Genomic DNA, 56066 nt, shown 5'->3' on the forward strand with positions numbered 1-56066 from the left:
TTCCCGCTTCCCGCTTCCCGCTTCCCGCTTCCCGCTTCCCGCTTCCCGCTTCCCGCTTCCCGAGACTACCAGTCCGGCACATTCTCGCGCAGGTCCGGCGTGTTCGTGAGGCGCGTCACGTCGCCGCCGTCGCGGTCCATCAGGTACAGGTCGAAGTTGCCGTCGCGGTTCGACAGGAAGACGTAGCGCTCGTCGTCCGACGACGGATTCGCGTAGTCGTCGCGCCCCTCCGCATCCGTCAGGCGTTCGTCGTCGACGCCGCTGACATCGTCCGACGCGAGCGGCCGGCGGAAAATGTCAGGCTCGTCGTTCGGCCCCGAGGGCGAGCGCGCATACGTCATGTACTCCTCGTCGAACGAGAAGTGCGGACAGACATCCGGCGATGGCGTCGACACGCGCACTGTCACGTCGCGCGTCGCCGGGCTCACCGACAGGATATCGATGCTCTGCGTGCCGTCGCCGATCGCGGCAAAGTAGATCTCCTGGCCGTCGCGCCGCCACGACGGGAACTCGACGAACTCGTACGGCCCCGCGAGGACCTGCTCATCGCTGCCGTCCGGGGCCAGGGTCGCCAGGAAATACTCCCCTCCTCGCAGCAGCGCGATCGCGATGCGCGATCCATCAGGCGCATACTTCGGGCTGCGCTCCGCCGCATCCAACGTGTTCGTCAGACGCTGCACATCGCTGCCGTCTGCCGCCATCGTGTAGACATCGGTGACATTGGGCGCCTGCCCCGCGTCCGAGATGTAGATGATCCGCTCGCGATCGACAGACCACGCCGGCTGCCCGTCGTAGCTCTCGCCCTGCGTGAGCTGCACCGATGCCTGCGTCTCCGAATCGACGCTATAGACGTTCGTGCGCGCGCCATCATTCGCCTCGTACACAATGTGGGCGTCCGCAGCATCGCCACCATCGCCGCCATCATCACCGCACGCAGCAAACATCACACTGGCGACCATCAGCGAAGCGAGGAGCGCCAAAGCGAGCGCAGCGCACGGCCACCGCCGGCCCAACCAATAAACCTCTGCGCCTCTGCGCCTCTGCGGTGAACCCCGACGACCGACGACCACCACCCTACATCCGCTCCGGCATCGACATTCCCATCAGCCCGAGCGCCCGCGCCAGCGTCACCTTCGCCGCGCGACAGAGATGCAGCCGCGCCTTCGACAGCTCCGGCGCCTCGTCGTCGATCACGCGGCACTCCGTGTAGAACTGGTGAAACGACGTCGCCAGCTCCTGCGCGTAGTGCGGCAGGTGATGTGGCTCGTGCTGCATCGCCATCAGGTGTACCAGCTCCGGCAGTTGCAGCATGCGACGCACAAGCTCCAGCTCCGCAGGATGCTGCAGCAGCGCGACGTCGGCCGCCTCGAACGCGATCTTGCGCTCCGTGGCGTTCGCCAGGATGCCGGCGATGCGCGCGTGCGCGTACTGCACGTAGAAGACGGGGTTCTCCGCCGACTGGCGCTTCGCAAGCTCCAGGTCGAACTCCATCTGGCTGTCAGCCGACCGCGCCAGGAAGAAGAAGCGCGCGGCATCGGCGCCCACTTCGTCGACGATATCGCGAATCAGCACGATGTTCCCCGAGCGCTTCGACAGCCGCACCAGCTCGTCGCCACGACGAAAACTGACGAGCTGGTAGATCAGAATATCGAGCCGCGCCGGATCGACGCCGATCGCCTGCACGCCGGCCTTCATGCGCGAGACATGCCCCTGGTGGTCCGCGCCCCACACGTCGATCACGCGGTCGAACTTGCGCCGCACGAACTTGTCGTAGTGATACGCGATGTCCGAAGCGAAGTACGTCGGGCGGCCCGTGCTGCGGATGACGACGTTGTCCTTGTCCTCGCCGAGTTCGGTGGACGCCAGCCACAGCGCGCCCTCCTTTTCGACGAGATAGCCCTTGTCGCGCAGCGTCTGCATCGCCGCGTCGTATACCGTCGCGCCGTCGACCTTGTTCTCGTACACCCAGCGCTCGCGGAACCACTGGTCGTACGTGATACCGAGGCGCCGCAGGTCGTCTTCGATGCCCTCGACAACGATATCGACGCCGCGCAGCACCATCTCCGAAGGCGGCTCATCGGCGGCGGCGAAGCGATCGCCCATCTCGTCGCGGATCCGCTTCGCGATGTCGATCATGTACTCGCCGGGATAGCCATCGGCCGGCACCTCGACGTTCTCGCCGAGCAGTTGCTTGTAGCGCGCGAGCAGCGTCCGTCCGAAGACCTCCGTCTGCGTGCCGGCGTCGTTCACCAGGTACTCGCGCTGCACGTCGTAGCCCGCCGCCGCCAGCACCGACGCCAGCACGCTGCCGATCGCGGCGCCGCGGCCGTTGCCCGCCGTCAGCGGCCCCGTCGGATTGGCGCTGACGAACTCCACCTGCACGCGCACGCCGTCGCCCAGCGCGATATTCCCGAACGTCTCGCCGGCAGCGACGATCGCGTTCACCTGCGCGCGCAGCCAGTCTTCGGACAGCCGGAAGTTGATGAAGCCCGGCGGCGCAACGTCCGCCGCGCTCACTTCAGCGCCGAGGTCGATCTTCGACGCGATCGCCGCCGCGATGTCCAGCGGCTTGCGGTTCGCGACGCGCGCCAGCAAGAGCGGCACATTCGTCGCGTAGTCGCCGTGCTCGGGCCGCCGCGGCCGTTCGATGACGATCTCCGGCAGCACGACCTGCGGCAGATCGCCGGCCGTCATGGCCGCTTGCGCCGCCTTTTCCACCATGCGAGCGAGGTCGTCGCGAATCATGTCCCGTCAAATGGAAAAGCGCGCTTCCCGATCAACCCGAGGACCTGGTCCACGGCGGCGCGCGCCTGCTCGATAACGTCGGCAGGGTAACTCATGGCCTTGCTGTGGTCGAGGAACTCATCTTCATCCAGCACGCGCGGCGCCTCCGTAGCGCGGGCTTTCAGCCCGCGACTCCCGTGCGACATATGCGTGGCGCGCGGCGGATTCGTAGCGCGGGCTTTCAGCCCGCGACCTTCGCGCACCGCACCTCCACCTCGGGGCTCCTCAGGGTCACGCTCATCGGTAAACCACGATATGTCCAGGTCGAGGTCGACCGTGTGAAACGACGCCCCGTCGAACTCCACCGGCGTCGCGATGTTCACGTAATACCACGTGCCGCCGTCGCGCTTCATCCGGCTGATATTGAACCAGCGGTCGTCGTATAGGTAGACGCTGCCGCCGTACTTCGCCGGCAGCGGGTCGGGGTCGTCCGACGGCTCCGGCGTGCAGCAGATCGGCTCCCCGGCGGCGAACGTCACCAGGTACAACGGCCCCTTGCGCAGCACAAACCGCGCCGGCCACCGACGGTGATACGACCCGTCGTATTTCGTGATGTGCACCGGCGTCTCACGGCCGATCAGCCCCTCGTCCATGCCGGTGAGTGTACTTGCGAGCCGCCGCTGGAACTCGCGCCGATGCTTGCTAGAATAGATCGGCGCCCCGCGCGGGCGCTGGTGAGTTTCCCTGTGGGCCGCTAGCTCAATTGGTAGAGCAGTTGACTCTTAATCAACCGGTTGAAGGTTCGAGTCCTTCGCGGCTCACCACATAGCAGTTCTCCAGTCGTTGCCGAATTCTACGAGAGCGTAGTGGAGGCGACGATTGGTGCGTTTTCAGGAGACCAACTTGGATACTAAAATGGTTGTTTTCAGTTAGCCGTTCGGAGAGCTAGCCAAACAGTTTCGTTGAAGAGACTTGTTTCGCGTTGCAGGTTAGCACCTCTGGCCACAAGCGCCCGCCGACTAGAGTCTGTGGTTGTAGGGTGGCCCGCCTTCCGATTTGCGGTTTAAGGCGAGTCCGCGCCTCCGGATATAGGAGTATTTCCCTTCAAGGATGGATCCACAGGTATATCAGCAACTGGCAGAAGACGGCATCCAGGAGTTGCTCGCTCGCGAGCATGCGGTAGCTTGGCTTGAGGTGGAAGCGAAGCTCGCTGAGACGCCCACCCAGAATGCTCCACGCGGACTGAATCCACATCATCTCCTAAACGCGAAGCGCGCACTGTTAGAGCGTGACGTACTAAAGGAGATCACGGAGCCCACCCGAGGCGGTCAGGTTATTCCCATCATCGTGCCTGCAGACACCAAGCGGGGAGAACGTGCAGTGCACGATGCCGCCGCGCGCAAACGCCTGTTGATGGCACGCTACCTGAGTTGGTCGGCAGCGCAAGGGAAAGTGCCCAATCTGATTGGCGTCGCCGGCGAGAGAGTGTGTCACGCGTCGCTGATGGAGGCGGCACCTGCGGGCTATGTCCTACTCAAGCCCAAGGGTGGGGAGATCGTATCTCTGTTCAACCGGGAGGTTCCGGGTGGAGCGCTGGATGACGCGGCACATCTTTTGCTCACGGACGACTCAGGGAAGCCAATCGGAACCGCGACCGTGCTCGTCGAAGTGAAGAATTTGCGCCACTGGATCTATCCGGAGTCAGCCGAACTCTACCAGCTTTTGGATAAGAGCGCGCGATTACAGCTGGCGAACCCTGACGTCCGGTTCGTCCCTGTGTTGGCCTTGAGGCGAGCGCATTACACCACATTCAGGATGGCGAAAGACCTTGGGTTCTTCATCGCTCAGGCGCGTGCTCAGTTCATTCTTCCCCGCAGCGAGGTGACGCCCGAAGCATTGAACGAGGTTCGGACTGAACTCGGATTCTTGGATCTTGAGAGGCGAGAGGCGAGCTATCCAACGCTCACTCGCGCGTTTTCGACATCGATCATGGCTGTAGCTGTCACCGCTTCGAACAAATTTAAGGCTGCCGCTGAGTTGACGGAGCACTTCCGAGAGTTGCGGATGCAGAAGGATACGAACATGCGACATGAAAGCATGGATCGCCTTCGAGAGGCCGCTGCTACTATCCAGGGTGTGAAAGGCGGCTGGTAAGTCGCGTTCCATGGTTCTGGGAATGGTAATGGTATTGCCCAAAGTGGCTCGGACGCTGAGCCCGCAGACCCGTGTCGTCATGGCGGCTCGCATGCCTCGAAGCGAACGTTCAGAACCGAGAGATAGTGGCAAGCCGCCACCGCTCTCAGAGGCGAGGCGAGTTCGCGAGCGTCTGAGTAGCGTTCGAGCGACACGAGCGATAAGAGGAACCCGTCTGCTAGCGCAGGCTCACAGACACTGGACAAAGTGTCCCAGATTGCGAACCCGCCATCTCTGACGATACCACAATCAAGCAAAGTGTCGGTTGCTCGGAGGGAGACGACGAACGGAGTGACTCCCCCTTCTTCCTCGTCGAGCTGGTCGTCGAGGGCACTTAAGAGATGGTCGGCGTCCCCCGCCAGGACCGTCGCTAATTCGAGTTCAACTCTGTCGAGGCTCGGAGGTGCCTTCGCGGTGAGAAAGCTCAGCGTAGCATCTCGCACATTCTCCGTGAGTTCCAGCGCGCCTGCGAAGTCAGCATTACGTGAAATCATTAACGCGACGCCGCTCCGCCCGCTGGACTCGGGCGGACTGGCTTCACTACACACGGCATTTATGCTCCTTGCGAGTTCACCGTTTAGCGTCTCCGCCGAGAAACAGGCGATTTCAACTTCCAGCGCATACCCGAAGGCAATGCGATCAGATCCCTCGCCCATGTCCTCGATCAGCTCGTCCAGTTCGGTCAGCAGATTGTTGGCATTCGCGTACAGACGTGCGGCCATGAAGGCTTGAAAGATCGCGTCTTCGTCGGCGTAACTCGCATCGTCGTCCGTCGAGTTGGGAGAAGGCTCTGCTTGGAGCGTTGGCTCACCGTTACCCTGCCGAGCCGAGTCGCTTGATGAGCAAGACTCAGACAGACCTACCGCCACCATGAGCGCAGAGTATAGAAGCATTGATCGTAGCTGCACGGTCGGTCCCTTCCCGTCTGTCGGGGAACACTCAATACATGCAAATAGTACGCGCAGCATAGACTTTAAAGAACATCTAATAAGACTTGCTTGGAAGTCCACAAACGTACGGTAGGAATCGGCAACGATATCGACGCGCTTTGGAGTCAGCGGCTCAACTCTTAATCAACCGGTTGAAGGTTCGAGTCCTTCGCGGCTCACCACTACGACATAAACGGGGCGAGGCTCTCGGGCCTCACCTTCGTTCGTTGTCAACTATCCCCAACAACAGCGCCGCGCATCGCTCGGAGTTCGCCCCCACCCCGGCGTACCATCGACCCGCAGGCGCCACGCCATGCCCGCAACAGCGCCGCGAGCGATATCCGCGGCCGATCAGGAACCATCATGCCGGTCGTGAAACTCCACTCTCCATCTCGCCGGATCAGCGGCCGGCGTTGCCCGCCGCCTTCGTCGCCCGCAGCACTCAATCAAAACGGACAATCAAGATCAGCTTCAAAACGCCGCACACACGGGCCGGGAATCGCAACCAATCAAGTTGCCGCCATCATCGCTGGCCGCACCGCCTGCGGCGGCGCTCGCGCCGCCACGCCGCGCTGCCGTACCCTCTACGACGGGGGCAACCACATGGGAGAGGTGCGATGACGACGAAGCTGGACATACCGACGACGCCGGCGGAGATCACGCCCGCATGGCTCACCGAAGCGCTGCGCGCCGGCGCAATCATCGGCGATGCATGCGTCACGTCGGTCGCGCACGAGGTGCTCGGGCAGGGCGCCGGCTTCATCGGCCAGATCGCGCGGCTGACGCTGACCTACGACCGCCCATCAGAAGGCGCCCCCACGACGCTCATCGCCAAGATGCCCGCGCTCGATCCCGGCGCGCGCGAGCTGGCCGCGCTGTACGGCCTCTACGAACGTGAGTACCGCTTCTACAACGAACTCGCCGGCGAGATCACCTTCCGCGTTGCCCGCTGCTACTACAGCGACGGTGACGCCGAAGCCGTGCGCTACGTGCTGCTGCTCGAAGACCTCTCGTCGAACGGCATTTGCGGCGACCAGGTGGCCGGCTGCACGTCCGAACAGGCGCGCACCGCGCTCGCGCATCTCGCCCTGCACCACGCGCGATGGTGGGGGCATCCGCGGCTGACGCAGATTCCCTGGCTGCAGCCCGGCATCGACCTCGTGAACGGGGCGATGCAGCACTCCTACCCGCAGGCGTGGGAAGCTGCGCTCGCCCGTTTCGGCGACCGCATCCCGCCACCCCTGCGCGCCGCCTTTCCGACGCTCGGCGAGCGCATCACGAAGCTCATGGCGTCGATCGCCGAAGAAAACACTATGACGATCGCCCACGGCGACTACCGCCTCGACAACATGTTCTTCGGCGAAGACGGCGCCGGCTACGAGCTGGCCGTGATCGACTGGCAGAGCCCGAACCAGGGCTGGGGTGCGTACGACATCGCCTACTTCCTCTACAGCAACGTCGATGTCGAGACGCGTCGCGCGCACGAGATGGCAATCCTGCGGGAGTACCACGACACGCTGGTCGCGAACGGCGTATCGGACTATTCGTTCGACGCGCTGGTTGAGGACTACAAGCGATCGCTGCTCGTCAGCCTGGGCATCTGGGTCGTCAACGCGGCGACCTTGGACACCGCCAACGAACGCGGACAAGCGCTGTTCGAGCTGTTCTTCGACCGGCTATCGACGGCCATCATGGACCACGACGCACTGGCGCTGCTGCCCGAGTGACCGCCGCCGCCGCCCGTCGGCGTCACTCGCTCGATGCGCCGAGTCGCTCGAGCAGCCCGGCGCGGATGGCCGGGCGCGTGCCGAAGGTCAGCAGGAACGTCGCCTCGCGGACCAGGCGTTGCGCGTGGTGCTCCCGCAACAGCGAGCGGCTGCCCGTCGCGACCGAGAGGGCGCCGGCCGCTCGAAGCGCCAGTTCGGTGGCGGCGGCGCGGGCTTGCGCCATCGTCTCGTCAGTGGCGGCGTCGAGCTGATTGCGGCGCGCGACCAGTTCCGCATCGAGCGGCGATGGGCCGATCAGCGCGCAGCAGCGACGAGCGACGCCGAGCGACAGCGAGCCGTTGAAGCGGCCACCGCCATCGTACGCGGGCGGCGCGATGTACGACTCGTCGGTGACGACGCGCTCCGCCGGCACGAAATGCCGCTCGAACGTCAGCTCCACCGTGGCGCTCGCGTTCGCGCCGACCAGGTGCAGCCGGCGCGCTGAGAGCGTCGCACAGGCAGCCCCATCGACGAGCGCGCGCACGAGGCGGCGATCGGAGGAGAGTGCGGACGTAAGGAGGATGTCGTTGCGACCCCAGCCCGTGACCCACTGCGCCACGCCATCGAACATCCAGCCACCTTCGACGCGTTCGGCGCGCACGTGCGGCCGGTCCGCGCGAAAGGCGCTCAGCGCGATGCCAGCGCGGACGTCGCCGGAGCAGAGCCGCGGCAGCCATCGCTCGCGCAGCGCTGCATCCTTCGAAGCGGACAGCAGCCATACCGGGCCGAGATGCTGCGCCCAGACAAACGTCGTCGTAAGGCAGCCGCTCGCCAGCGTCTCAACGACGGCGCAGGCCGTCGGAAAGTCCGCGCCGAGGCCGCCGCAGTCAGTGGGGCCGGTCAGGCCATACAAGCCGCGACCGGCGAAGGCATCGAGGTGCGACTGCGGGACGAGATCAGCGGCGTCGGTCTCGATAGCTGTGGGGAACAGCAGCTCATCGGCAAGTTCGCGCGCCGTATCGACGATCGATGCAATCATGTTCGAGCGCAGTCTATCCCCGGCCCAATCATCCGGTCGCCGGATAGTCCGGGGCCTCGTGTGATTTGACCTGATACCAAGTCTCGTTTAGAGTGACACTCGGTCTCAATTAAGGAAACGACATGTCCGACATCGACATCATCATCGAGCGACTGGAGATGCGAGGTCACCGCCTGACCGCGAGCCGGCGGCGGGTCATCGACGCGGTGCTGGCCCAGGCATCGCATTTCACGGTCGATGACGTCCTGGGCGATGCGCGCAAGGTCGGCCGCGCGACCGTCTTCCGCACGATGAAGCTGCTGACGGATCTCAACGTCGTCTGCCGCGTGCTGATGGACGACGGCACCCTGCACTATCGCGTCAGCGCCCGCGGACATCATCATCACCTGGTCTGCCGCGATTGCGGGCGCGTCGAAGACTTCACCACGTGCGACGTGACCTCGCTGGTGAACGAACTGGCGAAGAACACGCAGTACGAGATCGAAGGTCATTGGCTGGAGGTCTACGGCCGCTGCCAATCTTGCCGCATCCTCAAGGGCAAGAAGGTGCCCGTTGCCTAAGTCCCTGACCGAGGCCATGCCGGCGCCCGCCAACCATGGGGACTGCCTGGTACTCCGCCACGTTGCGCTCGCATATGGAAGTACGGTCGTGCTGCGCGGCCTGAACGCCGACATTCCCCGCGCCGAGATGGTGAGCATCGTCGGACCGAATGGATCTGGCAAGAGCACGCTCCTGAAATCGATTGCGGGGTTGCTGCCCATCGTCGAAGGCACGGTGACGCTGTTCGATGAGCCGATCCGTCGCGTGAGACATCGCATCTCATACGTGCCGCAGCGCGAGGAGGTCGACTGGACGTTCCCGGTGTCCGTACGCGACGTCGTGGCGATGGGGCGGCACGCCGTGAAGGGTTGGATCGCCCCGCTGCGCGCCGACGACCACGAACGGATCGCCGAAGCCATGCGGCGCCTCGACATCGAAGACCTGGCTGACAGGCAGATCGGCGCGCTCTCCGGCGGTCAGCAACGACGCGCGTTCCTGGCTCGCGCCATCGCGCAGGATGCTGACCTGTTTCTCCTCGACGAACCGATGGGCGGCGTCGATGCGGCCACGCACGATCGCATTCTCGAGCTTTTCGACGAGTGGAGGAGTCACGGGAAGATCGTGCTGCAAGCGACACATACGACGATCCACGGCGGATCGATGATCGTGCTCCGCACGACGCGCGATCAGGTGATCGAAGAGCACATGCTGCACCATGCCGATGAAGCGGGTGCGCACCATGATTGACTGGCTGATCGATCCCCTGAGGGACGACGGGTTCCGGCGCGCCATGCTCGATGTCCTCGCGGTTTCGATCGTCGCCGGCGTCGTTGGCACGTTCATCGTGCTGCGCGGCACAGCGTTCCTTGGTGATGCCCTGGCGCACGCTGTCTTTCCGGGCATCGTCATCGCGTTTCTTATCGGCAGCAGCCTGCTTATCGGCGCGCTGATCGCGGGGGTGGTGACGACGCTGCTAATCGCGGGGCTGACGGCGAACCGCCGCGTCCCCAGCGACACGGCGATAGGAGTGATCTTCACAGGAGCGTTCGCGCTCGGCGTCGTGCTGATCTCGGAGGAGACGATCGAAGGCGAGGAATTAGAGCACATCCTGTTCGGCGATCCGCTAAACGCGACATGGAACGACGTGACGCTGACACTCGCCATCGGTGCGGCGGTCGTTGCATCGGTGATCGTGCTACGGCGCCTGTTCGTCGCCGGCTCGTTCGACCCTTCCGGCGCCCGCGCGATGGGCCTTCACACCGTGATGCTCGACATGCTGCTGCTTGGATTCACGGCGCTGACCGTCGTGATCGCGTTCAAAGCAGTCGGCAATATCCTCGTGATCGCGCTGCTGGTGACGCCGGCCGCGACGGCCCGATTGTTCGTCGATCGGCTGCTCCACATGATGGCAGGTTCGGTGGCGGCCGCCTGTATGGCGAGTGTCGTGGGACTGTACATCGGCCATCATGGCGACGTGTCTCCGGGGGGCGCGATCGTGCTCGTATCGACGGCCGGGTTCGCGCTGGCGTGGCTGTTTGCGCCGCGACACGGCGTGCTTTCGCAATCGTTCCCGTGGGAGCGGGCGCGTCTGCGCAGCGAGCCGGCCGAGGCCGTGGCCGAGGTCATCATCGAGTCGCGGCGAATCCAGGAGCCTCATGCCGGGTAGCCGGCTTCACGTTATGTGCGCTGGCCGCAAGCCGCCGTGCCGCGTCATCATGGAGCTGTGATGAAACGCGCCGCGTGCGTCGTGGCCATCTGCGTTTCGGCGATCTTTGCGCTCCTCGCGATCGCTTGCGGCTCCGGTGACGCCTCGACACGGGGAGGCGTCACCGTCGAGCCAATCGCGTCGCGCACCGCTCCGATACCGTTGGGGGGGAAGCCCGCAGCACCGGCGCCGTCGCCGACGCCGGAGCAGCCCGACCCGCCGACGATAGCGCCGGAGCCGGTTGCGCCACAGATGACGTCATCCACGCCCGCCCAGCCGCCGACAAGTACGCCGGCACCCGCCGGCCCACCTCGGGCGGGGCGATGGATCGACGTCGATGTGACGAACTTCGTCGTGCGGACGATGGACGGTGAGGCGGTCGTGCAGGAGTTCGGTCAGGTCGCCGTCGGCGAGCAGGTCGACACCGGCGCATACCTATCGACACAGACCGGACTCTTCGCGGTACACGCCAAGACTGAGGGTCTTGCATACGACGCGCCGTTCGATACGTACATCAGCCATTGGATCGGCTTCGATCCGGCGAAGGACAATGGCTTTCATTCGTTGCTGAAAGATGCGGGCGGAGCGGTCGTCGATGCGTCGACAGGACGTGTGTCGAACGGCTGCATCCGCGTCCCGGGCGTTGAAGCCCTGTTCGCGTTCGCGGAGTTGGGGATGCCCGTGTACGTGCACCTCTAGTCCACGCGGCGGGCCGCGACGTCCATCGCTGGCGCCTGCCAACCACCTAACGCAGCTTCGAGCTGCGCCGCGACCGCGAGCGCGATATCGTCGCGCCATGGAGGCGCGGCGATCTGCACGGCGATCGGCTGGCCATCCGGCGACGTGCCGCAGCGTCGCGCGCTCGGCCATGCCCGCCGCACAAATCGCGTCGTCTGTCTCGATCCAGTCCTTCACGGTAAACGGCACACCGTGCAGCGGACCGACTCATCGCCGCGCGCGAGCGCATCGTCGGCTGCACGTGCCCGGGCGAGTGCTGCGTCAGCCGTCAGTTGGACGAGCGCATGCAACTGGGAGTTCACTTCGTCGATGCGGCGCAGGTGAGCCTCGACGACCTCAACGGAGGAGACCGAACGCTCGCGGATCATGCGCGCGAGGACGGTCGCGGACAGAATGTGGAAATCGCCGGCTGTCACATCATTTGCCCGCGAGCTTCGCGACGATCGGCGCGGTCTGTTCAAAGACGTCACCCGAGAAGGCGACGTATGAGAATCCGTATTCGTCGCGGCGGCGCTGCAATTCATCGACGATCTCGTCGACGCTGCCGATGAGCGCGTGCGGGGCGCGCGGCAGTTCTTCGGCGGTCGTGCCGAAGCCGGTCGCGACGCGCTCGGCGATCTTCGATGCATCGTCGGTCACGATCGTCGCGAAGATCGTCACGTTGAGTTCTATGTCCTTAAAGCGGGATCCGGCGGCGTCGCGGATCCAACCGATCTTCTCCCTGGTCGCCTCTGCCGTGCCCGTGGCCATCGTCGCAGCGCCGACAGCGCCCTCTTGCAGGTTGAAGTTGACGCTGATGATGTCGGCCTCGCGCGCGGCGAAGCGCAGCACGCGTTTGCCGCCGCCGCCGATCATGATCGGCGGGTGCGGCTTTTGCACAGGCTTCGGCAGGCCGTTCGCGTTCGTGACGGTGTAATGGTCACCGCTAAAGCTGAATGACTCCTCGCCAAACAGGCCCTTCATGATCTTGACGGACTCCTGTAGACGGCTCACACGCCCGCCCGGCGTATCGTAGGCGATGCCTGACGCATCGTAATCCGTGGTCATCCAGCCGGCACCGATGCCAATTTCGACACGGCCGCCCGAGAGCACGTCCAGGGTGGCGATTTCCTTCGCCAACACAAGTGGATGCTTGAAGTCATTGTCGAGCACGAGTCCGCCGACACGCAGGGTGGTTGTCGCATCGGCCGCCGCCATGAACGCCGGAAGCGGCGAGAGCTGATCGCCGAAGTGGTCGGGCATGAGCAGCGCCGAGAACCCGAGGTCTTCGATCTTGCGGGCCTTCTCGCGCCAGGCATCGCCCGATGGCGCGTTCGAGGTCTGGATGGCGAATCTAAATGGTCGCTGGGCCATCGGGTGCATGCTCCTTCGTGGGCCCTCGGTGGGCGGTACGACCAAGATGATAGGCGAGGCGCCGATTAGAAGCTCGGCGCGGTACGTGCAGGCGACATCCGTCGGTTGCGCCCGCTGGCGGAGGAGGGAACAAGTCGCCCGCCGCAGGCGTCTGTCTCCATAGCAGGGCCTTCAACTGCGAGGAGGACGACCATGCAAAGAGTCATAGTGACGTGCTTTAGCCTCATCATCGCGGCGGGGATCGCGGTGCTTGTTCAACCCGTGGCGGCGCTCGCGTGCGCCGGTCTCATCGGGTCGAACGGTGCCGTCAACTTGGGCCGGACGACGACGCTCGCCGCGTACAGCGATGGCGTCCAGCATTACGTGACGGCGTTCGAGTTCCAGGGTGGCGGCGGCGAGTTCGGCACGCTGATCCCGCTGCCCGGCGTGCCGACCAACGTCGAGCGCGGTGGCGCGTGGACGTTGCAGCGCCTGCAACAGGAGACGCGCCCGCCGCAGGAGGCCTTCGCGCTTTCCGCCGACAGCACCGGGGCAGCGCGCGGGGCGGAAGTGCTCCAGGAAGTCCGGATCGACGCACTGGACATTACGGTACTCAAGGGCGGCGGCCCCGACGTGGCGGTGTGGGCGGAGGAGCACGGTTTCCGGCTGTCGCCCGACGCCCCGGAAGTGCTGGAGTTCTATGCAAGCCGCAGTCCGATCTTCCTGGCGGCGGTCTTCGACGGCGACGCGGCGGCGGCACGCGGCCAACAGGTCGGCGACGGCACGCCGGTCCACATCACGATCCCGACGGACAATCCGTGGGTGCCGCTGCGCATCCTGGCACTCGGCAAGCAGCCGGGGGACGGCGTGGCGGCCGACGTCTTCCTGCTGACCGATGACGAGCCTGCACTTCTGCCCGGATTCCGCGCCGGCCTCGACCGCACGCACAATGCGCCCGCCAGCGAGACATTGCTCAACGACCTGCGGTCGGATGAAGGCATGGGCTGGGTGCCGGAGTCGGCCTGGCTGACCAAGTTGCGCATCGATAGTACCGCCGAAGACATGACCTACGACCTGGCGGTAGACACGACCGAAGCAAGGAGCCCCTCGCTGGTGGCCGCCGGCCTGCGGGCACCCGAGTTCGTGCTGCGCCCGAATGCGAGTGAGGACGCGACGCAGACGTGGCTTGTCATGGGGGCACTGGGCGCACTGTTGCTCGTGGTGGTATCGGCGGGGCTGCGCCAGGCGCGAACGTCGCGATGATCGCGCGGAGGGCGCTGTCGGCCTTTGCCGTAGCGGCGATCTCGCTATTGGCGATCGCGTGCGGCGGCGACGCCCAGCGCGAGACGGTCGAGATCAGGTTCTCGAGCTTTGGGCCGGCAGTGATCGAAGCGCGAGCCGGCGAGCCGCTCACCATCGCGCTGCGCAACGGCGATCCCATCGAGCACGAGTGGCTCGTCGGAGACGCGGCGATGCATGAACGGCACCGGGCGGGCACGGAAGCGCACCACGACACCATCCCGACGGAAGTCACGATCCCGGCGATGGAAACGCGCGTCACAACGGTGACCTTCGACGAGCCGGGTGACTACAAGTTCATCTGCCATCTGCCGGGGCACGAGGCGTATGGGATGGTCGGCCTGCTGCGGATCACGTAGCGCTAACGCCAACAACACAAGAGGGACGAGCCGATGGCTCGTCCCTCTCAGATCCTTCGAGAAAGCAGCGCTACTCGATCAGCTTCGTGAAGTGCACCGAAGCATCGGGGTCGAATGCGCCTGCGAGCGCGCCCGTGGTCAGTTCGGCGTTGACGACGCGCGCCTTGATCTCGCAGCTATTGCCGCTGCACTTGTCATCTTCGTAGCCCTCAAGGAACAGGAGCGCGAACCGCAAGATCGTCACCGGGTCCGACGATCCGTTCCCGAATCCGTCGATCACCGGAATGATGATCACCCTGCGGCTGCAGGCTGCGCTGGAAGGCGCAGGCGGACAAGCACCGGGATCCAGCCATGGGTTGCAGTCCGGGTTTAGCGCATAGAGATCGGCGCCGCCACCCGAAGGCGCGGTTATGGGCGTGTCCGGCGGGCCGCCGGGGGTATTCGTCGGGCCGGGCGTGTTCGTGGGCAGCGGCGTGTTCGTCGGGATACCCGGCGTGTTTGTCGGGGTGTCGGTCTTCTTCGCGAGCGGAGCGCTCGCCATACGGCCGCCGCTCGCGCCGGCCTCGCTCACAACGTACGCGCCGACATCGATGAAGTTGTACGCGGACAGCGGCGAGAAGACATCGTCGAACGATTCACATTCGGGGCTCGTGTGGTCAATTCGGAAGTCAACGGCGTCGCGCGTAGGGCCAGTCATGTTGCCCGTCTTGGGCTGGCACTCGGGGCCGTCGCACTCGGGCGCGGACTCTTCGCAGTCGGGGCCGGGGCACAGCTCGGTGCTGCATCCGGGCGTCGTGGCGGCGCAGACTTCGGTCGTGCTGCCGTACTTCGCCGACTCTTCGTAATCGCTGGCGCCGTTACCGTCGATGCGGATCGCGCCGAAGTTGCCGTTCGATCCGCCATTCGAGTCGTACTTCACGGTGACGAGCGAGCCCGGCGTGGATGCGTCGAGTGTCTCCTGCGTGATCGACCATGGCACGACGCCGGCCGCGCCGCCGAAGGAGAACTTCGCTGCGGCGGCACCCGCGCCGACATCACGCTCCTCGACGCCCAGCACGCGGATGAAAGAGAACTCGTGCGGTCGCGTGATCGTCACGCTGACCCGCGGATCGACGCTGCCTCCGCTCACGATGACCGTGAAGTCGTTGACGTCGGGGCCATTTCGCTCAGCCCAATCGTCTGCGACGGCCTCCGCAGCGGTTTGATCGGGGAGTTCCTGCGCGGCCGCCAGGGCGATCGCATCAGCGGAGTTCTGGAGGTGCCGGCGCTCGCTGGCGTAGGCCCCGTAGTCGACGGCGAGGCCGGCCATACCGACCAGGACGGGCAGCAGCGCGGCCGTGATGATCAGCGCCTGCCCACGCTCGCTGAGCGGGCGCAATAGCCGTTCGATGATGCTCATGCCGCCCACTCCAGCCTGACATCGAACGATGAGGAAGAGGGGCGACAAGGCGAAAGAACGCCATTACGCAGCTTCGCTGCGGCCCACAGAGTCAGGAATCCCCATCTGGCGACGCAGCCCATCCGGCGGGCGGGCCTACGCATCACCTATCGGAATTATCGGCAGGAGTGGGTGGAAGTCTGGAGCCGCCTTGTGCGAGGCTCTCCCCGACCGCGGCTCTCCGGAACCGGTTCACCTCAGTTGGTCAGCCCTGACGGCACCTACGCAGGCTCGTCGTCCTGCGCGCCCACGCTGAAGTACGCGGCGTCCGGGTGATGGAACACCAGGGCGGAGACGCTCGCCTCAGGCTCCATCATGAAGCCTTCGGTCAACTCTACGCCGATCTCCTCGGGCCGGATCAGGGCGAACAGCGTCGCTTGCGAGTCGAGGTCCGGGCAGGCCGGGTAACCGAACGAGTACCGTTTGCCGCGGTAATGCGCCTGAAACAGATCCTTGCGCGGCGTACCCTCGGCGTCCGGAAAGCCCCAGGCCGTTCGCATCTGGGCGTGTACCCACTCGGCGGATGCTTCGGCCGTCTCCAGCGCGAGCGCCTGGAGCGCGTACGAGCGCAGGTACTGGCCGGCGTTCTTGGCGCGTTCGGCCAGGTCGCGGATGCCTTCTCCGGCCGTCGTCACGAACATGCCGACGTGGTCGCGCTTGACGATGCGGCCCTGCGCGTCACGCTCCGGCGGCAACACAAGATCGGGGATCGAGACGCCGTCGGCCTTGCGCTGGCGCGGGAATGTGAACGTCGCGATCGGCACGCTGCGGTCTCCGTTGCCGAATATGTGCAGCTTATTGCCATCAGCTTCGGCTTCGAAGAACTGCCACACGGCGCGCGCGTGCATCGCGCCTGCCCGTGACTCGGCCTTCACGGCTTCGACCTTGCGCTTGAGGTCGATGGCCTTCGTGTCGCCGCGTTCGAGCATCTCGGTGAAGCGTCCGCGAAAGCCCAAGTGCTTTCCGTAAAGCATCTGCGGGTTGACATAGCTCCAGATCTCATCGAGATCCAGCACGCGTTCGACGTGGCGTTCGGTGTCGGGCACGTGCGGGATCGAGACATTGAGCGAGATCCGCGACGAACGCTGCTCGGTCTCCGCCGCTTCTTCGACCACGGTGCGCGGCCGTTCGGCGAACTCCTTCTCCAGCAAATCGGCTTCGAGGCGGGTTCGCTGATCGGGGTCCATCAGGCGGTTGAGCGTATCGAGGCCGTTCATGGCGTCGTTGCAATAGACGACTGTGCCGCCATACGACGGCGCGATCTTGCCGCGCGTAAAACGGTCGGAGAGCGCCGCACCCCCGACGAGCAGCGGTTTGTCGATCCCGGCGACCTTCAAGTCGTTCGCGGTGACGACCATTTGCTGCGCCGACTTTACGAGCAGCCCCGACAGACCGATGACGTCCGGATCGTGCTTCTGCGCCGCCTCGATGAGCTGCTCGGGCGGCACCTTGATGCCAAGGTTCACGACTGCGTAGCCGTTGTTGGACAGAATGATGTCGACAAGGTTCTTGCCGATGTCGTGGACATCGCCCTTCACCGTCGCGAGGATGACGCGCCCGCGCGTCGACGCCGCCGATTTCTCCATGAACCGCTCGAGATGCGTCACCGCCGCCTTCATCGCCTCCGCGCTCTGCAGCACCTCGGCGACGATCAACTCGTTGGCGTTGAAGAGGCGGCCGACCTCATCCATGCCCTTCATCAGCGGGCCGTTGATGATATCGAGCGGTTCCGCTTCCTTCCTCTTCTGTTCCAGGTCGGCGACGAGCCCGTCCTTCGTCCCTTCGATGATGTAATTCGCGAGGCGCTCATCGAGCGGCAGATCGGCGATGCTCTTGCGCTCGTGCGGCTTGCGGCCGCGGAAGTGCGCCGCGAACTCTGCAATCGGGTCGTCGCCGCGGTTCCACAGCAGGTCTTCGGCGAGCTTTCGCTCTTCGTCCGGGATCGAAGCGTAACGCTCCAGCTTTTCGGCGTTCACGATCGCCAGGTCGAGTCCGGCCTTCGTGCAGTGGTAGAGAAACACGGAGTTCAGCACTTCGCGCCCGGCCTCAGGGAGGCCGAACGAGACGTTGCTGATGCCGAGGATCGTCTTGCAATACGGCAGCGCTTCCTTGACCAGGCGAATGCCCTCGATCGTCTCGACAGCGCTGCCGACATAGTTCTGATCGCCGGTGGCGCAGGGAAACACCAACGGATCGAAGATGATGTCTTCGGCGCGGATACCGTACTCCTCTGTCAAGAGATCGTGCGAGCGCTTCGCGATTTCGAGCTTGCGTGCTCGCGTGATCGCCTGCGCCTGATCCTTGTCCTCATCGATGGTGCCGACGACGAGCGCTGCGCCGTACTTGCGCGCGAGCGGCGTCACGCGCTCGAACTTATCGAGCCCATCTTCGAGGTTGACGGAGTTGATGATCGACTTGCCCTGGCAGTACGTCAGCGATCGCTCGATCGAATCGGGATCCGTCGTGTCGACCATGATCGGCACGCGCACCTTGTGAATTAACTTCGCGTAGAAACGGTCGATGTCGTACAGCTCATCGCGATCGGCGTTCTGAAGGTTGACATCGATGATCTGCGCGCCGTTCTTCACCTGCTTACGCGCGATCTCACTTGCTTCTTCGTACTTCTCCGCTGTGATGAGGCGCTTGAACTTGCGGGAGCCGACCTCGTTCGTGCGCTCGCCGATGATCAGCGGACGGTCGTCCTCGTTCGCCTCAACGAAGTCGATGCCGGAGAACATCGTGCGGTGCTGGCGCGAAGGGACGCGCGGCCGCTTGCCGTCGGCCATCGCCGCGAACGCACGCGTGTGCTCGAACGTCGTGCCGCAGCAGCCGCCGAGGATATTGAGCCAGCCGCTATCCACGAAGCGTTCGAGCACGGTCGCCATCTGGAGCGGCGTTTCCCTGTAGAGACCATCTTCATCGGGGAGGCCGGCGTTCGGCCAGACGCATGTCAGCGACTCGGTTAGGCCGGCGATCGTCCGCATGTGGTCGGTCATGTACTCCGGCCCGGTCGAGCAGTTGAGCCCGAGCGCAAGGAGGTCAGCATGAGCGAGCGACGCAACGAGTGCATCGGCGGTCTGGCCGGCGAGCATCGTACCGGTCAGTTCGATGGTGGCGGAGACGATGACTGGCACGCGCACGCCGGTATCGTCGGACGCGCGGTCGATACCGATGAGCGCCGCTTTAATCGTCCGCGTGTCGTTCTGCGTTTCGAGGATCAGCAGGTCGACGCCGCCGGTGAGCAGGCCTTTCGCCCAGCCGCAGTAGACGTCGATCATCTCATCGAACGTGATGCCGCCGGTGATGGTGAGTGACTTGGTCGTCGGGCCCATGTTGCCGGCGACGAAGCGTGGCCTGTCGCCCGTACCGTGCGCATCGACGGCCTTGCGTGAGAGCCGCGCGGCCGCCTCGTTGATCTCTTGCACCCGATCCTGAAGGCCGTACTCCGCGAGGACGATCGAGCCACCGCCGAAGGTGTTCGTCGTGATGATGTCCGCGCCGGCTTCCAGATAGCCGCGGTGCGCGTCCTCGATGACATCGGGGCGGGTGATGACGAGTTGCTCGGGACAGCCCTCGTACTGGGCGCCGCCGTAGTCTTCGGGCGTGAGGTCACGGCCATGCACGTACGTCCCGTACGGGCCGCCGATAACGAGGATCCGCTCCTGGAGCGCCTCGTGGAGCGCCTTACTACGCTCGTTCTGGTTGGTCATAGGATCCTAAATGTAACGGATGTGGAAGTTAATCCGAGGGCGTGATGCCGAATCAGCGGGATCCTTGCCTTGGGCGGCGGATCGGACTAGACTAGACCAGACTAGATGACCATCACCATAAGCCAGGAGGCACCGGTGAAGGAAGTCGGTGTGTACAACGCAAAGACTCACCTGCCCCGTCTCCTCGATGAGGTCGAGCAGGGAGAGACGATCACGATCACGCGGCACGGAAGGCCGATCGCCCGCCTGGTGCCGATCGGCGGACAGAAGAGGACGTCCGCTGAGGCGGCGGACGCGATCCGTGAGTTTGGCCGCAAGCACCGCCTCAACGGCATCAGCATCAGGGAGCTGATCGAGGAAGGACGGCGGCACTGACCGCGTGCGTTCTAGACGCGTCCGTGGCTCTGGCATGGCACTTTGGCGATGAGGCGTCGTCCGACGACTACAAAGTCCTCGATCGTGTTCAGGTCGATGGAGCAATCGTCCCGGCGATCTGGCCATTGGAAGTTACGAATGGTCTCGTTGTTGCAGAACGTCGTGGTCGCGTGACTGCGGTCGACGTGGCGCTCTCAGTCCAAGCGCTTCTTGATCTCCCGATTGCGATCGAGAACCTGACGATCGAAGCATCATTCGGATCGGCCGTCGATCTCGCTCGAGCGCTGCACTTGAGTGCCTACGATGCCAGCTATCTAGCGCTTGCGATGCGGGAGGGAGTGCCACTAGCGACTCGGGACGACAAGCTTCGCGTGGCGGCGGAACGGGTTGGCGTGCCGCTCTTCAATCCAGACCAGCAAGAGTCAGCCTAGAGGCAGACTAAGCAATCGCCGTGCGGCGGTGAGGCTTCTTGCCTTCGATCGTCACGCGCAGACCTTCGGTGCCGGCGATCACTTCGAAGCCGCGGGAGTGGCCGTTGCGGGCACGTTCCACCATGCGGTCGAGTTGCGCGTCCGCATGCTCGGGGTCGTGGTGGAAGGTCATGAGGCGCTGAACGCCGGCGACTTCGGCGAAGGCCATCGCCTGTTCGAACGAACTGTGGCCCCACCCGACGTGTTCGGCGTACTCTTCATTGGTGTACTGCGCGTCGTGGATCAGCAGGTCGACGCCGCGTGCCAGCTCCAGGCCCGACATCCACTCGCGCGGTCCGGGGAAGACGTCCCAGCCGAGCGCAGGTTCGTGATCGGGGATGTATGCCATCGAGACGCCATTTTCGGCGACGCGGTAGCCAACCGTATGGCCCGGATGACAGACAAGCCGCGCTTCGATGCACAGCGAGCCGATCTTGAACTCACCCAGCGGCACGTCGTGCAGGGTGAGCTTGCACGGCAGATCGCGTAGCCGCACCGGGAAGAGCGGGGGCGAAAGATAGCGTGCGAGACGTTCCTTGATCGACAGGGTCGGAGACTGCGGACCCCAGATGTGCACTTCGCGGCCCTCCTGGTAGAGCGGCCCGAAAAAGCCCAGACCCTGGATGTGATCCATGTGTAGGTGCGTGAGCAGCACGTCGACGCGACTGCTGTCGTCGAGGAGTGCGTCGCCCATGCGGCGAATGCCGGTGCCTGCGTCGAGCGCGAGGACGGTGCCGCGGCTGTCGCGCACTTCGACACACGACGTGTTGCCGCCATAGCGGACCGTCTCCGGTCCGGGGCTGGCGAGCGAGCCGCGCGTACCCCAGAGCGCTACTTCCACGACGGATCGACCTCCCAGAACAATGCGACCGCGCCCAGGTGACGCTCCCGCTGTCCTTCAATAGGAAAAGCCGTGATCTCGATCGTGCGCCACACGTTGTCGAGCCCCTTCATTCTGATGCGGTCGTGCGCCGGACGCGCGAACCGCAAGGCCACGGCGAGCGGCAGGTCTTCGGCGTTCAACTCGCTGCCGTCCTCGCGCTTGGTCTCGAAGATCGTCGCCAGTTCGCTGACGGGCATCTCGCCTGCTTCATCGTACCGCCGCCCAAGGAGAGGTTCGGCAGCCTCGTTGTAAAAGAGCAGGTGACCGTCGTGGTCGCAGAGGAAAATCGGCATCGTGAGGTAGCTGGCCCATTGCCGGAGCAGAATCAGCTCGATGTCCTGGGCCACGTCAGAGCCGCCTCCAGATCCGCCGTCTAGCCGGTAGGAGCGCAGTATAGGCCGGTGCGCGGAGAACGGTCTATCGGCGTGTTAAGGCGAGGACGACGCCCGAGCTAGCGCCAGCAATCGTCCGTCGTCAGGTGACGTCGAGGACGAAATTGAAGGCCGCCGACTCGCCGTTGACCTCCATCACCAACGCATCGGCGAAGATGCCGTCTTCGGCGTTGCGCGGCTCGTCCGGGAAGTAGAGCTGGGTCGTCAGGACGGGCTGATTCGCGGCTTGCGCCTTCACGTGAATGTGCCGCGTGCGGCCGGGGTACAGGCCCGGGAGGATTGTTTGAAGCTCAAAGCTGCCATCGGCGCCGGAGAACTGGTGGCCGCGGAGCGTATAACCCTCGTTGTCGTATTCGCCGGCGTCGTTGGCCTGCCAGAAGTCGAGCAGCGCTCCGGCGATCGGCCGGCAGTCTGTCGAGAGGACGAACCCGGACACTGTCAACGCAGCGCCGGCCATGCCCGGCTCGACGAGCGAGGCGCGTTCGGGAGAATCGGGCGTAAAGAACGGACCCTCCGTCTGTTCCGGCGTCACGTCCTCATCGTCGCCGCACGATGGGGTCGGCGCGAGCGCCTGCGTCTCCGACGCGGCGGCGGTTGCGCCTGCAGAAGGGGCGGCGGACGGCGCCGCTGTCGGAGGTGTATCTCCGTCATCGTCATCGTCGGCACAAGCGGCAAGCGCCACGCCTGAAACAATTGTGGTGCCAAGAAAGCGTCGTCGGGTGAGCCTGAATCGCTCGCGAATGGGCATGTTGACCTCCGTCGGCGCCGCCAATCACGTGTTCGTTTCAACACACATTACCGCGGTCCGGTGTCGACCTCATGAACGAACTGTTACGCGCCCCTACGTGTTCTCCCTAATGGCAGGCGCCGCGCCGGTGGGCTACCGTATGCGTTGTCACACCTGCGCATCGAGAACGAGCATGAGCCGACTCTTCGATATTACGATCAACCGGCGCAAGCTTCTCACCTCCGCCGCAGTGGTCGGCGCGGGAGCCCTGGCGCTCGCCAATACGCAGTGCGACCCGGCCCTCGTGCGACGAGTACATCAGATCGAGGGGCGGCGCGATCCGCGGCACGCGGTCTGGGTGTGGCAGTTCTCCGAGGACGGCACCGCCGACGAGATCGCCGCGACGCTGGCCGCCAACAACCTGGCGGCGATCGTAAAGACGCACGACGGCGTGGAGTGGATGGCAAATTTCGACCATGTGCCCGGAGCCATCGACGGGCCGGCACAGGTCGGCACGATTGCAGGGATCTTCGAGAGTTACGGCGTCCCGTTTCACGCGTGGTGCGTCGTCAAGGGCGTCGACCCGGTCCGGGAGGCCGAGATGGCAGCGGCCGTGCTCGCGAACGGCGCGCGCAGCCTCACGCTCGACCTGGAAGATCACCCGGGCTTCTGGGAAGGCACTCGCGTGTCGGCGGCGATCTTCGGCGCCGAATTGCGTGCGCGCAACGCGTTTGCCCGCGTCGACGTCTCGGTCGACCCGAGGCCGTGGCTGAATCTGCGGCTGCCGATCGACGAGTTCGTCCACGTCACGGACGGCATTCGGCCGCAGCTGTATTGGGATTTGTTCCAGGGCGTCGACCAGCGAAACGCATGGGCGTACATGGGGTATCCCGCGGTCGAAGGCGTCACGCCGGAGTTTCTCGTTGACGCATCAATACGGATGTTCGCGGCGCACGACCGTTGGCTGCTGCCGATCGCGCACGCGTCGCCGGGCGACGGCGCGTCGTTCGCCCGGTTCGCACATCGGGCGTGGCAACACCAGATGCCGGAGCTTTCGGTGTGGCGCTATGCGATCGCGGACACGGCACTGCTGGATTACCTGAGGCGGAATCCGCCGGGAGCAGAGCCTTCGGGCGTTTAGAGGTCTCGTCCGGTCGCAGGTGCCGCACCCGGCGGACGAGCACCGATCGCCGTCCCTTCGTCCCAGAACGTCGTGAATCTCCTCGCGGTTGTTTGCTGTTCGCCTTCGACCCTCTATCATCGGCGCATGCGACTGCAAGACAAAGTAGCGATCGTGGTCGGAGGCGGGCAGACGCCCGGTGACACGATCGGCAATGGCCGCGCGACGGCGATCGCCTTCGCTCGCGAGGGAGCGCGCGTGCTCGTGGCCGACCGCGAGACAGCTTCGGCGCAAGATACGGTGCGCATGATCCAGGACGATGGCGGGACGGCGGCGCCGTTCGAGATGGACGTCACGCGAGAAAACGACGTCGCCGCCATGATCGCCCGCTGTCAAGAGATCTATGGCCGCATCGACGTGCTGCACAATAACGTCGGCATCGGCACGCGGGACGCGTCTGCGCAGCGGGTGGAGATGGCGGACTTCGAACGCATCTTTAGCGTCAACCTCGAGGGCCCGCTGCTCGCCTGCAAACACGCCGTACCGGTGATGCGCGAGCAGGGCGCCGGCTCGATCATCAATATCTCGTCGGTGGCGTCGATTGCGGGCATGACGAACATGGTGGCGTACAAGACATCGAAGGCGGCGCTCAACGCGCTTACGCAGTCGCTGGCGTTGGCGAACGCGCGCTACCACGTCCGTGTCAACGCCATTCTTCCGGGGCTGATCAACACGCCGATGGCGATCGAAGGCCTCAGCGCTGCGCGTGGCATGGCGAAGGAGGAGTTGATCGCGCAGCGCGACCGCATGGTGCCCATGGGCCACATGGGTTCGGCGTGGGACATCGCGAGTGCGGCGGTCTTCCTTGCCTCGGACGAGTCGAGCTTCGTGACGGGTGTGCTGCTGCCGGTGGATGGCGGTCAGACGCTGCGGGTCGGTTGACGCAGCGCAGAAGCGCGGCTTGACGCATGCCCGCGCAACGCCCACGATGCCGAGCCGGGAGTGACACGTGAGCGCCTCCGACGACATCGTCCTCCGCACGAGCGGACTGACCAAGCGATACGGCAAGCGCCTCGCCGTGGATGCGCTCGACATCGATGTTCGGCGCGGCCGCGCTTATGGGTTCCTCGGCCCCAACGGCTCCGGCAAGACGACTACCATCGGCATGATCCTCGGGCTCGTGAGGGTCGACGGCGGCAGCATTCACCTGTTCGGCTCCGACGCGGCGGCGCACCGTGAGAGCGCCCTTCGCCGCATCGGTGCGACCGTCGAAGGCCAGTCCTACTTTCCGCACCTGTCCGCGCGCGACAACCTGCGGCTGTGGGCGAAGATCTCCGACGTCCCGGACAAGCGCATCGACGAAGTGATCGAGACCGTCGGGCTGACGTCGCGCGCGCAGGACAAGGCGCGGACGTACTCCCTGGGCATGAAGCAACGGCTTGCAGTGGGCGCGGCGATCCTGCACGACCCCGACCTAGTCATCCTCGACGAGCCGACGAACGGACTCGACCCTGCCGGCATCCGCGAGTTTCGGCAAATGGTGCATAACCTGCGTGCCGAAGGGAAGACCGTCTTCGTGTCCAGCCACATCCTGAGCGAAGTCGAGCAGATGTGCGACGACGTGGGCATTATCAAACTCGGGAGACTGGTTATCCAGAAGCCTGTCGCAGAACTTCGGTCAGCGGCATCGAGCATCGAGTTGCGCACGACTGACGATGTACGCGCTCTCGCCTTGCTTAGCGGCCTACCATGGATAGCAGCAATCGCCAGAGAAGACGGCCAGCTGGTGGCCAGCGCGCCGCCCGAGCGTTCGGTGGAAATCAGCCGGACCCTCGCCGCGTCCGACATCTTTCTGCACGAGCTACGCCCGCGAGACAGCTCGCTCGAAGACTTCTTCCTCGAAGTGACGGAGGACGCCGAACATGCGTGACCTCGTTGCCGAACTGATGAAGGTCCGCACGCGATGGTTGCCGTACGTCGTCTTGATCACGCTCATCGCAGGCGCGGCGGCTCAGGTACTCCTGTTTGGCGTCGTCGCCTACCACGCCGAACAGGGCGAAGCCGACTACGGCGACGCGCCGCCGGGATTGCGCAGCTTCGCGATGCCCTGGGCGCTCCACACGATGCTCGACTCCGGCCAGTTCTGGGGCGCGATCTTCATCGCGTTCGTCGTGGCATCGGTCGTCGCGACCGATTACGGATGGGGCACCGTGCGGCTTGCGATCGCTCGCGGCCAATCGCGCTCGCGCTACCTCGCCACGAAGCTGTTAGGGACGACGCTGACCTCGGCAGCGTTGCTGCTCTTGACGCTCGCCATCGCTGTTTCAATGGCGCTGACCGCGTCTCACTTTGAGGGCGTGCCGATCACCCTCGCCGTGCGCGGTGGCCCTTCGGCCGCCGAGGTGCCCGTCATGGTGCTGCGCGCGGGGATGGGCATCCTCCCGTACGGGATGCTCGCGTTCTGCCTCGCCGTCATCGGCCGCTCGACGACCCTCGGAGCGACCGGGCTACTGGTGTATAAGCTCGGAGAGTCCATCCTCTTGCCACTGTTTGAGAACCTGGGCGGTCGGTGGGCAGACCTGCAGGTCCTGTTCATCGGCCACTACGCTGATGCACTCATCGCCGCGAACCGAGTCGACAACCGCGAGTACGCATCGCTGGCGTTCCGCTCCAATCCGGTGGCGGCGGACCTGCCGGACCCGTGGATCGCGGCGGCCATGATCGGCGTCTGGACGGCCGGGCTCGCGGCAATCGCTTTCGGCGTCTTCGCCGGACGCGATCTCAACGCGCGAGTGGATTAGCTCTGCCGTCGCCCTAACGACGGCGCTTCCTCTCGAAATTCAAGGGTGCCGTCGTAGGGGTGTCCCCCAATCCCAGTCGTCAACCTTCGTCCCATCTGCGCCGATAACAGCGGTATGATGGGGCACTTCACCGACCGCTGGTATCTGACGTTCACAGGGTTGCTCGGCGCGATCATCGCGGTCGGGGCGGCTGGACTGGTCGCCGGTGGGTCTTCCTCCGGTGCGGAATCCCCTCAGGCGCAACGTCCCACGCATACCGCAGTCGTTCGGATGACGGCCACACCAGCCGCAGATCTCGCGACGCTCGACTTCGCGCGCGCGCTCGATCTGCTCGCTCTCCGCGACGCACTGACTGCGCACTACGCGGAGCATGGCTCGTTCCCACGCACGTCCGGCGGCGTTGAGACACTCTGTGATGACCCGGACGACGCGGGATGCGCGCTCGCCGAGGTGAACGATGCGTTGAAGTTCAACGACGGCGCGGAGCCGTACTGGTACGTGTCTGACGGGCAGACCTACACGTTGATCGCGCGCGCATCGCTGGAGCAGCCCAGCGGACAATCATGTCCCGCAAGGTTGCCCGGACCGCTTGCCGATGGTCCGGTCATGTGCATGTTCGGCAGAGGAGACTGACGATGCAACCACCGGAGAAGCTTGTCGTTGTCGCGCTCGCGCCCGTCGTCGTGCTCGGCATCATCGCGGTGGCAATCGCGTCCGCGCTCGGCTCAGGGATACTTGCCTTTGCGCTCGGTTCGTGTGCCATCGTTTGCGCCGCGGGAGCGGCATGGCGCGCAACCGTCATGGAGCGTACCCGCATGGAGGCGCGGACCGAACGAACGCCAGCGCAGGTCGCGTCGGTGCGCGTCGACCGCCGCCGCCCGACGTTTGACCGCGAGACGGGACTTCTCGCCGAGTGGTACTTTCGTCTGCGCTTCGAAGAAGAGATCGCACGTGCCAAGCGATACGGCCACGCGCTCGCGGGCCTGACGATCAAGGTATCGGCGCCCACCGCCGACGCGATCGAGACCGCCCGTTTGGCCGCGCGCGCCTACCTGCGCCAGGTGGACTTCGCCGGCGACCTCGGCGGCGTGATCGGCATTTGCCTGCCGGACACGTCGCGAGAAGCGTCGCAGGTCGTCGTCGATCGGCTGCAAGAGCTCGTGCCGGGCATCGAAGTTACGACGCGCGAATACCCGGGCGATGGTGAAACACTGAGCGCGCTGCTGAACGAGCAGTCGTGGCACACGACGCCCGAATCCGCCCGGCTCGACGAGCAATCGGCAGCGTAAGACGTAGCTCCTGCCGCCACCCCAGCGTCATTCCCCAACGACGCTTCGCATGACGGTGCGACCGCGTTCCGACGACTCGCCGGTGGCGGGCTCGACGGTCACCGCAAAGCCTTCGAAAGCACCCCACTGATCGTTTCCGCCGCGGCCCCACTCGTTCATCAGCAGGCGGCCCTGACCATCGTTGCCAACACCGAAGCGGCCGGCATCGAGCCAGTGGTTCTCGTAGACGATCCACATCGCATACACCGACCCTTCTGTCAGTGCCGGCAAGCCATTGACGATGAGGGCGCCGCTCGCCTGCGCGCGACTCCATACGCAGCGCCCGCTCGCGGTCGGCGCCATCGACGTGCCAAGCAGCTCCGTGCGTTGTACGTCCGGCTCCATCACGATCTCGAGGACCGCGTTCTGGGTATCGACGGTCTCCGATAGCTCGGCCTGCGTCGCCACGGTGGCGCCAACCTGCTGCGACTGCGACGTCGCATCCGCGCTGAGCGCCGCGTTACGATCTTCGAGGTCATTGATCCGCACCTGGGTCAGCGCCGCCCACGACGTCGCGCCGATGCCGATGACGACGAGGGCTGCGACAGCGGCCGGCCATAGCTTCGAACGGCCGCGCTTTCCGATATCGGTGAGCACGGCTGCCGACGCCACGACGCGTGACTTCAACGTGGCGCTCGGACTCCGGAGCGGCACGGCGAAACCGAGCGATGAGGCGGTGGCCATCGCCTCATCGGCGAGCAGGCGACAAGCTTCGCACCCGGCGATGTGCGCTTCCACCGCGCGCGCTTCCTCGGGCGGCAGGGCGCCGAGCGCCCAGGCGTCCATGTTTTCTCGCGCGGAGTCGCAGTCCATCCGTATCACTTGTCGCGGACCCTCCGTTGCTCCAGCGCCGTGCGCATCTTCTGCATGCCCAGCCGCATCCTCGTTTTCACGGTGCCCAGGGGGTGTCCGAGCATGTTGGCGATCTCTTGCTGTGTCATGCCACCAAAATACGCGAGTTGGATGGCCAGTTTTTGCTCCGGTGGCAGTACTTCAAGCGCCTTGCGGACCGCGGCGCGCTCTTCGGACAGCAGCGTTGCGAGTGCGGGGTCGTCACGCGCGTCTTCACTGGGCAGTACGTCCTCTTCCTCATCGGTCGCGGGCAGCGCTTCGTGCCGCAAGCGCCGCGACTGGCTGCGCCGCTGGTCGATCGAACGGTTGCGTGCGACGCTCAGCAGCCATGTCACGAACTTCCCTCGGCTCAGGTCGAACTGGTCCGGCCTCCGCCACACGCGCAGGAATACGTCCTGCGTCACATCTTCGGCGACGTAGATGTCGCCTACGATCCGCAGCGACACTGAGTACACCAGGTCGCCATAGCGGTCGTAGAGCGCCTCGAACGCGATGAGGTCACGGCCGGCGAGCCGGTCCATGAGCTCCTCATCGCGAAGGGCGGCGTAGTCCACGCGCTCCCACCTTCCCGTCCGCCGGAAAGGCCGAGGACTCCACTCGACTTACGCTCCGATCGGACGCGGGGATTGAATCAGCGAGGATCGTAGCAGTTTCGGAGACCGTTATGGCCGCCGCCGTCACCAGGATCGAGGGAGTTGACTAACCGCCGGGCTGGGCGCCCGGCGCAACGTCCAGAATCAGGATGCGAATGGCGACGAGGACGTCTCCCTCGACTTCGCCACGAGCGACGATGCGGTCGGAAGGCCTGATCTCGGACAGCAAGACTTCGCCGCTGCCGACTTTGCGGATCGCCGTATCATCCGTCACTTCGATCCGAGTGACGTTGGGGCCGGAGAGCTGATTTATCTCGATCGTCCGCGTGTCGGTGATGACGGCGCCGACGATGGCGATCACTTCGGCCTCGCCGTCCTCCGGAGCCGGTGGCGTACTGCCAGCAGCCGGTGCCGTGGCGGAACCGGACGTTGACGTCGACGCTTGCGTCGTCTCCACCGGTTGGGCGCCATCATCGTTGTCGTCGCCGCCGCAGGCGGCAGCGACGGCGGCAAGCGCCAGCACGGCGACGAAGACCAGACGGGCGAGTTTCATGATCCAGCTACCTCCGGGCGCACGAGCATGACCGGGACGGGCGCCTGCAACATCCGATCAGCGACGCTGCCGAGCGCCAGTCGCGCCAACCCGGCGCGCGCATGGGTCGTCATGACGACAAAGTCAGCAGCTTCCTTGTCAATGAACTCCTGAAGGCCTTCGGCGACTGCCCCGCGAATGACGAAGGCGCGCGCCTCGACATCCTTGATCTCGGACTCTTTGCGTTGGAGGTATTTCTTCGCGCCGGCCTCCAGTTCCTCATCGACCTGCGGCAGGTAGGCATCGGGCAGGGTGTACGGATAGGCCTGCACTGCCCAACGCACCACGCGTACCAGGCTGACGCGAGCGCCGAACGCCTTCGCGAGCCCCACCCCAACGGGTATCGCCATCTCGGACATGTCGGAGCCGTCGAGCGGAACGAGAATGTGCTTCACCGCGATGTCGGCCTTCGGCTTCTCCAGTGCCTGCGGTCCCACCGCGACGACCGGCACATCGGCGCTGCGGAGCAGATGTCCGGCCGTGCTTCCGTACAACCAGCGCCCGATGCCGGAGCGGCCATGCGTGGCGATAACGAGCTGGCGTGCACCTGTCTCGTTGGCGGCTTTCAGGATCTCCACGCCCCCGTCCCCGGCGCGGATCACGGTCTCGACATCAACCCCATCACCGATGCGCTGCTTGACGGCCTCGAGGTAGTCCGTGAAGTGCGTGGTGGCCTTTTGCTCCACCTCCATGGCCATCGAGGGGAAGTTCGCGCCGAGTTCGCTCTCGGTGCCTTCCCACGCGGTGAAGAGCACGACGCGTTCTTTCAGCGCCCGCGCCAGCGCAACCGCGTACGGAACAGCGCCCTCCGCGAGGTCGGAGCCATCGAGTGGCACAAGAATTGGTCCGCTATTACGCATGACGCATCCTCCGTCCAAAGTCTATACGCGTGAACTCAATAGGCCCGCAGAACTACGGCTTCCCCGGTGGTGCCGATCGGCCCGTTCCCGGGCGAAAGTTCTCGACAAGCGACCATCCGGCCGGAACGACGAGCGACGCTGCAACCAGCTTGGCAAGATCGCCCGCAATGAACGGCCACAGGCCATAGTTGAGCGCGGTATCCCACGATATCGGCACACCCACGATGTGAAACTGCTGATGCAGCCAAATGACGCCCGGAATATAGAGAATCGCGTTCCCGAGCAGCATGGGCAGCACGATCCAGCGAGAGCGATCCCAGCCGCGCTCGGCGAACCAGCCGACGACGTACGCCATGAGGATGAAGCCCAGGATGTAGCCGCCGGAGGGAGTCGCGATGGCGGCGATGCCACCCTTAGCCTGAGCGAAGAACGGCGCGCCCATAGCGCCCTCTGCGACGTAGGCGATCAGCGTCGCGGCGCCCAGCCGGCTGCCGAACAGCGCGCCGATCAGCAGCACGGCAAATGTTTGGCCGGTGACGGGCACCGTGCTGAACGAGAACTGGTAGCTGAATTGAGCGCTTGCAGCCATGAACAGGCTGCCCGCAATGATCAGTACGATGTTGTTGAGCCACGTCTCCGGGACGAGGCGCGCGGACAGTGTATTCGTCCGCATCGTTTGGACGTTGAGCATCGGCCCTCCTGATGATCCGGGACTGGAGTATCCCGCGCGCAATGATTGATGGGGCGCGCTGCGAGGGTCAAGCGCAGGCCTCAGGCGAAGCCGACGGGCTGTCGCGCGGAGGGGCTGCCGAGGCGATGGAAGCCGCAAGGTCGTCTTCCAGTTTCGGTTGTCGGTGACGCACAGGTCGCTGCGCGCGGACTCGGAAGCGCGGAAGCCAGCGTCGCGCTGGTGGCGGGGATGACGCTGGCTTCCGTCAGGTTGGAGGGGATAGGTTGGCGGCTCTCCCCACGATCACCATCGGACGGTTCAGCGGCATCCGAAGGGCGCTATCGGAGAAAATGACCGCGGTCGCTCCGGCAAGAACGCGACGCTCCGGTAGGTGTGACCTGATCGCCGTGCTGCTACAATGGCGGCCGTTGGCAGGTAACGAGGTCCCCGGCGTCCGCGCATGAGATTCCTTCCCGGCCCCGACACGCGTGCGGCCGTCGTCAAGCATCCTGTTGTGCTCGCCGGAGTGGCCGTCGTGGCGCTGCTCGGGCTGACCGCGGGTGTGCTCGTCATCATCGACAGCGCGCGCGACGGTACCGCGAGCGGGCAGCAGGTGATCGTCGAAACGAAGACGGAAACGCCCGGCCCCCGCTCGAAAACGGCCATTGCTCTGGGCGTTTCAGGACGCACGAAGAGCGTGACGGCGGTCCGGTTCGCGCCGGGCAGAAGTACCCAGGTGCTTGGCACCCTGCCCTCCGGTCGCGACGTGCAGATCGATGGCCGGACGAGCGACGACGGTTGGTACCGCATCATTTTCCCGCCGAATTCGGAGTTACATGGCTGGGTGGAGACCGACGCCCTTGAGGTGACGGGCGATCCCCTGACGCTTGTCGTCGCCACGGCGGAACCACCGATCCAGGTCGAATTGCCGACGGAGCCGGCGAGCCGTTTCACGCCGCAGGTCGAAGAGACGCCGGTCGAAACGCCGACGCCTGAACTCACACCGCTGCCCGGCCTGCCCGATCTCGTCGTGGGGACGACGCCGATCATCACCAGCGGAAAGCTATTTGTCACCGTTGTCAACCAGGGCGAAGGACCGATGACCGGCGATCTCGTCGTGGCTGTCTTCAATGCCGATGGCACGGCCCTGCTTGGCGGCGCCACGCTTCCCGCATTTACCCTCGATGCCGGCCTGAGCGTCGATGTCGGCACCGGCTTCGATGTCTTGAGCGATATGACGTTGCTGCTCGTCGTTGATCCGAACGGTGAGATCGAAGAGGCAGACAACACGAACAACCAGATCGTCGTGTCGATCGTCACCGGTAACCCGCCGCCCCCACCGGAAGTGCCGCCCGTCGATGTATCTCCCCAATCTGCGGAGACCCCGGCCTCGACCGTTCTAGACAGAGGCGCGAGATAAGATCGCCCTTTGCGTCCGGCAACAAAAGGTGGCGCTTGCTCCCTGACGAGGTGCATAGGTGACGCCGAGCCTTGCGGGGCGATCTCGCGCCTGCGCTACAATGAGCCAACTTTCCAATACCATTCCGCAACGAAACTCGCCGCATGGGTGAGAGTCGCCGGCCAGAGGATGACGGTTTCACAACTGCGTTCCGCCCTGCAAGGAAGCCGGAGCCGGCTCTTTGAACTCATCCGCGGGCTGAGCGAAGAACAGTTTCGCTTCGCGCCGGCGAGCGAGCAATGGACAATCGCCGTACACCTGGCCCACTTGTTGCGGGTCGAGCGACTGTTCGCCGAGCGTGCAGCACGCGCGTTGACCGAGGCCGATCCGCACATGTCAAGCACGGGCGTCCACAACGACGACGATCCGGCGCTGGCGCAACACCTGGCCGTGCCCCAGATCATCCATGGCATGCAGGCCGCGCGGCGCGACCTGGAACAGATACTTGACACTTGCGACGGCGCCGGACTCGAACACGCGATCGTACACGAGCGGATCGGACACATGACTGTGCGGCAGATCATGACCAAGATGGCCGAGCACGAACAGGAACACGCGGAGAACATCGCGCAACTCGCCCGACAAGCACGGGGCGCGAGTCGTGTAATCATCCCTCTGAAGCCGCGTTCATAAAGCAGCGGAGACGGAATGAGCGTCGTCGAGGACATCAAACAGCGGATTGACATCGTCGACCTCGTCTCGCAGTACGTTGCGCTGAAGCGTGCCGGGCGTGGCTATACGGCGCCTTGCCCGTTCCATACGGAACGCACGCCGTCGTTCCACGTCGACCCGCAGCGCCAGAGCTGGCACTGCTTCGGCGCCTGCGGCACGGGAGGCGACATCTTCGCGTTCATCATGAAGAAGGACAGCGTCGACTTCCCGGAAGCGAAGCGGCTGCTCGCCGAACGTGCCGGCGTCGCGCTCGAGACGCGTCGCGACCCGCAGGAAGACGCCCGCCGCGGCCGTCTCTTCGAGCTGAATGAAGCCGCCTCCGCCTTCTTCCACGCGATGCTCCTGACTGACGATGCCCAGGGCGCGAACACCGCGCAGGCGTATCTTGGCGAACGGACGATGACGCAGGCCTCTGTGGACCGCTTCCAGATCGGGTATGCGCCGAGTAGCTGGGATGCGCTGAAGCTGCACCTGCAGGGTCGCGGCTTCACGCCGCAGGAAGCCCTGACGGCCGGGCTCACGATCGAGGGAGAACGCGGCCCATATGACCGCTTCCGTCACAGGCTTATGTTCCCCATTCGCGACGACCGCGGGCGCGTGGCGGGATTTGGGGGGCGCGTGCTGCCGGGCGACGCGCCGGGCGCCCGTGAAGGAGAACATCAGCCGAAGTACGTCAACACGTCACAATCGCCGATCTTTGACAAGGGATCGATCCTCTACGCGCTCGACCTGGCGAAGGACCCTATTCGCAGCGAGGGCCGCGCGGTCATCGTCGAAGGGTACATGGACGTGATCGCGGCTCACGAGCACGGCTTCACGAACGTCGTGGCTTCAATGGGCACTGCGCTCACCGAACGGCAGGTCGGCCTGTTGAAACGACACACGCGCAACCTGATCCTCGCGCTCGATGCGGACGACGCTGGCAGCGAGGCGACACTGCGCGGCGTACAGGTCGTCGCCGAGTCGGTCGATCGCGACAGCGAACCGCAGGTGAACTGGCGGGGAGTGATTCGTCAACAGGAGATCCTCGCCGCTGACATCCGTGTGCTGACCATGCCCGAAGGTCGCGACCCCGACGATGTGATCCGAAACGAGCCGGCGCGTTGGGCACAACTCGTCGACACGGCAATGCCGGTGCTGGACTATCTGTTCGATGCAGCGGCGCGCAAGCATGACCTGACATCGCCGCGTGAACGGTCGGCGGCGGTAAGCGATCTGGCGCCGATGATCGCCTCGATCAGCGACCGGGTCGTGCAGTCGCATTACCTCCAGCGGTTGTCCCGCATGGTCCAGGTAGACGAGCAGACGCTGCGGCTGGAATTACGGCGCCCGATTCGGAAAACGTCAATCAGTGAATCTCCGAGCGCACCTGCAGCGCGCGCTGATGCGGGGCGCGACCGCAAGGAGGAGTTTTGTCTGGCTTTGCTTTTCAAGTATCCTGAGCTACGCGCCGAGGGGTTAGGGTTTGATCCTGACCTCTTCGCTTATAGCGAGAACCGTGCGCTGTTCGAGACGTGGGTCGGTTGGGCTAACAGTGGGGAGCCGTTGGAAGGATCGCTCAGTCCGGACTTGCGTCCACAGTATGAGCGCGTGCTTTCAGTCGCAGTTCCAGCTTACGACGACGACTCACTGATCAAAGCGTTGCACGACAACGTGCACCGCATCGAAGAGCAGCGTCTACGGTTCGCGAAGCGGGCGAGCGCCGCCGTACTCGCGGAAATTGCCGCCGCCGACGGCGCGACAATCGCCGAACGCGCGTTGTCCGTGTGGCAGACGGGTAACATGGAGCAAGAGACCGCCGTTGACGAGGCTGATCCGGCCGTCGCCTTCGTCGAAGACATGGAAGCTGGACGAAAAGTCCACGAACGTGTTTTGGGACAGCATCGCAGTACCGAGCACCCCGCCCGGTGAGGTGGTGAATGAGCAGTAAGTACCGAGATCAGACGGCCGCGACGCTCAACGGTGATGCGCCTGAGCATGGCGACGCCGTCGTCGACGGTGAAATAGCCGATGTCTTCACACGCATCGGCGATGCGGTCGTCGTGCTGAGTCCCAGCCGCGACGGGGCCATGGCCGGCGAAACATGGACCGAGGGTCCGGACCGCGCCGAAGTCGAAGAAGAAGAAGTCGAAAAGGAAGCGGTCCCCCTTGAAGAACAGGAAGGCATCGACGACCCGGTACGCATGTACCTCCGAGAGATCGGCAAGGTCTACCTGCTTTCCGGCGCTGATGAGAAGCGCCTCGCGCGCCACATGGAAGAGGCGAAGCACGTCGAGGCGATCGAGCGCCACTTCCAGGAGGAGAAGCACCGCCTTCCCGCCGGCCAAGAAATCCTGTTTACGCTCCTCGACCAGTACCACCAATGCTTGAAGCCTCTGAAGTTCGTCTGCAAAGACCTTGGCGTGAAGAACGGAGTCGTCTCGGACCTCATCCAGAACGAGATGTGGCGATCGACCGTCGATGCGGAGATGGACTTCGAGCTGGCGAAGCGCCTGAGCGAGTACCTGCGCACCGAGCAACTCGAAGCAGAGCAGATGATCGTCAGGATGTCGATCATCACGCGCATCCTGAAGCCCGAGCACGTGCATACCACCGCCACGCACTACGGCGGCGAAAGGGAGATGCTGCCCGCGCCCTGGGAACGCATCAACAGGCGGATCCGCGAAGAGGAGATGCTGCGCGGATTCTTCTTCGATCTGAAGCGCGAGGGATACAAGGCGGAGAAGCAGCTGACGGAAGCCAACCTGCGGCTCGTCGTCAGCGTCGCCAAGAAGTACATCGGCAGGGGGATGTCGCTCCTGGATCTGATCCAGGAGGGAAACATCGGTTTGATCCGCGCGGTCGAGAAGTTCGACTATCGCAAGGGCTTCAAGTTCAGTACCTATGCGACGTGGTGGATCCGGCAGGCGATCACGCGCGCTATCGCGGATCAGGCACGCACGATCCGTATTCCCGTACACATGGTCGAGACGATCAACAAGCTCGTGCGCGTATCGAGGCGGCTTGTCCAGGAGTACGGTCGCGAACCCACGAGCGAGGAAATCGCACGCGGCATGACCGACCCCAAGCAGGGTCCGCCGTTTACGCCGGAAAAAGTGCGCGAAATCATCAAGGTGTCGCAGGAGCCCGTTTCACTCGAGACGCCGATCGGCGAGGAAGACGACAGTCACCTCGGCGACTTCCTGCCGGACGAGTCAGCGCTCGCCCCGGCCGAAGCTGCGTCGCATCAATTGCTCAAAGAGCAGGTGATGGACGTACTCAACAGCCTGACGACCCGCGAGCGCAAAGTGCTCGAACTGCGCTTCGGGCTTGAAGACGGGCGATCGCGCACGCTGGAGGAAGTAGGGCGCGAGTTCCAGGTGACGCGCGAGCGCATCCGCCAGATCGAGGCGAAGGCGCTGCGGAAGTTGCGGCATCCCTCGCGCAGCAAGAAGCTCAAAGACTACCTCGAGTAACGATCATGCCCCTCTACGAGTACTTCTGCCGTAAGTGCACGACCAAGTTCGAACTGCTGCGCCCGATGAGCCGCTCCGACGAAGCGGCGACGTGCCCGCAGGGGCACCGCGACGGCATGCGCATGCTCTCCGTGTTTGCCGCCGTCTCAAAGGACGCGCAGGGAACGCCGGAGCCGATGATCGGCGGCGGTTGCGCCTGCGGCGGCGGGGCGTGCGGCTGCGCGCACTAGGCGCGAACCCCACGGGGTGATGAATCGCGGCCGTCGCCGCCCTCCTGCTCCAGGTCCTGAGCAGAACCGCTAAGAGATCAATCGAATCTGAACACGCACTTCACCGCGTGGCTGCGGCCGTGATCGTGCATCGCCGTGAATGCATCGGCGTACTCCTCCAGGCCGTAGCGATGTGTGATGAGCGGTGACAGATCGACGCCGCGCTGGACGAGCTCGAAGTAGATAGGGCTTCGCTTGCGCAAGACTTAGAGAACTCAATACTGAGAACTGGCAACTTCGCTAGCCGCACTTGTTGTAGCCGCATGAGCGGCAGACCAGGCATCCTTCCGCGAAGACGAGGATCGAGCCGCAGTCGGGGCAGGCGAGGCCGGTGCTCGTCTCGGAGATGCTGGACGTCGGAGGTTGGAGGCCGGAGGCTATGCGGGTCGCGTCGTCTTCCGCACTACGCTCATCTGAACGCGATCGTGGCTTTCGCGCACGGGCTGTCTTTGTGCCGCGCTTTGCGTCCGCCGCTGGCGCCGATGTCGCAGGCTTGAGGAAGCGCAGTTCAAGCCAGCGGAAAATGTAGTCGACAAGAGACGACGAGACCGGTATCCGCGCATTGCCGGTCAGGCCCGCAGGCTCGAAGTGCACGCCACGGAACTTGTCGACGAGATTTTGCAGCGGCACGCCGTATTGCAGCGCGACCGAGGTCAGCATCGCCACCGCGTCCATCAGGCCGCGAATGGTCGAACCTTCCTTCGAAATATTGACGAAGATCTCGCCGGGCAACCCTTCGTCATACAGGCCAACGGTGAGGTACCCCTCCTGCTCGCCGACGCGGAACTTGTGCGTGACGGACTGCCGCTCATCTGGCAGGTGACGTCGGTAAGGCGCGCCGGAGGGCCGCGGCGCCAACGATGACGTGGGTTCCGGATGGGCGCCCTGCGGCATCAACTCGCCGAACCGTATCGCCATCTCGGCGGCCACCGCTTCCGCCTGCTCCGGCCCCTTCAACGTAGCGTGCGACAACACCTGCTGGTCCCGCGAGCCATCGCGGTACACCGTGATGCCCTTGCAGCCCTCTCGATACGCGAGCATGTACGCGCGCTCGACATCGTCGGGCGTCGCTTCCGCGCGGAAGTTGATCGTCTTGCTGACGGCGTTGTCCGTATGGCGCTGGAACGTGGCCTGCATGCGCACGTGTGCTTCGGGCGCAATGTCATGCGACGTCACGAACACGCGCTTCGCCCAGTCCGGCACCTCCTCCCGGTCAGCCAGTGCGCCGCCGTGCGCCAGGTACTCGATCAACCCGTCGCTGTAAAAACCATCGCGTTCGGCGACGGTGCGGAAGGTCCCGTTGACCTCGGGCAGTTGCGTGACCTTTGCCGGATCGCTGCGGTCAAGGAAATGCTGGCGCATGAACGCGAGAGCGAAGGCCGGCTCAATGCCGCCTGAACAGTCGGCGATGATGCTGAGCGTGCCCGTTGGCGCGACCGTTGTGCGCGTGGAGTTGCGGTAACGCGGACCGCCGCGCGCATCTCCGGACGCCGGGTCGAAGATCGAGCCATGCCATGCCGGGAAGACGCCGCGTTCGACCGCGAGGTCGGTCGACGCACGGTCGGCGTGTTCCTGCACGAAGGCCATGACGCGCGCACCCAGGTCGATCGCCTCGTCGGAATCGTAGGGAATGCGCAGTTTGAACAAGACATCCGCCCAGCCCATGACGCCCAGCCCGATCTTTCGCGTCTGCCTGGTCATCTCGGCGATCTGGACGATCGGATAGTGGCTCTGGTCGATCACGTCATCCAGGAAACGGACGGCGATGGGGATCGTCGCCGCAAGCGCGTCCCAGTCGAACGCGGCTGAGGATGCCGGGATCCTGCTGCCGTTGCGGCGCGACGGCGCGCGCTTCGGAGAGAGCTTCTCTTCTTGCACGAACAGCGCAAGGTTGATCGACCCGAGGTTGCACGACTCGTATGGCAGTAGCGGCTGCTCTCCGCACGGATTCGTCGCTTCGATGCGACCGAGTTGGGGTGTGGGATTATCGCGATTGATGCGATCGAGAAAGACGACTCCGGGATCGCCGTTGCGCCACGCATTTTCGATTACCTGCCGAAACACCGCTCGCGCCGACTTCGAAGCCACGCGTTCGTGCGTGCGCGGGTTCACGATGTCGTAATCTTCATTGCGTTCGACCGCCTGCATGAAGCCTTCCGTGACAGCGATGCTAACGTTGAAGTTCTGCAACGTCGTCATGTCGGACTTGACGTTGGCGAAGGCTTCAATGTCCGGATGCTCGACATTGAGAATCGCCATGTTGGCGCCCCGGCGCGTGCCGCCCTGCTTGATGGACTCGGTGGCAGCATCGAACACGCGCATGAACGACACGGGGCCGCTCGCGGTGCCGCCGGTCGACGCCACGCGGTCGCCGGAAGGACGCAGACGGCTGAACGCAAAGCCCGTGCCGCCCCCGCTCTGGTGGATGAGCGCCGTCTCCTTGAGCGCTTCGAAGATGCCCTCCATGGAATCGTCGATGGGCAGCACAAAGCAGGCGGCAAGTTGCTGTAGCGGGCGACCGGCGTTGCCGAGTGTCGGAGAATTCGGCAGAAAGCGCAGCGAGGTAATGAGATCGTAGAACTGCGCCTCGTACTCTGCGACGGTGCGATCGGCCGCGGCCGCTTCGACGTACGCCGCCTCGGCGAGCGCGATCGTATGGGCGACGCGCCGGAATAGCTGCTCCGGGGTTTCGACAAGCGCCCCGCGCTCGTCCTTCGCAAGATAACGCCGCTCAAGAACGACACGCGCGTTGTCTGAGAGCGCGACCTTCGCGTGTGCCGCGCGGGTTGGCGACTTGCGCGCCGGCGGCGGGCCACCGGCGACCGCGCCCTTCCGTGCGCGCGCGACGCTCTTGCCCGCGCGCGCCTTGCGCGAACCGGCGGTACTCAGCCAGGCCGGCGGTTTCGGACGGTCTGCCTTCGCCACGCGAAGCATTATACCAGAACGTCTGTGCGAAAGTGAGAGGTTCGTCAGGCACCAGGCGCGGGTAACACCGGACAACGTCCGCCGTTTACGTCGTTAGGGTAAGAGGCACTGCTTGCCAGGCACCGCCACCTCCCCCGGTTCCCCCTGATAGGGGCCGTCAAGACGCTTGATGACGGCTCAAGAACGGAGACGCCGTCGAGGTCCCCACTTCGGCGGCGTCCTCTTGTGCCGTGATGACCGTAAGCACGAGATGCGGCAGAATCGCCACGATTCACGTTTACCTGAGCGAGGGAGAATCCTGCATGATCGCGGTCGTCGCGAAACTCACGGTGCAAGAAGGCAAGGAAGACGAATTCAAGGCTGCCGGCGCGGAGATGGTGGCCGCCGTGAAAACCAACGAGGCCGGGCGCACCCTCCAGTACAGCCTGACACAGTCACAAAAGGCGCCGACGGAGTTCTATTTCATCGAATCGTACGCGGATGATGCGGCGATGGCCGACCACGGCAAGACGCCCCACATGGCCGCGTTCGGTGGCAAGATTGGCGGCATGCTGGCGGGGCGGCCGGAAATCACGCGGTTGGACATCGTCGCGACGGTGGATTAAGTTGGCTGCCCGCCGACAACCTGCATCGGCAGGACGCTCTCACTTCCGGTCGAAGACCGCGGAGTACGCGCTGTACAGGTGCGCCAGACCGTGCAGCACGACCATCCGCATCATGAGGTCGCTAACGGGCACGTCGACGTAACCCCGGAATGATGCTGTCTTCGCCAGCGTGTCATCGGGTGCCGCGCGGACGAACTCGATCACCTTCGTGTAGGCGTCCGCGATCTCGTCGGCGAGTTCAGCGACAGACTTGTCCTTGCGCTGGCCAACCATCGCTGCGTTGAGCGCGTCTATGTCGACGCTGGCGCCGGCGTCTGAGCCTGCGGGCGCATTGGTCATTCCCTGCACCATCGGCGCGACGAGTCCGCCTACCGACGCGACGTGTGCGAGCACTTCGTTGTTCTTCCAGCCGCCCATGTCCTGCGTACGCGCCCAATCCTCGGGAGTGAGAGCCTTCGCAGCGCGCTGGCCTTCCTGGATGAGCAGTTCTACGCCACGGATAATTTCTTCTTTGGTCGCCACCCGATTGCCTCCTCAGACCTGACGGTACCTGCTGCACGCGGATTCTAGGCGAGTGCGCTGGCGCGCGGAAGTGCGAGTGCTCGTTGCTGGCAGATTCTGAGCCTTGATATGCTTTGGGCACGTTGGAACGGAAACATGCACAGTAACGTCCTGGTACTCAATCAAAACTATGAGCCGCTGAACGTCTGCAACGCGACGAGGGCCTTCAACCTCATCGACCGGGGCAAGGCTGAAATCCTCGAGCACGGCAGCGGGTATCTCCGGTCGCCCTCGATGCAATTCCCCCTTCCCTCGGTGATCCGCCTGATCTACCTCATCCGAAGGCCGCGCCCGCAAATGCGGCTCTCGCGTCGCGAGGTGTTCAACCGCGACGGCTACACGTGCCAGTACTGCGGCCGGCGCGGCCAACGCGAACTGACGCTCGACCATGTGATGCCGCGCCACCGCGGCGGCCGGCACACGTGGGACAACCTGGTCACGGCGTGCAAGTCGTGCAATCACCGCAAGGCAGGGAGGACGCCGCCCGAAGCGAAGATGCGTCTCCTGCGCGATCCCTTTCAACCGCGCGTGAACAGCTACTACGTCGTGTACCCGTATCTCACGAACGAGGAGGGATGGCGAAAGTTCATCCCCGGCTGGGAGCCTGCCGCCGACGGCTACGCCTGACGGCAGTTTTCAGTTTCAGGTTTTCAGTTGTAAGTCGGGAGTTGGCCGGCGGCGGGCCTGCCGCGTTCATTGTCCACCTCGCTAGAACACGCTGCCTGTTGCACCCCCATCGACGAGGATCGTCTGACCGCTGATCTGCCGCGCTTGCCTCGATGCGAGAAACACGATCATCGCCGCGACGTCTTCAGCCTCGCCGACGCGGCCAAGGGGGATCTGGCGGGCACGTAACTGTTTCTGTTCATCAAACGTGCGCCCCTCCGCGACCGCCTGCGCTTCGAGTACGGGCCGGATGCGGTCAGTGAGCGTCAGTCCGGGGCCGACGTTGTTCACCGTGATGCCATAGCGTCCCAGTTCCTTCGACAACGTCTTCGCAAGGCCGGTGGTGCCGAGACGGACCGAGTTCGACAGGATCAGGCCATCGATCGGCTCCTTCACGGCGGTCGACGTGACGTTGATCACGCGCGCCTGGTCGGACGCCTTCAGGTACGGAAGCGCTTCCCGCGTGAGACGCACGACGCTCATCAGGTTCTGGTCGACCGCCTTCACCCAGGCCTCGTCGTCGTGGTGCTCGAATGTGCCGGGTGGCGGGCCGCCCGCATTGTTCACGACGATATCGATCGCCCCGAAGGTTTCGACCGTGCGCTGCACGAGCCGCTTGATGTCTTCGTACACGGCCATATCGCACTCGACGCTGAGCACCTCGGCGCCCGTGGCATCTCGAATGGCCTCCGCGGCGTCCGTGAGTGCGGCCTGTCCGCGCGCCGCGATCACGACGCGCGCGCCTTCGGCCGCCAGCATCATGGCAGCGGCACGCCCGATGCCCTTGCTGCCACCCCCGACGATGGCGACGCGTCCGGCCAACCCGAGTTCCATGTTGCCTCCTTCGATCAGGGCGTGATCAACGACTCCAACACGGCCGCTTCCTCCGGTGTCGCCGGGCGCGGGCGATCTTCGTTCGCGTCCTGCACGACCGGCGCGACCTGATACGCCGTCACACCTTCGCCCTCGGTCAGCGTGATGCTCAGGACGAGCGAGACGCGCGGTATGGGAATGTTCGCCAGATCGACCTCGTCGAGGTCAAAGATGAAGTTGCCGAGTCCCCATGCCACGAGCTGATTGCCTCGCCGCTCCACTGGCTGGACGACGTGCGCGTGGTGCCCGACGTACGCGTCGGCGCCGGCCCCGAGGACGGTCGCCGCTATGCGACGCTGTGTGGCGTCGGGGACCGTCGAGTACTCAGTCCCGGCGTGTACGACGACCACGACAAAGTCGGCCTGTTGCCGGGCGGATGTGATGGCTGCGGTGAGCGGCGCATCATCGCAGATGAACAGCCCGGGCGTGATCGCGCTGGCGGCCCAGTCGCGAATCTCAAAACCTCCACCCTCGTCCGGACTGTCGGCGCACGCGACGAACGCAACGCTCAGTCCGTTCGGCGCCTCGAAGATGGCTGGCGTCGCGGCTTCGTCGCTCGTATCACCGGCGCCGATATAACGCACGCCTGCCCCATCGAGCGCGGCGAATGTATCGTCCAGCCCCTGGACGCCGTAATCCATCGCGTGGTTGTTGGCGAGCGAGACGACATCGAAGCCGGCGTCCAGCAGGCCGGATGCGAAGCGCGGTGGCGTGCGGAAGTTGTAGCCCTTCGGCCACGGCTCGCCTCTGTCCGTGAGCGCACCCTCGAGGTTGGCGATCGCGATGTCACCCGTAATCAGGTGGCGGATGAGATCGTACGGGTAGCCCACGCCGTTTGCCTCCATGCGCGGCACGACCTCTCGCGCGAGGCTGACGTCCCCGACGGCGCTGATCGTGATCGATGCGGGTGCGCGTGGCGTGGCGGGCGAAGTCGTCACATCAGGCGCGGGTCTGACACCGGCAGTCGCGGCGGGCGTGGTCGTGGTGGGGGATAGAGCATCGTCATCATTCGACGATTGACACGCGATCGTCGCGAGGATGACAACGAACAGCGACAGCAGGGAGAGCCGTCGTGCACCGATCACAGCGGCGATTCCGAGGCGTTCGCGTGCTCGATGCGAGCGATGGCATCGAAACGTTCCAGTGCCGATTGGACGAACGTGATCGCTGGCGCCGCCATGCCGTTACGAGAACTTGGTGACGCGAACCGAGATCAGGTTCGGGATGTCAGAGAGTTTGTCGACGAGTTCAGTCGGAATCGGATCGTCGATGCCGACGGCCATGAGCGCCTTGCCACGCACCGCGGTACGCCCGACGCGCATGAAGCTGATGTTGATGTCGTGCTCGCCGAGGAAGGTGCCGACGGCGCCGATCATGCCCGGACGGTCCTGGTTCTCGCAGAGCAGCAGCCAACCGTCCCCCGGCGGCACGTCTACCCAGAAGTCGTTGATCGCGACGATGTGCGGTCCATCGTGCGCAATCGTGCCCGTTACGTCGGTATCGCCCGTGCGCGTGTGTATATGTACGCGAATCAGGTTGGCGTAAATCTCCTCCGCCGGGCCCTTACGCTCGACGATGCGCATGCCGCGGTGCTCCGCGATCAGGTTCGCGTTGACGATCGTGACGTTCTCTTCGGTGATCGGGCCAAGCAGGCCGCGGATCACCGCCGCCTTCAACGCCGTGGTGTCGTAGTTCGCGATCTCTCCGAGGTATTCGATCTCGATGTTCTCGAGCTGGCCGGCCGAAAGCTGCGTCGCCAGCGTGGCCACCTTCTCGGCGACCGGGACATAGGGCGCAAGCAGTGTCATCGTTTCGGCGGCGATCATTGGCGCGTTGACCGCATAGAGCGCGGGCTCTCCCCGTAAGATCGCAACGATCTGGTGCGCCACGTCGACGGCGACGCGCTCCTGGGCCTCGGCCGTGGACGCGCCCAGGTGCGGCGTGATGATGATGCGGTCGTGGTGCAATACCTTCGCCGCCATGTCCGGCGGCTCCTCCGGAAAGACATCCAGTGCGGCGCCAGCGATGCGATCCTCATCCAGCGCACGCACCAGTGCCGCGATGTCGATCAAGTCACCGCGTGCAGTATTGATGAGCCGTGCCGAAGGCTTCATCTTCGCGATCTGCGCATCGCCGATGAGATGCTTGGTCTGCGGAGTCAGGATCGTGTGCAGCGTCACGAAGTCGGCCTGCGCCAGTAAGTCGTCGAGCGTTTCGACGAGCTCGACGCCCAGCATCTGCGCGCGCTCCGGGGACACAAACGGATCATGCGCGATCACGTGCATGTCCAGGCCTTTGCCGCGCCGGGCGACCTCGGACCCGACCTGGCCGAGGCCAACCACGCCAAGCGTCTTTCCTCGCAGCTCGACGCCGACGAACTTCGCGCGCTGCCAGGCGCCGCCACGCAGCGAGGCGTCCGCCTCCGGGACGTGGCGCGCCAGCGCGAGCATCAGTGCTACGGTGTGCTCGGCGGCAGAGATCGTGTTGCCGAGCGGCGCATTCACGACGATGACGCCACGCTCCGTCGCGGCAGTGAGGTCGATATTGTCGACGCCGACGCCCGCGCGTCCGACTGCGCGAAGCTGCTTCGCGGCGGCAAACACCTCGGCCGAGACCTTCGTTTCGCTCCGCACGACGAGCGCGTCGTATCGGCCGATAATCGCAACCAGTTCGCCGGTCGACAGCCCCGTGCGAACGTCGACATCAGCGTCTCGCTTGAGGATGTCGATGCCGTCCTGAGCGATCGGGTCTGCAACGAGGATCTTGTGCATCATGCCCCCAATGAGTATCCGGCAGCCGCCGGAACATCAAGAAGGGCAGCCATTGGGCTGCCCTTCGCGATTCGTTGTACGAATGCCGCCCTTGCTATGCAGTAGCTCCCACTCCCGACGGCGAGAATCCGACGCGCGGCAACGCGAGCTTGAGCGCATCGAAACACGCCCGCAGGTCGGCTTCGGACACGAGACCGAGATGCCCGATGCGGAAGATCTTGCCCGTGAGCGGGCCCTGGCCACCGGCGAGCACGGTGTTGTACTCGGTGCGCATCATTTTCGTCAGCGCCGAGCCATCGATGCCGTCGGGCACACGGACAGCCGTGACGGTGTTCGATGCGACGCGCTCATCGGCCAGGAGCTTCAGTCCAAGCGCCTTGACGTTCTCGCGCGTAAACCTGCCGAGCTTTTCGTGGCGCGCGTGAATCGCTGAAAGGCCCTCCGCCTCGAGCTTGCGAAGCGCGACGTCCATCGCGAAGTAGACAGAGATGGCGGGCGTCCAGGGCGTCTGGCTCTTTTCCAGGTATGACTTCGCCTTCTTGTAGTCGAAGTAATAGCGCGGAATGGTCGCCGTCTCGATGGCGTCCCAGGCGCGCCTGCTCACGGAGACCATCGCCATGCCCGGTGGCACCATCCAACCCTTTTGCGAGCCGGTAAACACAACGTCCAGGTCCCACGCGTCGATCGGCAGCGGCACGGAGCCCAGGCTGCTGATCGCGTCGACGAGGATGAGAATCTCCGGCCGCGCCGTGCGAATTACCTTCGCAATCGCCTCAAGGTCGTTGGTGACGCCCGTCGAAGTCTCGTTGTGCGTCACCATGACGGCCTTGTACGACGCGTCCTTCTTGAGCGCGTCTGCGACGGCCTGTGGGTCGGCGGCGGTGCCCTCCTCGAACGAAAGCTTCTCGACATCGACGCCATACGTCCGCGCGATGTCCGCAAACCGATCGCCGAAGACGCCGATCGAAACGACGAGCCCCCTGTCACCCGGCGAGAGCGTGTTCACGACCGCCGCCTCGATTGCGCCGGTGCCGGCGGATGTCAGCGTCAGCACGTCATTCTTCGTCTCGAAGAGATGCTGCAGGCTGGCGGTGATGCGCTCGATGATCTCCGCGAATTCTGGCCCGCGGTGGTTGATCATCTGGCGCGACATCGCCTGCAGGACGTCATCAGGGCACGGCGTCGGACCGGGTATGCGGAGGTTGACGGACACGTGAGGCTCCTTCTCGGAGGGTCGGGCCGGGGACGAGAGGAGATTGTGCCCGCCCTCACATAGCAGGGGCATGATATGGAAGTGCGCCACACGGATCAAGGATGGCGACGCCCCAGCGCACGTCGGCGAGCGGGACCTGCGACCTGCCCGCACGAAGGCATTATTAACGCCCGCCGAAGAGCATCATCAGGCGTGACGCCGGAAAAAATGAATGATGCCGGCTCGTCTGAAGCCGGCATCAGTCTGATCCGTCGAGATGCTACGCGCAGGGCCCCGTGTTACCGGCGCCGCTGATGCACTCGGTCGCGTTGTCGAACGCGCCGACGATCGCTTCGCGGAACGCGACACCCGCCGCCACGACCACCGCAACGGCGATGACCGCCATGATCAGACCGTACTCAGCGAGCGTCTGACCGTCTTCATCTTCGAACCGTGTCTTGAGGCCCTGCAAGGCCACAAGCACTCGAAGCGCTACGTCGTTCACCATGTGCTTCCCCCTGCTTACTCGATGGGTAGCGGAGAGGAGCGGCGAGCTATGACGCCGCTCCTCTCCAAGATGTCCTTACCGGACAATGCGCTTTCGCGCCGGCTTACGTCGGCGAGCAGCCGGCCGTCGTGCCGCTCAGACAGTCCGTCGCGTCCGTGAACGCACCGACGATCGCTTCGCGGAACGCGACACCCGCCGCCACGACCACCGCAACCGCGATGACCGCCATGATCAGACCATACTCTGCGAGCGTCTGACCGTGCTCATCTTCCATCTTTGCCTTGAGCCCCTGCAGGGCAACAAGGACCCGAATTGCCAGCTCGTTCACCATTCCGGTTCCCCCTTGTGACAAAAGACCTGGTCGAGAGCACCCAGGTTCTCATTGTGGCCCCCCGGATTTGGTGGGGCGCCGCCCGGCTCTCGAAAGCGGGCGGGTCCAACCTTCTGTCCCTCACTCGTCTGCCCTCGCCTTACGGCCGGAGGACCTTAGGGTTGGTCATTAGGAGTTTCGACGCGCAGACGCAGACCTTTAGGGGTGACTTAAGGGAAAACACCGGGAAATTTAGGGGTTATTTTGCAATTGGTGCGGGGCGCGCACGTTCCCACCGCCGGTGACCATGTCCCCTATCGGGGCGGTCCGTAGCGCGGCCGATACTCGCATCGGGGAACTGCATGCAACGCCACGTCGAACACCACGGTCCGGCCGCGACCGTAGCGCCGTCGCGGCGCCTGAGAATCGTGACGCCGGCCGCGGCGAGCGATGCGTCGGCGCGCCGATATCGGATCGCGCTCGCTGCGATCCTGGGTCTCGCGTTCGTGATTCGCGCCGCGTTCGTGCTGGGCGCGGACTTCCCCCTGAACGATGGCGGCATGTTTTTCCAAATGACGCGTGACCTTCAGGCCAACGGCTATGCGCTGCCCGAGTTCACGTCGTACAACGGCGGCGAGATCCCGTTCACCTATCCGCCCCTCGGCTTCTACGTCGCCGCCGCCCTCGACGACCTAACGCCCCTGGCGCTCGTCGATGTGTTTCGCGTACTGCCGCTGGTCGCAAGCTGCGCCATTGCGTGCGCCTTCCTGATCCTCGCCCGGACGATGTTGCCGAGCAGGCTCCACGTTATCACGGCGCTCGTCGCGTTCGTCACGCTGCCGGCGGCCTTTCAGTGGATGCTGATGGGCGGCGGCATTACGCGCGCTCCGGGATTCGTATTCGCGCTGCTTGCGATCGCTCTGGTCAACCGTACGTTCGAGCGCCGCAGCCTCACTGACGCGATGCTCGCCGGAGCGCTCGGCGGGCTGGCGATGCTCAGCCACCTCGAGATGGGGCTCGTCGTCGCCTACTCATCCGCGCTGTTCATTCTGGCGAAGGGCCGCACTCCGGAAGGGGTGCGGCTGGCGTTCGTGATGCTGATTGCCGGCGCCGTGATCGTGGCGCCATGGGCGGCGGTGGTGACGGCACGGCACGGGCTCACGCCATATCTCGCGGCGGCGCAGTCCGGCAACTCCAACGTCTTCGCGCCCATCATGTCGCTGCTGCGCTACCAGGCGACGATCGAGCCGTTCTTTCAGCTCACGGGCGCGCTCTCGCTGGTCGGCGCGTGCTGGCTCCTGGCGCGGCGCCAGTTCCTGCTTCCCGCGTGGCTCGTCGCGACGGCCGTGTTCGACAGCCGCGTGTTTCCGACGAGTGCAAGCTTCATCGTCGCGATGATGGCCGCCTACGCCGTCGTCGACGTGCTGCTGCCCTTGCTGCGCGGCATCCGATCCGCTGCTGCCGACGCAAGTAGCGCGGACGTTACGCGAAGCGCGCCGCGGTGGCTGGCGCCTACTGCCGTCTGCCTCGGCGTGGCGTACATGCTGCTGTCCGCCGTCGCGACGTCGCCCCGGCTGCTCACGGGCGTGACGATCGACGAACGAGCAGGCATGGATTGGGTCGAGGAGAACACGCCTGAGGCAAGCACATTTGCCGTCGTCTCAGGCGATCGGTGGCCCATCGATCGGACATCGGAGTGGTTCCCGGCGCTGGCCGGACGCAGGAGTGTCGCGACGGTGCAGGGCGCGGAGTGGCTGCCTAACGGCGCGTTTCGAGCGGCGATATCGGATTACGACGCACTCCAGGTGTGCGCCGATCGTGACGGGGAGTGCCTTCAAGAGTGGGCGGACTCTACCGCCCGTTCGTTCGACTACGTCTACATCCCGAAGCTCCCGACCAGGTATGCCGGCCCCGGCGAGGAACGCTGCTGCCTGACGCTCGAACGCTTCCTCAGGCAGGACGCGGCGTACCGGCTCGCGTTCGACGGCCCGGGGGCCGTGATCTTCGAGCGCAGATAGCGCCGCAGGTCGTCCTCGAGCAGAACCTAGCGCTAGGACGACCAAAGCCACGAAGCGTTGGAGAAGTGGTGGGCGATGCAGGACTCGAACCTGCGGCCTTCTCGGTGTAAGCGAGACGCTCTAGCCAACTGAGCTAATCGCCCTAAGGGAAGACACGCATCGTAGCGAGGCCGCGCCGGCGCCTGCAAGCACGTTGTGAGGCTGTTGGGGGTGCAGGCACCTAGCCCGCGCGATCAACCACGTTCGGAGAGGTACCGATCATTCTGGCAATGGACGCACGCCTTCCACAGATCGGCACGATCGATGTGCCGGGGCGGCTTCGGCGCAACCCCGCTGCTGCGGTGTGGGCGCGCTTTGATTCGTTCCTGGAGAGCGGCAACTTCTCGATGGACCGCAACTTTCTCATCGTACGGCCGGTGATTGCCCTCCTGGTGGCCGCATCGGTATTTCTGCAGGGCACGACGCTCCCCGGGCGTAACGCGGTCCTCGCGGCGTGCGCAACTGCCTGCGTATACAACGGACTCTTCGCATACCTGGTGCTGCGCCGCAGGCTCAAGCTTCTGCGCGGCGTTTCGCTCGTCTTCGACAACCTCATCGTCATCGTGCCGACGATCTTCGTGTACAGGGCGATGGGTAACGCCGGATACGAGTCGGACTTATGGCTGCTCTTCATGACATTGATCGTCACGAACGCCTTGAACTACGGACCCATCGGCACGCTGTTTTTTACGACGCTCTGGACCGGACTGTTCGTGACAATGACGCTGCTATTTTTTGACGCCGATTCGTACTCTCGAGAGCACCTGTCGATGCGGCTTGTGTTCTTCGTCCTCACCGGCTTTTGCTCGCTCTCGCTGGCAGGCGAGATCCGCAAGCGCAGCGTCACGCTGGAACGCAAGTCGCGCCAAACGCTCGGCATGCTCGCGAATATCGTCGAGGCGCGTGACACAGACGCGGGCCAGCACCTGCGGCACATCGAGCATTACTCGCGCGTACTGGCGCTGCAGATGGGGCTCGACGAGCGCGTGGCGAACGAGATCGCCTACGCGGCGATGATCCATGACGTCGGCAAGGCGCAGGTGGCAGATGCGATCCTGCAGAAGCCGGGCGCCCTGACACCGGCCGAACGCCGCGAAATCGAAAAACACACGCTGTGGGGCCACGAACTGCTCGCCGAGAATGAAGAGTTCTCGACAGCGTGCGCGGTGACGCGCTCCCACCACGAACGTTGGGACGGCACCGGCTACCCCGACGGTCTGGCGGGCGAGGCGATTCCGCTCGCGGCGCGGATCACGGCTGTCGCGGACGTGTACGACGCGCTCGTGAGCCAGCGGCCATACAAGCCTGCGTGGCCGGCGAGCGAGGCCGTCGATGAAATTCGCCGCGTGCGGGGCACGCACCTCGATCCGGCCGTCGTCGATGCCTTCCTGACCCTCTACGACTGCGGCGTGCTGCGGCAACTGGAGGAGCAGATGCGCTTCGCGCCCGGTGGGGATCGGCTGGCAGCGTAACGCCACGGCGTCCGCGTCCCGACGGGATGCCACGACCAAAATTGATCGCGCGGCCGTTGGTATCTACACTCGCCTTGTACACCGCTTCGCTCCGCGTGCGCCTGCAACGCCGTTTCGGGGCGGCAGTAGTACTCCTGAGATCTTGTTCGATGGAGCGGGGCGCACGGACGCTTCCTCGAACGCGACGAAAGGCGTGTCGATGATGGACAAGCAGACCGCACTTGCAAAGCTCGACGAACAGTTCAACGCGCTGCTCACGTCGATCAAGGGGCTTGACGAGGCCACGATGTCGCAGCAGTTCTACGGTGATTGGAACGTCAAAGACATCCTGGCGCACATAGCGGGTTGGCAGCACACCATGCGCGAGGCGATGGAGCGCATGGCGCGGGGCGAAAAGCCCGTCCCGGAAGGCGTCGACTACACCGATGCCGACGCATGGAACGCCGGCTTTGCTTCGGCGATGAAGGCCCAGAACGCTGAGACGATCATCGCGAACCTGCGACAGGCATACGCCAACTACGCGCGTGCCGCGGCGGCTATCCCGAACGACCGCTACGGCGAAGGCAAGACGATCAACCGGCTTCTCGAGGCGAGCGGCTATGGCCACATCCAGGAGCACCTGCCGGAGATCCAGTCCTTCGCCTCCGGGAAAGCGCCCCGGTAGCGCCTGCGCGGCGATTTCGCCAGAGCGGGGCCTCGGATACACTCCGACTCGCCATGATCAAGAAGGTGCATCACGTCGGCATCGTCGTGCGCGAGATGGAGCAAGCCATGCGCTTTTATCGCGACACGCTTGGACTGCGCGTCCACAAGCTCGAAACCATCGCAGACCAGGGCGTACACGCGGCGCTGCTCACGCTCGGCGATAGTGAGATCGAACTGCTCGAACCCTTCACGGCGGATACGGGCGTCGCGCGCTACCTGGAAAGCAGAGGCGAGGGGTTGCACCACGTCTGCTTTCAGGTCGACAGCGTGGATCGCGATCTCGACGCCCTCAAGGAGCGCCAGATCGAACTCATCGACGAGACGCCGCGCGTCGGCCTCGCGGGGCGCATCTGTTTCCTCCATCCACGGGCATTGGACGGGACGCTCGTCGAGTTGTGCGAACCGATCGACGCCGCCCGTGAGGCGCCAGTATGAGCGAGCTCACGCTCGATCACGTGGTGATCGCGGTCCGCGATCTCGATGCGGCGACCGCCCATTACACAACGCTGCTGGGGCGTGAGCCGTCGTGGCGTGGCGATCACCCAACGTATGGCACGCGCAACACGCTATTTCGCCTCGATAACACGTATGTCGAGTTGCTCGGGTTGGGCGAGAAGAAACACGGCCGCTGGGCAGGCGAGCTGTCGCGGCGCCTCGATGACGGCGAGGGCCTGTATATGCTCGCGCTCGGCACGCCGGACGTAAACGCGGGCGTGCGGGAGATGCGGGACGCTGGCCTGGAGGTGCAAGATCCGCACGACGGAGAAGGTGTAGACCAGGTCACGGGCACGCGCCGGCGGTGGCGCAACGCCGTCGTGCCCGTAAAGGCATCGAACGGGCTGCGCATCTTCTTCATCGAGCACAAATCCCCCGCCGACGCGCTGCCGCCAGCATCACCGACCGTCGATGATGGTGCATTCGTGAAGCGCATGGACCACGCCGTCGTGCTTTCTGCAGACATGGAGATGACGCGACAACTGTGGGGCAACGCGCTCGGAGTCCGGCTGGCGCTTGATCGGACGTTCCCCGAGCGCAATACGCGGATCTTGTTCTTCAGGCTCGACGACATCACCATCGAGATCAGCGGCGGCGCCCAGCAGACCGAAGAAGGCATGGGTAAGCCCGATCGGCTTTGGGGTATCGCCTGGGGCGTCGACGACCTGGCGAAGACATGCGAGCGCCTGCAGGCGTCCGGCTTAGACGTTTCCGGGCCACGCGCGGGCATCAAACCCGGCACACTTGTCGCGACGGTCAAGGGCGAGCACGCCCACGGCGTCGCGACGCTGCTCATCGAACACACCCAGGAGTCATTCCGCCAGGAGTCGCGCGGCCCGCAGGGAATGGCCTACGACAACGCGCCGCAACGACGCGCGTTTAACGCGCTCGCGCTCGACCACGTCGCCGTCTCCGCAGAGAACGTCGACGCCACGGCGCAGAAGTTCCGCGAGATACTGGGCCTGCCCTCCGAACCGGCGATCGACGCCGACTCGCAGCCGTTGCGGCTGGTGAAGATCCCGGCCGGCAATGCGTTCATGGAATTGACGCAACCCCTGAGCGCAGACCATCGGATCGCGAAGGCGATAGCAGAACGCGGCCCGGGCATGTACGCGATCGGTCTGACGGTAGACAACATCGACGAGGCGATCCGCGACCTCCGCTCCAAGGGCGTCTTCGTATCGGACGCCGAGTACGGGATATGGCCGGGGACGCGTACTGCGCGGGTCAATCCCGCCGCTGCGAATGGCGTCAACGTTGTGCTTGTGGAGCGCCGTCCGCCGGTGCTGTAGGGACGCCCGCTCTGGCTGCCGGCGATGTCATCACCGCGCGTCAAGCATCGTTCGATTTCCATAAACACGAGTGTTACCTATAATCCCCTCGCTATGACGAATGACAAGCTGCGTGTCCTCGTTGCGAAGCCGGGGCTCGATGGTCATGACCGCGGGGCGAAGGTCGTCGCACGGGCGCTGCGCGACTCTGGCATGGAAGTCATCTACACGGGCATCCGCCAGACCCCGGAGATGATCGCCGAGGCCGCGTTGCAGGAGGATGTGGACGTCATTGGCCTGAGCATCCTTTCCGGTGCCCACATGGAGCTCTTCCCCCGCGTTGTGAAGGCCTTGCGCGAACGCGAAATCGAACCCGAAGAAGTGCTGCTGTTCGCCGGCGGCATCATCCCTGACGACGACATCGCGCCGCTCAAGAGCATGGGCTTCCAGGCCGTCTTTGGCCCCGGCACATCGACTGAGGACATCATCAAGTTCGTCAAAGACTGGGCGCGCTCCAGGCCCGGTCGCGCGAGTTAGCGTGCCGACGGTCGAAGAACTCGTCGAACGCCTGTTGGAAGGCAACCGCCGCGCCCTCGGGCGCGTCTTGACGCTGATCGAGAATGACACGCCCGCAGGGCGGCGGGCGCTCACCCTCCTCTACCCGAAGTCGGGCCGTGCGCACACCATCGGACTTACCGGATCGGCCGGCTCCGGCAAGAGCACGCTGACGGGGGCGCTCGCACCTGAACTGCGCCGGCGCGGCAAAAGCATGGGCATCGTGGCGATCGACCCGACGAGCCCGTTCAGCCAGGGCGCCCTGCTCGGTGACCGCATCCGAATGCAGGATCTGACTTCGGACCCGGAAGTGTTCCTGCGCAGCATGGCGACGCGCGGCAACCTTGGCGGACTCGCGCCTTCGACCGCGGGCGTCGTCACTGCGCTGGATGCGTTCGGGAAGGACGTCGTCCTGGTAGAAACGGTCGGCGCCGGGCAAGACGAAGTCGAGGTCGCGATGATGGCAGACACGACGGTTGTCGTCCTTACCCCGGGCTCAGGAGACGACGTACAGGCGATGAAGGCCGGCATCATGGAGATCGCCGACCTGCTCGTCGTGAACAAGTCGGACCTGCCGAACGCTGACTTACTCGCGCGCCAGCTCGCGTCCATCGTCGATGCGGGGCCGGCGGATCGCAAGACGCCGATCCTGCGCACGGCCGGCGCGATGAACGAAGGGATCGCCGAACTGGTCGATGCGCTGGAGGAGCATGGCGCGTACATCAGGCAGGGCGCGGTGCAGGCGGAACATCGGCGGGCACGCGCGCGCCACCAGGTACTGACGCTCGCGCGGCAGCGTCTGCTCGACAGAGTCGTGGCAGAGCATGGCACGGACGGCAGACTGGGCGAACTTGTCGAGCAGGTAGCGACGCATCAGATAGACCCGCACACGGCGGCCGACCGGCTGATCCAATGAGCAGCGCTAACGAGAGGCAGGCTTCGTAGCGGATTCGCGTTGGCGAGCGGCACGCCGCGAGGAGAGCCGTCGCGGCGCCTGGCAGGGTCGTCGCATCAGCCGAGATGGAATCGTTACTCATTCGCCACCCCCGAGCGCGCCAACCGCCCGGCCACCTCTGCTACGGTGGCAGAGGCACAAGTTTCTGCATTCTCCCGGAGGAGGCGTCCTCGATGATCCAGGTCAGCGAAAAAGCGGCGGAAGCCTTGCACGCGACGCTCGAGCAGAACCAGACGGATCCAACCGACGTGTTGCGGATCGAACAGGGCGATGCGGGCCTCGCACTGTCGGTCGGCGCGCAACACGATGGTGACCAGCTCGTCGATTACGGCGACCGCGTCATCCTGGCGATCGATCCCGGTGTCGCCGATGCGCTCGCCGGCGCCACGATCGACGCCGTGGAAGCGCCCGGCGGTCTGCAGCTCGTCGTCACAACCGAGCCGGGTGGCGGGTTCTAGGGGCTTCTTGACGTCAAGTTAGAAAACTGGGCCGAGCCCGCAAGCCGTCGCTGTGTCATATCGCGTGATCCCGCGTTTACTCTGTCACAAGGGCATGTGCATCCGCGCGCCGCTATCGCGACGCACGGAAGGAGAACGCGATGATGATGGGACGACTTATCCTGGCAGGCGCGCTCGGCGCCGCGGCTATGCTGGCGATGCATGCGGGCCTGGCTTCAGCCCAGTATCCGCCACCCAGCGGCAGCTGCGCCGCCGTATCTTCGGTGACGATCAGCGTGCCCGGCGGCAGCGTTGACCTGATAGTCACCACCCGCGACGCGAATGGCAATGTTACGCCGAACACCAACGTCGAAGTGAGAATCGTGCGACAGCCCGCCGGCGGCGCGACGCTCAACCCGGCGAGCGGCGTCTCGGACGCCAACGGGCAGTTCAAGACGACGCTCACGCTCGGATCAGG

The 56066-nt window shown here is 64.8% G+C and carries 59 protein-coding genes and 2 tRNA genes (1 of these 61 running past the window's edge); 33 read left to right on the forward strand and 28 right to left on the reverse strand.

The window, feature by feature from the left end; genetic code table 11:
* Positions 1 to 65: 65 nt before the first annotated feature.
* The 3 genes from WEB52_04060 to WEB52_04070 form a co-directional block, all read right to left on the reverse strand.
* Positions 66 to 959 carry a hypothetical protein gene (locus WEB52_04060; GenBank protein MEX2225608.1) on the reverse strand — a complete coding sequence of 298 codons (894 nt, stop codon included), beginning with the start codon at positions 957 to 959 and terminating at the stop codon, positions 66 to 68.
* A gap of 115 nt (positions 960 to 1074) precedes the next feature.
* Positions 1075 to 2745 (reverse strand): arginine--tRNA ligase, encoded by a 1671-nt coding sequence (argS, locus tag WEB52_04065; GenBank protein ID MEX2225609.1) that lies wholly within the window; start codon positions 2743 to 2745, stop codon positions 1075 to 1077.
* On the reverse strand, positions 2742 to 3377 hold the full coding sequence (locus tag WEB52_04070) for a DUF402 domain-containing protein (protein ID MEX2225610.1): 636 nt from the start codon (positions 3375 to 3377) through the stop codon (positions 2742 to 2744). Before WEB52_04070 ends, argS begins: the two co-directional genes overlap by 4 nt.
* Positions 3378 to 3472: 95 nt before the next feature.
* On the opposite strand from WEB52_04070, the gene WEB52_04075 reads away from it, so the two are divergent.
* A tRNA-Lys gene (locus WEB52_04075) sits at positions 3473 to 3548 on the forward strand.
* Between the two features lie 286 nt (positions 3549 to 3834).
* Positions 3835 to 4878, forward strand: coding sequence for a hypothetical protein (locus tag WEB52_04080; GenBank protein ID MEX2225611.1), 1044 nt, complete (start codon positions 3835 to 3837; stop codon positions 4876 to 4878).
* A 77-nt stretch (positions 4879 to 4955) separates the two neighbouring features.
* On the opposite strand, the gene WEB52_04085 is transcribed toward WEB52_04080, so the two are convergent.
* Entirely contained in the window at positions 4956 to 5789 is an 834-nt protein-coding gene (locus WEB52_04085; GenBank protein ID MEX2225612.1) for a hypothetical protein, read from the reverse strand.
* 674 nt (positions 5790 to 6463) lie between these two features.
* Between WEB52_04085 and WEB52_04090 the strand changes: the two genes are divergently transcribed.
* Positions 6464 to 7573 (forward strand): oxidoreductase family protein, encoded by a 1110-nt coding sequence (locus WEB52_04090; protein MEX2225613.1) that lies wholly within the window; start codon positions 6464 to 6466, stop codon positions 7571 to 7573.
* Positions 7574 to 7595: 22 nt separating this feature from the next.
* Here the strand turns inward: WEB52_04090 and WEB52_04095 are convergent, their stop codons facing one another.
* The gene (locus WEB52_04095) at positions 7596 to 8591 is read right to left on the reverse strand and encodes an acyl-CoA dehydrogenase family protein (GenBank protein MEX2225614.1); all 996 of its coding nucleotides are present in this window, start codon (positions 8589 to 8591) and stop codon (positions 7596 to 7598) included.
* A 122-nt stretch (positions 8592 to 8713) separates the two neighbouring features.
* Between WEB52_04095 and WEB52_04100 the strand changes: the two genes are divergently transcribed.
* The 4 genes from WEB52_04100 to WEB52_04115 are packed head-to-tail and all read left to right on the forward strand — an operon-like array spanning position 8714 to position 11535.
* Positions 8714 to 9151: a Fur family transcriptional regulator gene (locus WEB52_04100; GenBank protein MEX2225615.1), complete on the forward strand. Its 438-nt coding sequence runs from the start codon at positions 8714 to 8716 to the stop codon at positions 9149 to 9151.
* Entirely contained in the window at positions 9144 to 9878 is a 735-nt protein-coding gene (locus WEB52_04105; protein ID MEX2225616.1) for an ABC transporter ATP-binding protein, read from the forward strand. The genes WEB52_04100 and WEB52_04105 overlap by 8 nt, the downstream gene beginning before the upstream one ends.
* Positions 9847 to 10797: a metal ABC transporter permease gene (locus tag WEB52_04110; protein ID MEX2225617.1), complete on the forward strand. Its 951-nt coding sequence runs from the start codon at positions 9847 to 9849 to the stop codon at positions 10795 to 10797. Before WEB52_04105 ends, WEB52_04110 begins: the two co-directional genes overlap by 32 nt.
* A 60-nt stretch (positions 10798 to 10857) precedes the next feature.
* A complete protein-coding gene (locus tag WEB52_04115; GenBank protein MEX2225618.1) occupies positions 10858 to 11535 on the forward strand; it encodes a L,D-transpeptidase in 678 nt (225 codons plus the stop codon).
* On the opposite strand, the gene WEB52_04120 is transcribed toward WEB52_04115, so the two are convergent.
* From WEB52_04120 to WEB52_04130, 3 genes are read right to left on the reverse strand one after another with little or no spacing between them, the layout of a single operon-like run.
* Positions 11532 to 11717 (reverse strand): hypothetical protein, encoded by a 186-nt coding sequence (locus tag WEB52_04120; GenBank protein ID MEX2225619.1) that lies wholly within the window; start codon positions 11715 to 11717, stop codon positions 11532 to 11534. The genes WEB52_04115 and WEB52_04120 overlap by 4 nt on opposite strands.
* 30 nt (positions 11718 to 11747) lie before the next feature.
* Positions 11748 to 11942, reverse strand: coding sequence for a hypothetical protein (locus WEB52_04125; protein MEX2225620.1), 195 nt, complete (start codon positions 11940 to 11942; stop codon positions 11748 to 11750).
* A gap of 49 nt (positions 11943 to 11991) precedes the next feature.
* Positions 11992 to 12927 carry an LLM class F420-dependent oxidoreductase gene (locus tag WEB52_04130; GenBank protein MEX2225621.1) on the reverse strand — a complete coding sequence of 312 codons (936 nt, stop codon included), beginning with the start codon at positions 12925 to 12927 and terminating at the stop codon, positions 11992 to 11994.
* A 192-nt stretch (positions 12928 to 13119) separates the two neighbouring features.
* On the opposite strand from WEB52_04130, the gene WEB52_04135 reads away from it, so the two are divergent.
* On the forward strand, positions 13120 to 14169 hold the full coding sequence (locus tag WEB52_04135; GenBank protein MEX2225622.1) for a DUF2330 domain-containing protein: 1050 nt from the start codon (positions 13120 to 13122) through the stop codon (positions 14167 to 14169).
* The gene (locus WEB52_04140) at positions 14166 to 14564 is read left to right on the forward strand and encodes a cupredoxin domain-containing protein (protein ID MEX2225623.1); all 399 of its coding nucleotides are present in this window, start codon (positions 14166 to 14168) and stop codon (positions 14562 to 14564) included. The genes WEB52_04135 and WEB52_04140 overlap by 4 nt, the downstream gene beginning before the upstream one ends.
* A gap of 70 nt (positions 14565 to 14634) precedes the next feature.
* On the opposite strand, the gene WEB52_04145 is transcribed toward WEB52_04140, so the two are convergent.
* On the reverse strand, positions 14635 to 15963 hold the full coding sequence (locus tag WEB52_04145) for a pilus assembly protein TadG-related protein (GenBank protein MEX2225624.1): 1329 nt from the start codon (positions 15961 to 15963) through the stop codon (positions 14635 to 14637).
* A gap of 260 nt (positions 15964 to 16223) precedes the next feature.
* Positions 16224 to 19712 carry a methionine synthase gene (metH, locus tag WEB52_04150; protein ID MEX2225625.1) on the reverse strand — a complete coding sequence of 1163 codons (3489 nt, stop codon included), beginning with the start codon at positions 19710 to 19712 and terminating at the stop codon, positions 16224 to 16226.
* Between the two features lie 105 nt (positions 19713 to 19817).
* Between metH and WEB52_04155 the strand changes: the two genes are divergently transcribed.
* Positions 19818 to 20087 carry a type II toxin-antitoxin system prevent-host-death family antitoxin gene (locus WEB52_04155; protein ID MEX2225626.1) on the forward strand — a complete coding sequence of 90 codons (270 nt, stop codon included), beginning with the start codon at positions 19818 to 19820 and terminating at the stop codon, positions 20085 to 20087.
* On the forward strand, positions 20084 to 20518 hold the full coding sequence (locus WEB52_04160; GenBank protein ID MEX2225627.1) for a type II toxin-antitoxin system VapC family toxin: 435 nt from the start codon (positions 20084 to 20086) through the stop codon (positions 20516 to 20518). The genes WEB52_04155 and WEB52_04160 overlap by 4 nt, the downstream gene beginning before the upstream one ends.
* 7 nt (positions 20519 to 20525) lie before the next feature.
* Here WEB52_04160 and WEB52_04165 read toward each other — a convergent pair whose 3' ends face one another.
* The 3 genes from WEB52_04165 to WEB52_04175 form a co-directional block, all read right to left on the reverse strand.
* On the reverse strand, positions 20526 to 21398 hold the full coding sequence (locus tag WEB52_04165) for an MBL fold metallo-hydrolase (GenBank protein ID MEX2225628.1): 873 nt from the start codon (positions 21396 to 21398) through the stop codon (positions 20526 to 20528).
* Positions 21389 to 21787: a hypothetical protein gene (locus tag WEB52_04170; GenBank protein ID MEX2225629.1), complete on the reverse strand. Its 399-nt coding sequence runs from the start codon at positions 21785 to 21787 to the stop codon at positions 21389 to 21391. Before WEB52_04170 ends, WEB52_04165 begins: the two co-directional genes overlap by 10 nt.
* 127 nt (positions 21788 to 21914) lie before the next feature.
* The gene (locus tag WEB52_04175) at positions 21915 to 22580 is read right to left on the reverse strand and encodes a dioxygenase (protein MEX2225630.1); all 666 of its coding nucleotides are present in this window, start codon (positions 22578 to 22580) and stop codon (positions 21915 to 21917) included.
* Positions 22581 to 22752: 172 nt separating this feature from the next.
* Here WEB52_04175 and WEB52_04180 point away from each other — a divergent pair, with 172 nt between their 5' ends.
* The 6 genes from WEB52_04180 (at position 22753) to WEB52_04205 (ending at position 27769) form a co-directional block, all read left to right on the forward strand.
* A complete protein-coding gene (locus tag WEB52_04180; protein ID MEX2225631.1) occupies positions 22753 to 23700 on the forward strand; it encodes a hypothetical protein in 948 nt (315 codons plus the stop codon).
* Positions 23701 to 23826: 126 nt separating this feature from the next.
* On the forward strand, positions 23827 to 24621 hold the full coding sequence (locus tag WEB52_04185; GenBank protein ID MEX2225632.1) for an SDR family NAD(P)-dependent oxidoreductase: 795 nt from the start codon (positions 23827 to 23829) through the stop codon (positions 24619 to 24621).
* A gap of 67 nt (positions 24622 to 24688) precedes the next feature.
* Positions 24689 to 25609, forward strand: a complete 921-nt coding sequence (locus WEB52_04190; protein ID MEX2225633.1) for an ABC transporter ATP-binding protein — start codon at positions 24689 to 24691, stop codon at positions 25607 to 25609.
* On the forward strand, positions 25602 to 26480 hold the full coding sequence (locus tag WEB52_04195) for a hypothetical protein (protein ID MEX2225634.1): 879 nt from the start codon (positions 25602 to 25604) through the stop codon (positions 26478 to 26480). Before WEB52_04190 ends, WEB52_04195 begins: the two co-directional genes overlap by 8 nt.
* A 270-nt stretch (positions 26481 to 26750) precedes the next feature.
* Positions 26751 to 27113 (forward strand): hypothetical protein, encoded by a 363-nt coding sequence (locus tag WEB52_04200; GenBank protein ID MEX2225635.1) that lies wholly within the window; start codon positions 26751 to 26753, stop codon positions 27111 to 27113.
* Positions 27114 to 27115: 2 nt separating this feature from the next.
* Entirely contained in the window at positions 27116 to 27769 is a 654-nt protein-coding gene (locus WEB52_04205) for a hypothetical protein (GenBank protein MEX2225636.1), read from the forward strand.
* Between the two features lie 27 nt (positions 27770 to 27796).
* On the opposite strand, the gene WEB52_04210 is transcribed toward WEB52_04205, so the two are convergent.
* From WEB52_04210 to WEB52_04230, 5 genes are all read right to left on the reverse strand, one after another.
* Positions 27797 to 28621, reverse strand: a complete 825-nt coding sequence (locus WEB52_04210) for an anti-sigma factor (protein ID MEX2225637.1) — start codon at positions 28619 to 28621, stop codon at positions 27797 to 27799.
* A 5-nt stretch (positions 28622 to 28626) separates the two neighbouring features.
* Positions 28627 to 29214, reverse strand: coding sequence for a sigma-70 family RNA polymerase sigma factor (locus tag WEB52_04215; protein MEX2225638.1), 588 nt, complete (start codon positions 29212 to 29214; stop codon positions 28627 to 28629).
* Positions 29215 to 29359: 145 nt separating this feature from the next.
* Positions 29360 to 29806 (reverse strand): hypothetical protein, encoded by a 447-nt coding sequence (locus WEB52_04220; protein ID MEX2225639.1) that lies wholly within the window; start codon positions 29804 to 29806, stop codon positions 29360 to 29362.
* Positions 29803 to 30705, reverse strand: a complete 903-nt coding sequence (locus tag WEB52_04225; protein MEX2225640.1) for a universal stress protein — start codon at positions 30703 to 30705, stop codon at positions 29803 to 29805. Before WEB52_04225 ends, WEB52_04220 begins: the two co-directional genes overlap by 4 nt.
* Positions 30706 to 30757: 52 nt before the next feature.
* Positions 30758 to 31396, reverse strand: a complete 639-nt coding sequence (locus WEB52_04230) for a biotin transporter BioY (GenBank protein ID MEX2225641.1) — start codon at positions 31394 to 31396, stop codon at positions 30758 to 30760.
* A gap of 439 nt (positions 31397 to 31835) precedes the next feature.
* Between WEB52_04230 and WEB52_04235 the strand changes: the two genes are divergently transcribed.
* Genes WEB52_04235 through WEB52_04255 form a run of 5 tightly spaced genes read left to right on the forward strand, consistent with a single transcriptional unit; the run spans position 31836 to position 37191 of the window.
* Positions 31836 to 32795, forward strand: coding sequence for an SH3 domain-containing protein (locus WEB52_04235; GenBank protein ID MEX2225642.1), 960 nt, complete (start codon positions 31836 to 31838; stop codon positions 32793 to 32795).
* 9 nt (positions 32796 to 32804) lie between these two features.
* Positions 32805 to 33467 (forward strand): DinB family protein, encoded by a 663-nt coding sequence (locus WEB52_04240; GenBank protein ID MEX2225643.1) that lies wholly within the window; start codon positions 32805 to 32807, stop codon positions 33465 to 33467.
* A 15-nt stretch (positions 33468 to 33482) separates the two neighbouring features.
* The gene (gene dnaG / locus WEB52_04245) at positions 33483 to 35417 is read left to right on the forward strand and encodes a DNA primase (protein ID MEX2225644.1); all 1935 of its coding nucleotides are present in this window, start codon (positions 33483 to 33485) and stop codon (positions 35415 to 35417) included.
* Positions 35418 to 35425: 8 nt separating this feature from the next.
* The gene (gene rpoD / locus WEB52_04250) at positions 35426 to 36961 is read left to right on the forward strand and encodes an RNA polymerase sigma factor RpoD (GenBank protein MEX2225645.1); all 1536 of its coding nucleotides are present in this window, start codon (positions 35426 to 35428) and stop codon (positions 36959 to 36961) included.
* Between the two features lie 5 nt (positions 36962 to 36966).
* Positions 36967 to 37191, forward strand: a complete 225-nt coding sequence (locus WEB52_04255) for a zinc ribbon domain-containing protein (GenBank protein MEX2225646.1) — start codon at positions 36967 to 36969, stop codon at positions 37189 to 37191.
* A 77-nt stretch (positions 37192 to 37268) separates the two neighbouring features.
* Here the strand turns inward: WEB52_04255 and WEB52_04260 are convergent, their stop codons facing one another.
* Positions 37269 to 37433: a hypothetical protein gene (locus WEB52_04260; protein MEX2225647.1), complete on the reverse strand. Its 165-nt coding sequence runs from the start codon at positions 37431 to 37433 to the stop codon at positions 37269 to 37271.
* A 37-nt stretch (positions 37434 to 37470) separates the two neighbouring features.
* A complete protein-coding gene (locus tag WEB52_04265; GenBank protein MEX2225648.1) occupies positions 37471 to 40155 on the reverse strand; it encodes a vitamin B12-dependent ribonucleotide reductase in 2685 nt (894 codons plus the stop codon).
* 302 nt (positions 40156 to 40457) lie between these two features.
* Here WEB52_04265 and WEB52_04270 point away from each other — a divergent pair, with 302 nt between their 5' ends.
* The gene (locus WEB52_04270) at positions 40458 to 40760 is read left to right on the forward strand and encodes a putative quinol monooxygenase (protein ID MEX2225649.1); all 303 of its coding nucleotides are present in this window, start codon (positions 40458 to 40460) and stop codon (positions 40758 to 40760) included.
* Between the two features lie 39 nt (positions 40761 to 40799).
* Here WEB52_04270 and WEB52_04275 read toward each other — a convergent pair whose 3' ends face one another.
* Positions 40800 to 41282, reverse strand: a complete 483-nt coding sequence (locus WEB52_04275; protein ID MEX2225650.1) for a maleylpyruvate isomerase N-terminal domain-containing protein — start codon at positions 41280 to 41282, stop codon at positions 40800 to 40802.
* A gap of 135 nt (positions 41283 to 41417) precedes the next feature.
* Here WEB52_04275 and WEB52_04280 point away from each other — a divergent pair, with 135 nt between their 5' ends.
* The gene (locus tag WEB52_04280) at positions 41418 to 41948 is read left to right on the forward strand and encodes an HNH endonuclease (protein ID MEX2225651.1); all 531 of its coding nucleotides are present in this window, start codon (positions 41418 to 41420) and stop codon (positions 41946 to 41948) included.
* An 81-nt stretch (positions 41949 to 42029) separates the two neighbouring features.
* Here WEB52_04280 and WEB52_04285 read toward each other — a convergent pair whose 3' ends face one another.
* From WEB52_04285 to WEB52_04310, 6 genes are all read right to left on the reverse strand, one after another.
* Positions 42030 to 42821 carry an SDR family oxidoreductase gene (locus WEB52_04285; GenBank protein MEX2225652.1) on the reverse strand — a complete coding sequence of 264 codons (792 nt, stop codon included), beginning with the start codon at positions 42819 to 42821 and terminating at the stop codon, positions 42030 to 42032.
* Between the two features lie 14 nt (positions 42822 to 42835).
* A complete protein-coding gene (locus WEB52_04290; protein MEX2225653.1) occupies positions 42836 to 43798 on the reverse strand; it encodes a CapA family protein in 963 nt (320 codons plus the stop codon).
* 246 nt (positions 43799 to 44044) lie between these two features.
* Positions 44045 to 45634, reverse strand: a complete 1590-nt coding sequence (gene serA / locus WEB52_04295; protein MEX2225654.1) for a phosphoglycerate dehydrogenase — start codon at positions 45632 to 45634, stop codon at positions 44045 to 44047.
* 91 nt (positions 45635 to 45725) lie between these two features.
* Positions 45726 to 46844 carry an alanine--glyoxylate aminotransferase family protein gene (locus tag WEB52_04300; protein ID MEX2225655.1) on the reverse strand — a complete coding sequence of 373 codons (1119 nt, stop codon included), beginning with the start codon at positions 46842 to 46844 and terminating at the stop codon, positions 45726 to 45728.
* A 259-nt stretch (positions 46845 to 47103) separates the two neighbouring features.
* Positions 47104 to 47331 (reverse strand): Flp family type IVb pilin, encoded by a 228-nt coding sequence (locus WEB52_04305; protein ID MEX2225656.1) that lies wholly within the window; start codon positions 47329 to 47331, stop codon positions 47104 to 47106.
* Positions 47332 to 47434: 103 nt separating this feature from the next.
* Complete coding sequence (locus tag WEB52_04310; GenBank protein ID MEX2225657.1) at positions 47435 to 47662, reverse strand: Flp family type IVb pilin; 228 nt, start codon at positions 47660 to 47662, stop codon at positions 47435 to 47437.
* Between the two features lie 341 nt (positions 47663 to 48003).
* On the opposite strand from WEB52_04310, the gene WEB52_04315 reads away from it, so the two are divergent.
* Positions 48004 to 49659 (forward strand): hypothetical protein, encoded by a 1656-nt coding sequence (locus WEB52_04315; protein ID MEX2225658.1) that lies wholly within the window; start codon positions 48004 to 48006, stop codon positions 49657 to 49659.
* Positions 49660 to 49725: 66 nt separating this feature from the next.
* Here the strand turns inward: WEB52_04315 and WEB52_04320 are convergent.
* A tRNA-Val gene (locus tag WEB52_04320) sits at positions 49726 to 49802 on the reverse strand.
* 126 nt (positions 49803 to 49928) lie between these two features.
* On the opposite strand from WEB52_04320, the gene WEB52_04325 reads away from it, so the two are divergent.
* From WEB52_04325 to WEB52_04360, 8 genes are all read left to right on the forward strand, one after another.
* Positions 49929 to 51170: an HD-GYP domain-containing protein gene (locus tag WEB52_04325; protein ID MEX2225659.1), complete on the forward strand. Its 1242-nt coding sequence runs from the start codon at positions 49929 to 49931 to the stop codon at positions 51168 to 51170.
* Positions 51171 to 51372: 202 nt separating this feature from the next.
* Complete coding sequence (locus tag WEB52_04330; GenBank protein ID MEX2225660.1) at positions 51373 to 51834, forward strand: maleylpyruvate isomerase N-terminal domain-containing protein; 462 nt, start codon at positions 51373 to 51375, stop codon at positions 51832 to 51834.
* A gap of 53 nt (positions 51835 to 51887) precedes the next feature.
* Positions 51888 to 52310, forward strand: a complete 423-nt coding sequence (mce, locus tag WEB52_04335; GenBank protein ID MEX2225661.1) for a methylmalonyl-CoA epimerase — start codon at positions 51888 to 51890, stop codon at positions 52308 to 52310.
* The gene (locus tag WEB52_04340; GenBank protein MEX2225662.1) at positions 52307 to 53662 is read left to right on the forward strand and encodes a VOC family protein; all 1356 of its coding nucleotides are present in this window, start codon (positions 52307 to 52309) and stop codon (positions 53660 to 53662) included. The genes mce and WEB52_04340 overlap by 4 nt, the downstream gene beginning before the upstream one ends.
* A 93-nt stretch (positions 53663 to 53755) precedes the next feature.
* Positions 53756 to 54178, forward strand: a complete 423-nt coding sequence (locus tag WEB52_04345) for a cobalamin B12-binding domain-containing protein (GenBank protein MEX2225663.1) — start codon at positions 53756 to 53758, stop codon at positions 54176 to 54178.
* Between the two features lies 1 nt (position 54179).
* On the forward strand, positions 54180 to 55112 hold the full coding sequence (gene meaB / locus WEB52_04350; protein MEX2225664.1) for a methylmalonyl Co-A mutase-associated GTPase MeaB: 933 nt from the start codon (positions 54180 to 54182) through the stop codon (positions 55110 to 55112).
* Between the two features lie 212 nt (positions 55113 to 55324).
* On the forward strand, positions 55325 to 55609 hold the full coding sequence (locus tag WEB52_04355) for a hypothetical protein (GenBank protein ID MEX2225665.1): 285 nt from the start codon (positions 55325 to 55327) through the stop codon (positions 55607 to 55609).
* Between the two features lie 143 nt (positions 55610 to 55752).
* A protein-coding gene (locus tag WEB52_04360; protein ID MEX2225666.1) for an Ig-like domain-containing protein crosses the window boundary here: on the forward strand, positions 55753 to 56066 show its 5' portion. The gene runs 226 nt beyond the window's last position; only the first 314 of its 540 coding nucleotides appear in the window; it begins with the start codon at positions 55753 to 55755; its stop codon lies off the right edge, out of view.

The sequence above is a fragment of the Dehalococcoidia bacterium genome (genome assembly GCA_040902535.1).
In the GTDB taxonomy this organism is placed as follows: Bacteria; Chloroflexota; Dehalococcoidia; order DSTF01; family JACRBR01; genus JBBDXD01.

Coding starts and splice junctions, on each gene's coding strand:
- WEB52_04225 (MEX2225640.1), bottom strand. CDS start 30,705: ATGCGTAATAGCGGACCAATTCTTGTGCCACTCGATGGCTCCGACCTC.
- WEB52_04315 (MEX2225658.1), top strand. CDS start 48,004: ATGCAACGCCACGTCGAACACCACGGTCCGGCCGCGACCGTAGCGCCG.
- WEB52_04185 (MEX2225632.1), top strand. CDS start 23,827: ATGCGACTGCAAGACAAAGTAGCGATCGTGGTCGGAGGCGGGCAGACG.
- WEB52_04130 (MEX2225621.1), bottom strand. CDS start 12,927: ATGGCCCAGCGACCATTTAGATTCGCCATCCAGACCTCGAACGCGCCA.
- WEB52_04125 (MEX2225620.1), bottom strand. CDS start 11,942: ATGATCCGCGAGCGTTCGGTCTCCTCCGTTGAGGTCGTCGAGGCTCAC.
- WEB52_04325 (MEX2225659.1), top strand. CDS start 49,929: ATGGACGCACGCCTTCCACAGATCGGCACGATCGATGTGCCGGGGCGG.
- WEB52_04345 (MEX2225663.1), top strand. CDS start 53,756: ATGACGAATGACAAGCTGCGTGTCCTCGTTGCGAAGCCGGGGCTCGAT.
- metH (MEX2225625.1), bottom strand. CDS start 19,712: ATGACCAACCAGAACGAGCGTAGTAAGGCGCTCCACGAGGCGCTCCAG.
- WEB52_04090 (MEX2225613.1), top strand. CDS start 6,464: ATGACGACGAAGCTGGACATACCGACGACGCCGGCGGAGATCACGCCC.
- WEB52_04080 (MEX2225611.1), top strand. CDS start 3,835: ATGGATCCACAGGTATATCAGCAACTGGCAGAAGACGGCATCCAGGAG.
- dnaG (MEX2225644.1), top strand. CDS start 33,483: ATGAGCGTCGTCGAGGACATCAAACAGCGGATTGACATCGTCGACCTC.
- WEB52_04205 (MEX2225636.1), top strand. CDS start 27,116: ATGCAACCACCGGAGAAGCTTGTCGTTGTCGCGCTCGCGCCCGTCGTC.
- WEB52_04070 (MEX2225610.1), bottom strand. CDS start 3,377: ATGGACGAGGGGCTGATCGGCCGTGAGACGCCGGTGCACATCACGAAA.
- WEB52_04230 (MEX2225641.1), bottom strand. CDS start 31,396: ATGCTCAACGTCCAAACGATGCGGACGAATACACTGTCCGCGCGCCTC.
- WEB52_04235 (MEX2225642.1), top strand. CDS start 31,836: ATGAGATTCCTTCCCGGCCCCGACACGCGTGCGGCCGTCGTCAAGCAT.
- WEB52_04270 (MEX2225649.1), top strand. CDS start 40,458: ATGATCGCGGTCGTCGCGAAACTCACGGTGCAAGAAGGCAAGGAAGAC.
- WEB52_04340 (MEX2225662.1), top strand. CDS start 52,307: ATGAGCGAGCTCACGCTCGATCACGTGGTGATCGCGGTCCGCGATCTC.
- WEB52_04305 (MEX2225656.1), bottom strand. CDS start 47,331: ATGGTGAACGACGTAGCGCTTCGAGTGCTTGTGGCCTTGCAGGGCCTC.
- WEB52_04180 (MEX2225631.1), top strand. CDS start 22,753: ATGAGCCGACTCTTCGATATTACGATCAACCGGCGCAAGCTTCTCACC.
- WEB52_04280 (MEX2225651.1), top strand. CDS start 41,418: ATGCACAGTAACGTCCTGGTACTCAATCAAAACTATGAGCCGCTGAAC.
- WEB52_04195 (MEX2225634.1), top strand. CDS start 25,602: ATGCGTGACCTCGTTGCCGAACTGATGAAGGTCCGCACGCGATGGTTG.
- WEB52_04200 (MEX2225635.1), top strand. CDS start 26,751: ATGACGGCCACACCAGCCGCAGATCTCGCGACGCTCGACTTCGCGCGC.
- WEB52_04310 (MEX2225657.1), bottom strand. CDS start 47,662: ATGGTGAACGAGCTGGCAATTCGGGTCCTTGTTGCCCTGCAGGGGCTC.
- WEB52_04140 (MEX2225623.1), top strand. CDS start 14,166: ATGATCGCGCGGAGGGCGCTGTCGGCCTTTGCCGTAGCGGCGATCTCG.
- argS (MEX2225609.1), bottom strand. CDS start 2,745: ATGATTCGCGACGACCTCGCTCGCATGGTGGAAAAGGCGGCGCAAGCG.
- WEB52_04330 (MEX2225660.1), top strand. CDS start 51,373: ATGGACAAGCAGACCGCACTTGCAAAGCTCGACGAACAGTTCAACGCG.
- WEB52_04175 (MEX2225630.1), bottom strand. CDS start 22,580: ATGCCCATTCGCGAGCGATTCAGGCTCACCCGACGACGCTTTCTTGGC.
- WEB52_04110 (MEX2225617.1), top strand. CDS start 9,847: ATGCCGATGAAGCGGGTGCGCACCATGATTGACTGGCTGATCGATCCC.
- WEB52_04095 (MEX2225614.1), bottom strand. CDS start 8,591: ATGATTGCATCGATCGTCGATACGGCGCGCGAACTTGCCGATGAGCTG.
- WEB52_04155 (MEX2225626.1), top strand. CDS start 19,818: ATGACCATCACCATAAGCCAGGAGGCACCGGTGAAGGAAGTCGGTGTG.
- WEB52_04115 (MEX2225618.1), top strand. CDS start 10,858: ATGAAACGCGCCGCGTGCGTCGTGGCCATCTGCGTTTCGGCGATCTTT.
- WEB52_04255 (MEX2225646.1), top strand. CDS start 36,967: ATGCCCCTCTACGAGTACTTCTGCCGTAAGTGCACGACCAAGTTCGAA.
- WEB52_04210 (MEX2225637.1), bottom strand. CDS start 28,621: ATGGACTGCGACTCCGCGCGAGAAAACATGGACGCCTGGGCGCTCGGC.
- WEB52_04145 (MEX2225624.1), bottom strand. CDS start 15,963: ATGAGCATCATCGAACGGCTATTGCGCCCGCTCAGCGAGCGTGGGCAG.
- WEB52_04135 (MEX2225622.1), top strand. CDS start 13,120: ATGCAAAGAGTCATAGTGACGTGCTTTAGCCTCATCATCGCGGCGGGG.
- WEB52_04285 (MEX2225652.1), bottom strand. CDS start 42,821: ATGGAACTCGGGTTGGCCGGACGCGTCGCCATCGTCGGGGGTGGCAGC.
- WEB52_04085 (MEX2225612.1), bottom strand. CDS start 5,789: ATGGTGGCGGTAGGTCTGTCTGAGTCTTGCTCATCAAGCGACTCGGCT.
- rpoD (MEX2225645.1), top strand. CDS start 35,426: ATGAGCAGTAAGTACCGAGATCAGACGGCCGCGACGCTCAACGGTGAT.
- WEB52_04220 (MEX2225639.1), bottom strand. CDS start 29,806: ATGAAACTCGCCCGTCTGGTCTTCGTCGCCGTGCTGGCGCTTGCCGCC.
- mce (MEX2225661.1), top strand. CDS start 51,888: ATGATCAAGAAGGTGCATCACGTCGGCATCGTCGTGCGCGAGATGGAG.
- WEB52_04355 (MEX2225665.1), top strand. CDS start 55,325: ATGATCCAGGTCAGCGAAAAAGCGGCGGAAGCCTTGCACGCGACGCTC.
- serA (MEX2225654.1), bottom strand. CDS start 45,634: ATGATGCACAAGATCCTCGTTGCAGACCCGATCGCTCAGGACGGCATC.
- WEB52_04100 (MEX2225615.1), top strand. CDS start 8,714: ATGTCCGACATCGACATCATCATCGAGCGACTGGAGATGCGAGGTCAC.
- WEB52_04060 (MEX2225608.1), bottom strand. CDS start 959: ATGGTCGCCAGTGTGATGTTTGCTGCGTGCGGTGATGATGGCGGCGAT.